General features: G+C 62.4%; 52 protein-coding genes, 1 tRNA gene and 1 pseudogene (1 of these 54 cut by a window edge). 34 read left to right on the top strand and 20 right to left on the bottom strand.

What is annotated here, in order from left to right; genetic code table 11:
* On the bottom strand, window positions 1-1,353 hold the 5' portion of the coding sequence (locus NTA49_RS11685) for an ASKHA domain-containing protein (protein WP_258294964.1). It extends 702 nt beyond the left edge of the window; 1,353 of the gene's 2,055 nt are visible here — the first part of the coding sequence; its start codon is at window positions 1,351-1,353; the stop codon falls past the left edge of the window.
* A gap of 134 nt (window positions 1,354-1,487) precedes the next feature.
* On the bottom strand, window positions 1,488-2,444 hold the full coding sequence (speB, locus tag NTA49_RS11680) for an agmatinase (RefSeq protein ID WP_258294963.1): 957 nt from the start codon (window positions 2,442-2,444) through the stop codon (window positions 1,488-1,490).
* Between the two features lie 139 nt (window positions 2,445-2,583).
* On the opposite strand from speB, the gene guaB reads away from it, so the two are divergent.
* The 3 genes from guaB (at window position 2,584) to NTA49_RS11665 (ending at window position 7,743) form a co-directional block, all read left to right on the top strand.
* Window positions 2,584-4,032 (top strand): IMP dehydrogenase, encoded by a 1,449-nt coding sequence (gene guaB, locus NTA49_RS11675; RefSeq protein WP_258294962.1) that lies wholly within the window; start codon window positions 2,584-2,586, stop codon window positions 4,030-4,032.
* Between the two features lie 105 nt (window positions 4,033-4,137).
* Window positions 4,138-5,295, top strand: a complete 1,158-nt coding sequence (locus tag NTA49_RS11670; protein ID WP_258294961.1) for an RsmB/NOP family class I SAM-dependent RNA methyltransferase — start codon at window positions 4,138-4,140, stop codon at window positions 5,293-5,295.
* A gap of 237 nt (window positions 5,296-5,532) precedes the next feature.
* Window positions 5,533-7,743 (top strand): ATP-binding protein, encoded by a 2,211-nt coding sequence (locus NTA49_RS11665; protein ID WP_261368286.1) that lies wholly within the window; start codon window positions 5,533-5,535, stop codon window positions 7,741-7,743.
* Between the two features lie 21 nt (window positions 7,744-7,764).
* Here the strand turns inward: NTA49_RS11665 and NTA49_RS11660 are convergent, their stop codons facing one another.
* Window positions 7,765-8,358: a gamma-glutamyl kinase gene (locus NTA49_RS11660; RefSeq protein WP_261368279.1), complete on the bottom strand. Its 594-nt coding sequence runs from the start codon at window positions 8,356-8,358 to the stop codon at window positions 7,765-7,767.
* A gap of 200 nt (window positions 8,359-8,558) precedes the next feature.
* Here NTA49_RS11660 and recA point away from each other — a divergent pair, with 200 nt between their 5' ends.
* From recA to NTA49_RS11645, 3 genes are all read left to right on the top strand, one after another.
* The gene (gene recA, locus NTA49_RS11655) at window positions 8,559-9,632 is read left to right on the top strand and encodes a recombinase RecA (RefSeq protein WP_261368278.1); all 1,074 of its coding nucleotides are present in this window, start codon (window positions 8,559-8,561) and stop codon (window positions 9,630-9,632) included.
* 146 nt (window positions 9,633-9,778) lie between these two features.
* Window positions 9,779-12,433 (top strand): alanine--tRNA ligase, encoded by a 2,655-nt coding sequence (alaS, locus tag NTA49_RS11650; protein ID WP_258294958.1) that lies wholly within the window; start codon window positions 9,779-9,781, stop codon window positions 12,431-12,433.
* 1 nt (window position 12,434) lies between these two features.
* Complete coding sequence (locus NTA49_RS11645; protein WP_258294957.1) at window positions 12,435-12,722, top strand: DUF1330 domain-containing protein; 288 nt, start codon at window positions 12,435-12,437, stop codon at window positions 12,720-12,722.
* A gap of 140 nt (window positions 12,723-12,862) precedes the next feature.
* Here the strand turns inward: NTA49_RS11645 and typA are convergent, their stop codons facing one another.
* The 3 genes from typA to NTA49_RS11630 form a co-directional block, all read right to left on the bottom strand.
* Window positions 12,863-14,680: a translational GTPase TypA gene (gene typA, locus NTA49_RS11640; protein WP_258294956.1), complete on the bottom strand. Its 1,818-nt coding sequence runs from the start codon at window positions 14,678-14,680 to the stop codon at window positions 12,863-12,865.
* Window positions 14,681-14,797: 117 nt separating this feature from the next.
* The gene (locus NTA49_RS11635) at window positions 14,798-15,118 is read right to left on the bottom strand and encodes a DMT family transporter (RefSeq protein WP_408637145.1); all 321 of its coding nucleotides are present in this window, start codon (window positions 15,116-15,118) and stop codon (window positions 14,798-14,800) included.
* Window positions 15,119-15,157: 39 nt separating this feature from the next.
* Window positions 15,158-15,616, bottom strand: a complete 459-nt coding sequence (locus NTA49_RS11630; protein ID WP_258294953.1) for an Lrp/AsnC family transcriptional regulator — start codon at window positions 15,614-15,616, stop codon at window positions 15,158-15,160.
* A 115-nt stretch (window positions 15,617-15,731) separates the two neighbouring features.
* Here NTA49_RS11630 and NTA49_RS11625 point away from each other — a divergent pair, with 115 nt between their 5' ends.
* Complete coding sequence (locus NTA49_RS11625; protein WP_258294952.1) at window positions 15,732-15,938, top strand: DUF6356 family protein; 207 nt, start codon at window positions 15,732-15,734, stop codon at window positions 15,936-15,938.
* A gap of 3 nt (window positions 15,939-15,941) precedes the next feature.
* On the top strand, window positions 15,942-16,733 hold the full coding sequence (locus NTA49_RS11620) for a class II glutamine amidotransferase (RefSeq protein ID WP_258294951.1): 792 nt from the start codon (window positions 15,942-15,944) through the stop codon (window positions 16,731-16,733).
* Window positions 16,734-16,781: 48 nt separating this feature from the next.
* Here NTA49_RS11620 and NTA49_RS11615 read toward each other — a convergent pair whose 3' ends face one another.
* The 5 genes from NTA49_RS11615 to NTA49_RS11595 form a co-directional block, all read right to left on the bottom strand.
* The gene (locus NTA49_RS11615) at window positions 16,782-17,996 is read right to left on the bottom strand and encodes an NADP-dependent isocitrate dehydrogenase (RefSeq protein ID WP_258294950.1); all 1,215 of its coding nucleotides are present in this window, start codon (window positions 17,994-17,996) and stop codon (window positions 16,782-16,784) included.
* A 203-nt stretch (window positions 17,997-18,199) separates the two neighbouring features.
* Window positions 18,200-18,619, bottom strand: a complete 420-nt coding sequence (locus tag NTA49_RS11610) for a DUF7282 domain-containing protein (protein WP_261368277.1) — start codon at window positions 18,617-18,619, stop codon at window positions 18,200-18,202.
* A gap of 100 nt (window positions 18,620-18,719) precedes the next feature.
* Complete coding sequence (locus tag NTA49_RS11605; protein WP_258294947.1) at window positions 18,720-19,337, bottom strand: HD domain-containing protein; 618 nt, start codon at window positions 19,335-19,337, stop codon at window positions 18,720-18,722.
* An 8-nt stretch (window positions 19,338-19,345) separates the two neighbouring features.
* The gene (locus NTA49_RS11600; RefSeq protein ID WP_258294945.1) at window positions 19,346-19,582 is read right to left on the bottom strand and encodes a hypothetical protein; all 237 of its coding nucleotides are present in this window, start codon (window positions 19,580-19,582) and stop codon (window positions 19,346-19,348) included.
* Window positions 19,582-20,235, bottom strand: coding sequence for an alpha/beta hydrolase (locus tag NTA49_RS11595; RefSeq protein ID WP_258294943.1), 654 nt, complete (start codon window positions 20,233-20,235; stop codon window positions 19,582-19,584). Before NTA49_RS11595 ends, NTA49_RS11600 begins: the two co-directional genes overlap by 1 nt.
* Window positions 20,236-20,418: 183 nt before the next feature.
* Here NTA49_RS11595 and iscR point away from each other — a divergent pair, with 183 nt between their 5' ends.
* The 10 genes from iscR to NTA49_RS11545 all read left to right on the top strand — a co-directional run bounded on the left by iscR (window position 20,419) and on the right by NTA49_RS11545 (window position 28,884).
* Window positions 20,419-20,880 (top strand): Fe-S cluster assembly transcriptional regulator IscR, encoded by a 462-nt coding sequence (gene iscR / locus NTA49_RS11590; protein WP_258294942.1) that lies wholly within the window; start codon window positions 20,419-20,421, stop codon window positions 20,878-20,880.
* 44 nt (window positions 20,881-20,924) lie between these two features.
* Entirely contained in the window at window positions 20,925-21,992 is a 1,068-nt protein-coding gene (locus NTA49_RS11585) for a cysteine desulfurase family protein (protein WP_258294941.1), read from the top strand.
* 31 nt (window positions 21,993-22,023) lie between these two features.
* On the top strand, window positions 22,024-23,550 hold the full coding sequence (sufB, locus tag NTA49_RS11580) for a Fe-S cluster assembly protein SufB (protein ID WP_258294940.1): 1,527 nt from the start codon (window positions 22,024-22,026) through the stop codon (window positions 23,548-23,550).
* 3 nt (window positions 23,551-23,553) lie between these two features.
* Window positions 23,554-24,354, top strand: a complete 801-nt coding sequence (locus tag NTA49_RS11575) for a polysaccharide pyruvyl transferase family protein (protein WP_258294939.1) — start codon at window positions 23,554-23,556, stop codon at window positions 24,352-24,354.
* Between the two features lie 28 nt (window positions 24,355-24,382).
* On the top strand, window positions 24,383-25,138 hold the full coding sequence (sufC, locus tag NTA49_RS11570; protein WP_258294938.1) for a Fe-S cluster assembly ATPase SufC: 756 nt from the start codon (window positions 24,383-24,385) through the stop codon (window positions 25,136-25,138).
* The gene (sufD, locus tag NTA49_RS11565; protein ID WP_258294937.1) at window positions 25,138-26,421 is read left to right on the top strand and encodes a Fe-S cluster assembly protein SufD; all 1,284 of its coding nucleotides are present in this window, start codon (window positions 25,138-25,140) and stop codon (window positions 26,419-26,421) included. The genes sufC and sufD overlap by 1 nt, the downstream gene beginning before the upstream one ends.
* Window positions 26,421-26,906 carry a hypothetical protein gene (locus tag NTA49_RS11560; protein ID WP_258294936.1) on the top strand — a complete coding sequence of 162 codons (486 nt, stop codon included), beginning with the start codon at window positions 26,421-26,423 and terminating at the stop codon, window positions 26,904-26,906. Before sufD ends, NTA49_RS11560 begins: the two co-directional genes overlap by 1 nt.
* Window positions 26,903-27,484 carry a YIP1 family protein gene (locus NTA49_RS11555; protein ID WP_258294935.1) on the top strand — a complete coding sequence of 194 codons (582 nt, stop codon included), beginning with the start codon at window positions 26,903-26,905 and terminating at the stop codon, window positions 27,482-27,484. Before NTA49_RS11560 ends, NTA49_RS11555 begins: the two co-directional genes overlap by 4 nt.
* A gap of 5 nt (window positions 27,485-27,489) precedes the next feature.
* Window positions 27,490-28,710: a cysteine desulfurase gene (locus NTA49_RS11550; RefSeq protein ID WP_258294934.1), complete on the top strand. Its 1,221-nt coding sequence runs from the start codon at window positions 27,490-27,492 to the stop codon at window positions 28,708-28,710.
* Between the two features lie 97 nt (window positions 28,711-28,807).
* Window positions 28,808-28,884, top strand: a tRNA-Arg gene (locus tag NTA49_RS11545).
* Window positions 28,885-29,121: 237 nt separating this feature from the next.
* Here the strand turns inward: NTA49_RS11545 and NTA49_RS11540 are convergent.
* Window positions 29,122-29,667, bottom strand: a complete 546-nt coding sequence (locus NTA49_RS11540; protein ID WP_258294933.1) for a YcbK family protein — start codon at window positions 29,665-29,667, stop codon at window positions 29,122-29,124.
* A gap of 341 nt (window positions 29,668-30,008) precedes the next feature.
* On the opposite strand from NTA49_RS11540, the gene NTA49_RS11535 reads away from it, so the two are divergent.
* From NTA49_RS11535 to NTA49_RS11520, 4 genes are read left to right on the top strand one after another with little or no spacing between them, the layout of a single operon-like run.
* Window positions 30,009-31,610, top strand: coding sequence for a L,D-transpeptidase family protein (locus tag NTA49_RS11535; RefSeq protein ID WP_258294932.1), 1,602 nt, complete (start codon window positions 30,009-30,011; stop codon window positions 31,608-31,610).
* Between the two features lie 25 nt (window positions 31,611-31,635).
* Window positions 31,636-32,727: a UDP-3-O-(3-hydroxymyristoyl)glucosamine N-acyltransferase gene (lpxD, locus tag NTA49_RS11530; protein WP_258294929.1), complete on the top strand. Its 1,092-nt coding sequence runs from the start codon at window positions 31,636-31,638 to the stop codon at window positions 32,725-32,727.
* Between the two features lie 38 nt (window positions 32,728-32,765).
* Complete coding sequence (locus NTA49_RS11525) at window positions 32,766-33,032, top strand: acyl carrier protein (protein WP_258294926.1); 267 nt, start codon at window positions 32,766-32,768, stop codon at window positions 33,030-33,032.
* Window positions 33,029-34,240: a beta-ketoacyl-[acyl-carrier-protein] synthase family protein gene (locus NTA49_RS11520; protein WP_258294925.1), complete on the top strand. Its 1,212-nt coding sequence runs from the start codon at window positions 33,029-33,031 to the stop codon at window positions 34,238-34,240. Before NTA49_RS11525 ends, NTA49_RS11520 begins: the two co-directional genes overlap by 4 nt.
* 82 nt (window positions 34,241-34,322) lie before the next feature.
* Here the strand turns inward: NTA49_RS11520 and NTA49_RS11515 are convergent, their stop codons facing one another.
* Window positions 34,323-34,976 carry an invasion associated locus B family protein gene (locus tag NTA49_RS11515; protein ID WP_258294924.1) on the bottom strand — a complete coding sequence of 218 codons (654 nt, stop codon included), beginning with the start codon at window positions 34,974-34,976 and terminating at the stop codon, window positions 34,323-34,325.
* A gap of 515 nt (window positions 34,977-35,491) precedes the next feature.
* Here NTA49_RS11515 and NTA49_RS11510 point away from each other — a divergent pair.
* Window positions 35,492-37,036 carry a DUF853 domain-containing protein gene (locus tag NTA49_RS11510; RefSeq protein WP_258294922.1) on the top strand — a complete coding sequence of 515 codons (1,545 nt, stop codon included), beginning with the start codon at window positions 35,492-35,494 and terminating at the stop codon, window positions 37,034-37,036.
* A gap of 76 nt (window positions 37,037-37,112) precedes the next feature.
* Here NTA49_RS11510 and NTA49_RS11505 read toward each other — a convergent pair whose 3' ends face one another.
* The 5 genes from NTA49_RS11505 to NTA49_RS11485 all read right to left on the bottom strand — a co-directional run bounded on the left by NTA49_RS11505 (window position 37,113) and on the right by NTA49_RS11485 (window position 42,427).
* Window positions 37,113-38,438 (bottom strand): branched-chain amino acid ABC transporter permease, encoded by a 1,326-nt coding sequence (locus NTA49_RS11505; protein ID WP_258294920.1) that lies wholly within the window; start codon window positions 38,436-38,438, stop codon window positions 37,113-37,115.
* Window positions 38,435-39,445, bottom strand: a complete 1,011-nt coding sequence (locus NTA49_RS11500; RefSeq protein WP_258294917.1) for a branched-chain amino acid ABC transporter permease — start codon at window positions 39,443-39,445, stop codon at window positions 38,435-38,437. Before NTA49_RS11500 ends, NTA49_RS11505 begins: the two co-directional genes overlap by 4 nt.
* Before the next feature lie 74 nt (window positions 39,446-39,519).
* Window positions 39,520-40,344, bottom strand: coding sequence for an ABC transporter ATP-binding protein (locus NTA49_RS11495; RefSeq protein ID WP_258294916.1), 825 nt, complete (start codon window positions 40,342-40,344; stop codon window positions 39,520-39,522).
* Window positions 40,341-41,123: an ABC transporter ATP-binding protein gene (locus NTA49_RS11490; RefSeq protein WP_258294915.1), complete on the bottom strand. Its 783-nt coding sequence runs from the start codon at window positions 41,121-41,123 to the stop codon at window positions 40,341-40,343. The genes NTA49_RS11495 and NTA49_RS11490 overlap by 4 nt, the downstream gene beginning before the upstream one ends.
* Window positions 41,124-41,230: 107 nt before the next feature.
* Window positions 41,231-42,427: an ABC transporter substrate-binding protein gene (locus NTA49_RS11485; RefSeq protein WP_258294913.1), complete on the bottom strand. Its 1,197-nt coding sequence runs from the start codon at window positions 42,425-42,427 to the stop codon at window positions 41,231-41,233.
* Window positions 42,428-42,601: 174 nt separating this feature from the next.
* Between NTA49_RS11485 and NTA49_RS11480 the strand changes: the two genes are divergently transcribed.
* Window positions 42,602-43,714 (top strand): PQQ-dependent sugar dehydrogenase, encoded by a 1,113-nt coding sequence (locus NTA49_RS11480; RefSeq protein ID WP_258294912.1) that lies wholly within the window; start codon window positions 42,602-42,604, stop codon window positions 43,712-43,714.
* On the opposite strand, the gene NTA49_RS11475 is transcribed toward NTA49_RS11480, so the two are convergent.
* On the bottom strand, window positions 43,715-44,719 hold the full coding sequence (locus NTA49_RS11475) for a GlxA family transcriptional regulator (RefSeq protein WP_258294911.1): 1,005 nt from the start codon (window positions 44,717-44,719) through the stop codon (window positions 43,715-43,717).
* A gap of 214 nt (window positions 44,720-44,933) precedes the next feature.
* Between NTA49_RS11475 and NTA49_RS11470 the strand changes: the two genes are divergently transcribed.
* Window positions 44,934-46,310, top strand: a complete 1,377-nt coding sequence (locus NTA49_RS11470; protein WP_258294910.1) for a class II 3-deoxy-7-phosphoheptulonate synthase — start codon at window positions 44,934-44,936, stop codon at window positions 46,308-46,310.
* 69 nt (window positions 46,311-46,379) lie between these two features.
* On the opposite strand, the gene NTA49_RS11465 is transcribed toward NTA49_RS11470, so the two are convergent.
* Window positions 46,380-47,078, bottom strand: a complete 699-nt coding sequence (locus NTA49_RS11465) for a PAS domain-containing protein (protein WP_258294909.1) — start codon at window positions 47,076-47,078, stop codon at window positions 46,380-46,382.
* 208 nt (window positions 47,079-47,286) lie between these two features.
* On the opposite strand from NTA49_RS11465, the gene NTA49_RS11460 reads away from it, so the two are divergent.
* From NTA49_RS11460 to phoB, 9 genes and pseudogenes are all read left to right on the top strand, one after another.
* On the top strand, window positions 47,287-48,201 hold the full coding sequence (locus tag NTA49_RS11460; RefSeq protein WP_258294908.1) for a YicC/YloC family endoribonuclease: 915 nt from the start codon (window positions 47,287-47,289) through the stop codon (window positions 48,199-48,201).
* A gap of 6 nt (window positions 48,202-48,207) precedes the next feature.
* Complete coding sequence (gene gmk, locus NTA49_RS11455) at window positions 48,208-48,867, top strand: guanylate kinase (RefSeq protein ID WP_258294907.1); 660 nt, start codon at window positions 48,208-48,210, stop codon at window positions 48,865-48,867.
* Window positions 48,864-49,388, top strand: a complete 525-nt coding sequence (locus NTA49_RS11450; protein ID WP_258294906.1) for a gamma carbonic anhydrase family protein — start codon at window positions 48,864-48,866, stop codon at window positions 49,386-49,388. Before gmk ends, NTA49_RS11450 begins: the two co-directional genes overlap by 4 nt.
* 1 nt (window position 49,389) lies before the next feature.
* Window positions 49,390-50,577, top strand: a complete 1,188-nt coding sequence (locus NTA49_RS11445) for a trans-sulfuration enzyme family protein (RefSeq protein WP_258294905.1) — start codon at window positions 49,390-49,392, stop codon at window positions 50,575-50,577.
* Window positions 50,578-50,609: 32 nt separating this feature from the next.
* Window positions 50,610-51,641 carry a sensor histidine kinase gene (locus tag NTA49_RS11440; RefSeq protein WP_258294903.1) on the top strand — a complete coding sequence of 344 codons (1,032 nt, stop codon included), beginning with the start codon at window positions 50,610-50,612 and terminating at the stop codon, window positions 51,639-51,641.
* A 152-nt stretch (window positions 51,642-51,793) separates the two neighbouring features.
* On the top strand, window positions 51,794-54,916 hold the full coding sequence (locus NTA49_RS17250; protein WP_284700561.1) for a Hint domain-containing protein: 3,123 nt from the start codon (window positions 51,794-51,796) through the stop codon (window positions 54,914-54,916).
* A gap of 80 nt (window positions 54,917-54,996) precedes the next feature.
* Window positions 54,997-55,251, top strand: a pseudogene (locus NTA49_RS11420) (phosphate ABC transporter ATP-binding protein); the annotation flags it as partial.
* A gap of 12 nt (window positions 55,252-55,263) precedes the next feature.
* Window positions 55,264-55,971 (top strand): phosphate signaling complex protein PhoU, encoded by a 708-nt coding sequence (phoU, locus tag NTA49_RS11415; RefSeq protein WP_258294901.1) that lies wholly within the window; start codon window positions 55,264-55,266, stop codon window positions 55,969-55,971.
* A gap of 12 nt (window positions 55,972-55,983) precedes the next feature.
* Entirely contained in the window at window positions 55,984-56,673 is a 690-nt protein-coding gene (phoB, locus tag NTA49_RS11410; RefSeq protein WP_258294900.1) for a phosphate regulon transcriptional regulator PhoB, read from the top strand.
* Window positions 56,674-56,893 lie beyond the last annotated feature (220 nt).

Below are 56,893 nucleotides of genomic sequence, written 5' to 3'. Positions count from 1 at the left end.
CTCGCAGCCGATGACGCGAAAGCGTGGCTCCTTGGTGACGGGGTCGATCTCGACCCGCTCGATGGCACCGGGGGCGGCGCGCTGGCCGCTGCTGATCTGAGCGCCCTCGAAGGCGGGGCCGGTGGGCGATGAACAGGCGAGAACCTTGTCGCGGTTGCCCAGCAAAATCTCGGCGTTGGTGCCCACGTCGACCACCAGAACCAGATCCTCGGACTTGTCCGGAGCCTCGGACAGGGCCACGGCAGCGGCATCCGCGCCCACATGGCCCGCGATGCAGGGCAGCAGATAGATCCGTGCGGAGGGGTGGATGTTCAGATGCAGATCGTCCGCGCGCAGACGCAGGCTGTTCGATGTGGCCAGCGCAAAGGGGGCCTGGCCCAGCTCGAACGGGTCGATGCCCAGAAACAGGTGGTGCATGACCGGATTGCAGACAAAGACGGCGTCGACGATCAGCGCCTTGTCGATGTTCGCCTCGATGCTGATCTGGGTGAAGAGCGCATTCATCCCCTCGCGCACGGCATTGGTCATCTCCTGCGCGCCCTTGGGGTTCATCATCGAATAGCTGACGCGGCTCATCAGGTCCTCGCCAAAGCGGATCTGCGGGTTCATGATGCCCGAGGAGGCGACCACAACGCCCGAATGCAGATCGCACAGGTGCGCGGCGATGGTGGTCGAGCCGAGATCGACGGCAAGGCCGTAAACCGACCCTTCGTAATAGCCGGGCCAGATGTGCATGATCCGCGGGGCATTCTCGCGGTCGCCCAGGTGGACGGCGACGGTGACCTTCCAGTCGCCCTTGCGCAGGATCGGCTGCATGGATTGCAGAATGTGCAGATCGGCGTGGACGTTTTCCAGCTGCCACTGGTCGCGCAGCGCGTCGCGCAGCCGTTCCAGATCGCCCGAGGGGATGTGCATGTCGGGCTGCTGCACCTCGATGTAATAGAGCTTGGTCGAGGGGTTCATGACGATGTCGCGCGCCTCGGCGCGTTTGCGGACGACCTGCTTGTGGACCTGGCTTTCGGGCGGCACGTCGATCACCACGTCGCCCTGTACCATCGCCTGACAGCCCAGACGGCGGCCGTCGATCATGCCGCGCTTGGATTTATAGCGTTCCTCGACGCTGTTCCAGTCGCTCAGCGCGTTCTCGTGGACGGTGACGCCGTGTTTGGAGAACTGGCCGTAGCCGGGGCTGATCTGGCATTTGCTGCAGATGCCGCGTCCGCCGCAGACACTGTCCAGATCGACGCCCAGCTGGCGCGCGGCGGTCAGGATCGGGGTGCCTTTGGCAAAGCGCCCGCGCTTGCCCGAGGGGGTGAAGACGACGAGTGGATCTTGGGAGGTATCGGTGCTCATGAACGTGCCTTGGCTGAGTGTTGTCGCGAACATAGGCCAGTTGCGTCAAAGCGAAAGGCAGAGAGCGGCAATTATGGTGCTGTTGGCGTCATTTAGCGGCAGGGGTGCGCAGGGCAGGGGCGGTGCGATGCTGCCTACACCGCGCCGCGCGCATGAAAGACGAAGCCCAGCAGGTTCAGCAGGACCTGTGCGGCCAGCACCGAGGTTGATCCCGTGGGGTCGTAATCCGGTGCCACCTCGACCAGATCGACGCCCACCACATCGTGCCCCTGCGCCACGCCCTGCAGCAGCTCAAGCACCTCGTAATACAGGAAACCGCCGTGGCTGGGCGTGCCGGTGCCGGGCGCGATCGACGGGCAAAAGGCGTCGATGTCCAGCGTGATATAGACCCGTGCGCCCGCCGGTATCCGCGCCAGCAGGGCCTGCGTGCCCATCTTGCGCGCCTGCCGGACCGAGACGATGTCGGACCCCATCCTGCGCGCGTCTGCATAGCCTTCGCGCGCGGTGGATGACACGTTGCGGATGCCCACCTGCGTCAGCCCGGTGACATAAGGCTGCTCGGCGGCGCGGCGCATCGGGTTGCCGTGGCCATGGCGCACGCCGTGACGTTCATCGACGAAATCCAGATGCGCGTCGATTTGCAGGATGTGAATGTCGCCCTGATCGTCAAAGGCGCGGATGCAGGGAATGTTGACCGAATGATCGCCCCCGATCACCACCGGCAGGGCACCTGCCTTGAGGGCGGCCCTGACACCTGCCTCGATATTGGCGTGGCTGCTTTCGGTGTCGGTGTGGATGATGTCGGCGTCGCCCATGTCCACGATCCGCACCGAGGCGGGCAGGTAGGTCGCGTCGTCCTCGTGGTCATAGGCACCTGCGTGGCCGAAGCTGAACAGCGTCGAGGCCTCGCGCACGCCGCGTGGGCCGAACCGCGCCCCGGCGCGCCACTGGGTGCCCGCGTCGAAGGGCGCGCCCAGGATGGCCACATCGGCTTCCAGCGCGCCCCAGTCCGGCTGATAGGGACGCTTGCCGAAGGTCGAGATGCCGACAAAGGGAAGGTCCAGCCGTCCGCTGTCATATGAGTTGGCCATGAGGATGCTCCTGTTTTTCGGATGTCGCGTGCAGGGTTACGCAGGCATGGCTGCCATGCAATCGGCCATTTGCCCTTTTCATCCCGACCATCCCGTGAAATAGGAACTTGCCAACCGTAACTCCGATGCGAGGTGTGACATGGAGATTCGCGAGGCCCTTACCTTTGATGATGTTTTGCTGGTTCCGGCTGCGTCCAGCGTGCTGCCCAGCACTGCCGATACGCGCACCTGGGTGACCCGCTCGATCGCCATGAACATACCGCTGCTCAGCTCGGCGATGGACACGGTGACCGAAAGCCGCATGGCGATTGCCATGGCGCAGGCCGGCGGGATCGGCGTGGTGCACCGCAATCTGGACATCGACGCGCAATCGAAAGAAGTGCGACGGGTGAAACGCTTTGAAAGCGGCATCGTCTACAATCCGATCACCCTGCGCGCCGACCAGACGCTGGCCGACGCCAAGGAGTTGCAGGAACGCTACCGCGTGTCGGGATTTCCGGTGGTGGACGAAAGCGGCCGTGTCGTCGGGATCGTCACCAACCGCGACATGCGCTTTGCCAGCGACGACAAGACGCCGGTGCGGGTGATGATGACATCGGACAATCTGGCGATCCTGCAGGAACCTGCCGACCGCGACGAGGCGATCAGCCTGATGAAGGCGCGGCGCATCGAAAAACTGCTGGTGACGGACAGCAAGGGCAAATTGACCGGTCTGTTGACGCTGAAAGACACCGAACAGGCCGTGCTGAACCCGACCGCCTGCAAGGACGAGCTGGGCCGCCTGCGGGTGGCTGCGGCCACGACCGTGGGCGATGCAGGGTTCGAGCGCACGCAGGCGCTGGTCGATGCCGGGGCGGACATGATCGTGATCGACACCGCCCATGGCCATTCCGAAGGCGTGGCCGAGGCCGTGCGCCGCGCCAAGACGCTGTCGGGCGATTTTCAGGTGGTCGCGGGCAACGTGGCCACGGGTGCTGCCGTGCGTGCGCTGATCGATGCGGGCGCGGACGCGGTCAAGGTGGGCATCGGCCCCGGTTCTATCTGCACCACGCGCATGGTCGCAGGAGTCGGCGTGCCGCAACTGACCGCCATCATGGACTGTGCGGCGGCTGCGGGCGACGTGCCGATCATTGCCGATGGCGGCATCAAGTTCTCGGGCGATTTCGCCAAGGCGATTGCGGCGGGTGCGTCCTGCGCGATGGTCGGCAGCATGGTCGCGGGCACCGACGAATCCCCCGGCGAGGTGATCCTGTACCAGGGCCGCACCTTCAAAGGCTATCGCGGCATGGGGTCTCTTGGCGCAATGGCGCGCGGTTCTGCCGACCGCTATTTCCAGAAGGACGCGGCCAGCGACAAGCTGGTGCCCGAAGGGATCGAAGGTCAGGTGCCTTACAAGGGAAGTGCCAATGCGGTGATCCACCAACTGGTGGGCGGCCTGCGCGCGGCGATGGGTTATACCGGCTGCGCGACCGTGGCCGAGATGCGCAAGAACTGCACCTTCGTCAAGATCACCAACGCGGGGCTCTCCGAGAGCCACGTGCACGACGTGCAGATCACCCGCGAAAGCCCGAACTACCGCATCGGATAACCCTTGGCGCACCTGTCCGGGCAATCGGGCCGGTGCGCCGCCACTCTACCAATTGGATATGTATTTCATGACTTTGACCGACGTTCTTCATTCGCGGTGCCACCAATGACCCCCGGAGCACGGGTCGCCGCGTCGATCGAGATCATTGACGATATCCTGGCCGGTCAGGCCGCCGAACAGGCGCTGACCCGCTGGGCGCGCAACAGCCGTTTTGCAGGCTCCAAGGACCGTGCCGCCATCCGCGATCTGGTCTTTGCCGCCCTGCGCACATGGCGCAGCGATGCGGTGCTGGGCGGCGGCGAAGATGGCCGCGCGCGCATGATCGGACGGCTGCGGGCCGACGACGCGGACATCGACGCGCTGTTCGATGATGCGGGCCACGCCCCCGCACCGTTGACCGACGAGGAACGTCAGGCGGGCGCGACACCGACCGAGATCGGCGACCGCTGGAACCTGCCCGAGTGGCTGCTGCCGCAATGGCAGGCTGCCTTGGGCGATGATGCCGAAGCGATTGCCCTGATCGCCCAGGACCGTGCGCCGATCACGCTGCGCGTCAACACGCGCGTGTGTTCGGTAGCCGACGTGCAATCTGCGCTGGAATCCGAGCAGGTCCTGACCGAAGCCAACAGTCTCAGCCCCACCGCGCTGACCGTGCTGTCGAACCCGCGCCGCGTGCGCCAGTCGCAGGCCTATATCGACGGCTGGATCGAAATGCAGGACGCCGCGAGCCAGGCTGTGGTGGATGCGATCCCCGACGGCACGCGCGCGCTGGATTATTGCGCGGGCGGCGGCGGCAAGGCGTTGGCCCTGGCCGCGCGCGGCTTTACCGTCTGGGCGCATGACATCGCGCCGGGTCGCATGGCCGATATCCCTGATCGCGCCGAACGTGCGGGCGTGCAGATCCGCGTGGTGGCCCCCGATCAGCTGCCCGCCAAGGAAAAGTTCGATGTGGTGCTCTGCGATGCGCCCTGTTCCGGCAGCGGTGCCTGGCGGCGCAGTCCCGAAGGCAAATGGGCCTTGACCCAGCAGCGTCTGGACGAGTTGAACGGCATCCAGGACGAAATTCTGGACACCGCGATGGGCCATGTGACGCCCGAGGGCACGCTGGTCTACGTCACCTGTTCGGTGCTGACCTGCGAGAATGAGGACCGGATCGACGCGTTTCTGGCGCGTCATGCGGGCTGGACGTGCAGCTTTCGCAAGCGCTGGACCATCAGCGCCGAGGGCGACGGTTTTTTCACCGCACACTTGACGCGGGGCTGATCGCGCTTCTACTGTTTTTTCACGGAAGACAGGCGGACGGGCGCCTTAAATGCCCACCTACCCGACGCAGTTAATCTGCGATTAATCGTTTTCGCGCGACAAGTGACGCAACGATTCGAGCAAAAGGGTAGCGTTTTGCAAAACAACGCACTGACCACGGGACCTTTGGGACCATTTCCCGATTTCAGCGCCGCGCGCCTGCGCAGTCTGGTGATCGCGGCTGCGGTGCTGGGGGTGATGGGTGCACTTTCACCCGCAGGCGTGGTTCAACTGGCCACCTCAGCCGCCGCGATGACGATTTTCGCGTTTTTCGTGCTGCTGGTCGCGATCACCCGTCGCCGCAAGGCACGGCGCGCGATGGCCTTTTCGGTGATGTCGTCGTTTACGGAAAAAGATGCCTCGCCCAGTCTGGTAACCGATGGCGATGGCGGGGTCACATCCATGAACGCCGCGGCGCGCGCACGTTTCGACAGCCAGGCGGGCCTGAGCCTTGCCGGACTTTTGCGCGATACATTCGCCAATCCGGGCGGTATCACCTATCGGCTGAAACTGACCGCCGACGCCGAAGGGTCCGCGCGCGAGGATATCGTGACGCGCAAGGGCCAGATCCGTCTGGCGGTGCACGTGATGGGCCCCGACGCCTATCTGTGGCGGATCGAAGCCATACCGGATGAGGCGACCTCGAAGGGGCACGAGGAACCGGGACTGGCGATGCTTATGGTCGGACGCACCGGCGCGATCCTGTTCATGAACGACGGCGCGCGTGCCCTGATCGGTCACCGGGCCAAGACGCTGGACCGTGTGTTTCCCGCAGGCCTGCCCGCGCCGGGCGACGTGGCCTTGCTGTCGACCCAGACCGGAACGCTGCGCTGTGCGGTGTCTGACATCGACGGCGGCGCGGGGCGGCGTGCGCTGTACCTGCTGCCCGTGGAGCAGCCCGAGCCGCCCGACGCCCCGGTCGACACCTGGGCTGCCTTCGAAAGACTGCCGGTGCCGCTGGTTCTGGTCACGCCCGAGGGGATGGTGCAGGGGTGCAACAGATCCGCGACCGCGCTTGTGGGGGAGAGCATGGCCAAGGGCGCGCATCTGTCGTCGTTCATGGAAGGGCTGGGGCGACCCATTGCCGACTGGCTGGCCGAAACGATCGCTGGCCGCGCAGTGCAGCATTCGGAATTCCTGCGGCTGAAGCGCGCGGACAAGGAGATGTTCGTTCAGGTCACCCTGAACCGCGTCACCGAGAATGGCGTCGCAAGCGTGATTGCGGTGCTGACCGACGCCACCGAGTTGAAAACGCTTGAGGCGCAATTCGTGCAAAGCCAGAAGATGCAGGCTATCGGCCAGTTGGCAGGCGGAATTGCGCATGATTTCAATAACCTGCTGACTGCAATCTCGGGCCATTGCGATCTGCTTTTGCTGCGTCACGACCACGGCGATGCCGACTATGGCGACCTCGTGCAGATCAACCAGAACGCCAACCGCGCCGCGGCGCTGGTGGGGCAACTGCTGGCCTTTTCACGCAAACAGACCCTGCGCCCCGAAATGCTGGACATGCGCGACACGCTGTCCGACCTTACGCATCTTCTCAACCGTCTTGTGGGCGAAAAGGTGACGTTGACGCTTAGCCACGATCCGATGTTGCAAGCCATCCGCGCCGACAAACGCCAGCTTGAACAGGTACTGATGAACCTGGTGGTCAACGCCCGTGACGCGATGCCCGATGGCGGGGAGATCCGCATCGAGACGGAATGCGTCACCCTGAACGAACCGATGACGCGCGACCGCGTCACGGTGCCGGGAGGGCAATATGTGGCGGTGCGCGTGGTGGACCGGGGCATCGGCATCGCACCCGACAAGCTGCAAAAGGTGTTCGAGCCGTTCTTTACCACCAAAAGCACGGGCGAGGGGACGGGCCTGGGCCTGTCGACGGCCTACGGTATCGTCAAGCAGACGGGTGGTTTCATCTTCGTCGACAGCACCGAAGGCGAGGGGACCTGTTTCACGCTTCTGTTCCCGGTGCTCGAAGGCGCACCATTGCCCGTCGAGAGGGCGGTGGCACTGGCCGCACCCGCCAGCCCGAGCCACGGGGACGGCGTGATTCTGCTGGTCGAGGACGAGGCCCCGGTGCGCGCCTTTGCAAGCCGCGCCTTGCGGCTGCGCGGCTATACGGTTCTGGAGGCGGACTGCGCTGAATCTGCATTGAAGACACTGGAAGACGCCGACCTGAACGTCGATCTGTTCGTCACGGACGTGGTGATGCCCGGCAAGGATGGCCCAAGCTGGGTGCGCGAGGCTTTGAAATCACGCCCCGAAGTGCGCGTGGTCTTCGTATCCGGCTATGCCGAAGACCGTTTGAACAACGATCAGGCGTCGATCCCGAATTCCGTTTTTCTGCCCAAACCGTTTTCTCTCGATCAGTTGACCGAGACGGTTCACAAGCAGTTGCACTAGCCACCTCCACGAGGCCGAAAATCAGCCGATGCTGTCGTAAAGATCGAACTCATCAGAAAACTTCCGCCGGAAACGCTCTGACACGTCCGCCGACAACGCGAGCGGCATCTCGGGCGAGACATTCTCGCGGCTGAGGTTCAGCGTCACATCCAGACGCTCTGACAGGAATGACTGCAAGCGCGGCTGGTCTTCGTAGCGAAACAGATGGGTGACCCCAACGCCGTTGGGTTGGGCTTCGAGAAATTTGAACTGACTGCCGACATCGGCAAATCCCGGTTTCTTCCCCTTCATGTAGGCCTGGACGAAGTCGTCAAAACTGATGCCATGGGTCGCATTGGGCTTGCCCGCCATGAACGGCCGCTGGCGATACCGCCACCAAGAGCCAAGCCAGCTGATCGGCTCGCGCATCACCGCCATCACCTCAAGCTCCGCATCGCAGACTTTCAGAAACATCGGCCGCACGAAGCGATTGTAGCGATAGACCGGCGCGTGTTTCAGCATCGGCGGCTCAGAGATCACCATATCCGCGCGTGGACGCAACGCAGTTTCGTAAGCCGTGGTGCCGGTCTTGGGCACAGACAAAAACGCAAGACGTTCTTTAAAGAAAACAAGCATTTACCGCAATAACCCCAAAGCCGCCGACCAAATTTCAAACCGTTCACCACTCTTTAACAACTATTGCCCCAAAGTAGGACAAGAAAAATTAGATTGTAATGTTCTCATTTTGTCCTCATATAGAACGTAATAAGAACATCGACGCAGCACAGGCAGCGATTGCCGCCCCCTTCGGGGTATGACACTAAGGGACGATATCAATGGCAACGGCAGATCTTTTGACAATGGACAGCAAGAAGAACGCGGACAAGCAAAAGGCGCTGGACAGTGCCCTGGCGCAGATCGAACGGCAATTCGGCAAGGGCTCGATCATGAAGCTGGGCGCGGAAGGCGCAGTCCAGGACATCACCGCCAGCTCGACCGGTTCGCTTGGTCTGGACATCGCGCTGGGGATCGGCGGCCTGCCGATGGGGCGTATCATCGAGATCTATGGTCCTGAATCCTCGGGCAAAACGACGCTGACCCTGCATTGCATCGCCGAGCAGCAAAAGGCGGGCGGCGTCTGTGCCTTTGTCGACGCAGAACACGCGCTTGATCCGCAATATGCCCGCAAGCTTGGCGTGGATATTGACGAGTTGCTGATTTCGCAGCCCGACACCGGCGAACAGGCGCTGGAGATCACCGACACCCTCGTGCGTTCGGGCGCGGTCAACATGGTCGTGGTCGATTCGGTCGCGGCCCTGACGCCAAAATCCGAGCTTGAGGGCGACATGGGCGACAGCAGCGTCGGCGTTCAGGCCCGTCTGATGAGTCAGGCCATGCGCAAACTGACCGGCTCTATCAGCCGCAGCAACTGCATGGTCATCTTCATCAACCAGATCCGGATGAAAATCGGCGTCATGTTCGGCTCACCGGAAACCACGACCGGCGGCAACGCGCTGAAATTCTACTCGTCCGTGCGTCTGGACATCCGCCGCATCGGCGCGCTGAAGGATCGTGACGAAGTGGTTGGCAACGCCACCCGCGTCAAGGTCGTGAAGAACAAGGTCGCCTCGCCGTTCAAACAGGTGGAATTCGACATCATGTATGGCGAAGGCATCTCGAAAATGGGCGAACTGCTGGACCTGGGTGTCAAGGCCGGTGTCGTCGAGAAATCAGGTGCCTGGTTCAGCTATGGCGACGAACGCATGGGGCAGGGCCGTGAGAACTCCAAGCAGTTCCTCAAGGACAACCCGTCGATTGCCTACGACATCGAGGACAAGATCCGTGCTGCACACGGGCTGGATTTCGGAGTGCGTCCCATCGGGGGTGATGACGATCTGGTCGAAGGTTAACCGCCCCAGAACCACCTGATTTTTGACAAGGCGCGCCCTCCGGTGCGCCTTGTACGTTTTGGCCGCTCTTTGCATGGTGGACAGCGGCAGAATGGGCGGGTATCCCATCGCAAAGCCACATTCCGCGCCAAAAAGGCCCAGTCCATATGCCCACGTTGAACGACATCCGATCCACCTTTCTGAACTTTTTCGAAAAGCAGGGGCATCAGATCGTGCCCTCCAGCCCGCTTGTCCCGCGCAACGATCCGACGCTGATGTTCGTGAACTCGGGCATGGTCCAGTTCAAGAACCTGTTCACCGGCGTCGAGACCCGCGATTACAACCGTGCGACCAGCGCGCAGAAATGTGTGCGCGCGGGCGGCAAGCACAATGACCTGGACAATGTCGGTTATACGGCGCGGCACCACACGTTCTTTGAAATGATGGGCAATTTCAGCTTCGGCGACTATTTCAAGGAACAGGCGATCACCTATGCCTGGGAGTTGCTGACCAAGGGGTTCGGCATTCCGGCGGAACGTCTGCTGGTGACAGTCTTTCACACCGATGATGAGGCTGCGAACATCTGGAAAAAGGTTGCGGGCCTGACCGATGACCGGATCATCCGCATTCCGACGTCGGATAACTTCTGGCAGATGGGCCCGACCGGCCCCTGCGGCCCTTGTTCCGAGATTTTCTACGATCACGGCGACCACATCTGGGGGGGCCCTCCGGGCTCGCCCGAAGAGGACGGCGACCGCTTCATCGAGATCTGGAACATCGTTTTCATGCAGAACGAGCAGTTCGAGGACGGCTCCATGACGCCGCTGGACATGCAGTCGATCGACACCGGCATGGGGCTGGAGCGGATCGGCGCGCTGCTTCAAGGCAAACACGACAACTATGACACCGATCTGATGCGCAATCTGATCGAGGCCAGCGCTGATGCGTCCAGCAGCGATCCCGATGGACCCGGCAAGACGCACCACCGCGTGATTGCCGACCACCTGCGCTCGACCTCGTTCCTGATCGCCGATGGCGTGATGCCGTCGAATGACGGGCGCGGCTATGTGCTGCGGCGGATCATGCGGCGCGCGATGCGCCATGCGCATTTGCTGGGCGCGAAGGATCCGATGATGCACCGGCTGGTGCCGGCATTGGTGCGCCAGATGGGTGCCGCCTATCCCGAACTCGGGCGGGCGCAGGCGCTGATCACCGAAACGCTCGAACTTGAAGAGACGCGGTTCAAACAAACGCTGGAACGCGGGTTGAAGCTGCTGGACGATGAGCTGACCGGGCTGCCGGAAGGCGCCGCATTGTCCGGCGCTGCGGCGTTCAAACTCTACGATACCTTCGGCTTTCCGCTCGATCTGACGCAGGACGCCCTTCGTGAAAAAGGCCGCAGCGTCGACACCGAAGGCTTCGACAGCGCGATGGCAGAGCAAAAGGCCAAGGCGCGCGCGGCCTGGTCCGGCTCTGGCGAAGCGGTGGACGCGACCGTGTGGTTCGACGTGGCAGACACGGCGGGCACCACCGATTTCCTCGGTTACGACACCGAAACGGCCGAGGGTCAGATCGTGGCGCTGGTGCAGGATGGCGCGCGCGTCGACGATGCGGGCGAAGGGCAGACCGTGCAGATCGCCCTGAACCAGACGCCGTTCTATGCAGAAAGCGGCGGGCAAGTGGGCGACACGGGCGTGATCCGAACCGACACGGGCATCGCGCGCGTGACCGACACGCGCAAGACTGCGGGCGTTTTCACGCATGTTGCGACTGTCGAAAAAGGCAGCATTGCCAAGGGGCAATCGGCCATTCTTGAAGTGGACAATGCTCGCCGCACGTCGATCCGTGCCAACCACTCGGCAACGCACCTGCTGCACGAGGCGCTGCGCAATGCGCTTGGCGAACATGTGGCGCAGCGCGGCTCGTTGAATGCGTCTGACCGGCTGCGGTTCGATTTCAGCCACGCGAAGGCTCTGAGCGCCGAGGAACTGGCGCAGGTCGAGACCGAGATCAACACCTACATCCGCCAGAACGCGACGGTCGAGACGCGGATCATGACACCCGACGATGCCCGCGCGATCGGAGCGCAGGCGCTTTTCGGCGAGAAATATGGCGATGAGGTGCGCGTCGTCTCGATGGGCCGCTCCGACACCGGCAAGGGTGGCGACGGGCAGACCTATTCGATCGAGCTTTGCGGTGGCACTCATGTGCGCCAGACCGGCGATATCGGCGCCTGCGTCATCCTGGGTGACAGCGCCAGCAGTGCCGGTGTGCGCCGGATCGAGGCGCTGACCGGGGCCGAGGCGCTGGCCTATCTGCGCAGCCAGGACACACGTCTGGTCGCCGTGGCGGACATGCTGAAAGCGCCTGCGACCGAAGTGCCGGACCGTGTGCGCGCGTTGATGGACGAACGCAAGGCGCTGACCAACGAGGTGGCGCAGCTGCGCCGCGAACTGGCGATGTCGGGCGGTGGCAAGGCCGAGGCGCAGGCCGAAGATGTGAACGGGACGGCTTTCATTGCGCAGGTGCTGAACGGTGTCACGGGCAAGGATCTTCCGGCCCTGATCGACGCCCACAAGGATCGCATCGGCTCTGGCGCGGTTCTGCTGATCGCCGACGATGGCGGCAAGGTCGCCGTGGCCGCCGGCGTGACCAAGGACAAGGTCGACACCATCAGCGCGGTCGATCTGGTCAAGGCCGCCGTGGCGGAGCTGGGCGGCAAGGGCGGCGGTGGCCGGGCCGACATGGCGCAGGGCGGCGCCAAGGATGCGGGCAACGCAGATGCAGCAATCAACGCGGCAAAAGCCGTCATCGGAGGATAACATGCCCGCACTTTGGATCGCACATGTCACAGTGACAGACGAAGAAGCCTATGCGAAATACGCCAAGCTCGCTGGCCCGGCCATCGCGGCCCACGGCGGCAGTTTCATCGCGCGCGGTGGCCGTTTTGTTCAACTCGAAGGCAAGGAGCGCCCCCGCAACGTAGTCGCGCGCTTTCCCGACGTTGAGACTGCCGAGAAATGCTATCACTCCGATGCCTACCAAGAGGCACTGTCCCACGCCCGCGGCGCGTCAGAGCGGGAATTGCTGATCGTCGAAACCTCGGACTGACCGCCAGCTTCTTTTGGCCAGAAATATCCCGGGGGAATTGGCCTGCAAGGCCAAGGGGGCAGCGCCCCGACGAACCCCGGCAGAGATAAAAAAAGGCGCCTCGTTACAGGGCGCCTTTTTCTTGTTCTATCTTGCAGAAATTAAGCCGATTTCGCCATTCGCTTGCGCTCGTGCGGGTCCAGATAACGCTTGCGCAGACGGATCGCGTTTGGCGTCACTTCGACCAGCTCGTCGTCGTCGATGTAGGCAATCGCCTCTTCCAGCGAAAGCGTGACGGGCGTGGTAAGGCGCACGGCCTCATCCGTGCCGGAGGCGCGCACGTTGGTCAGCTGCTTGCCTTTCAGCGGGTTCACTTCCAGATCGTTCTCGCGCGTGTGCTCGCCGATGATCATGCCGGTATAGACGGCTTCCTGCGCGCCGATGAAGAACTTGCCGCGGTCTTCCAGTTTCCACAGCGCATAGGACACCGAGGTGCCGTTTTCCATCGAGATCAGAACACCTGCGCGACGGCCCGGAATGACGCCCTTGTGCGGGGCCCAGCTGTGGAACACGCGGTTCAGAACGCCGGTGCCGCGTGTGTCGGTCAGGAATTCGCCGTGATAGCCGATCAGACCGCGCGAAGGCACATGGGCCACGATGCGGGTCTTGCCGGCGCCTGCGGGTTTCATTTCGACCAGTTCGCCCTTGCGTGCGCCGGTCATCTTTTCGATGACCGCACCCGAATATTCGTCATCCACGTCGATGGTGGCTTCTTCGATGGGCTCGTGACGTACGCCGTCGATGTCCCGAAACAGAACCTGCGGACGCGATATCGACAGCTCGAAGCCTTCGCGGCGCATGTTCTCGATCAGAACGCCCATCTGCAATTCGCCACGGCCCGCAACCTCGAAGGCCTCGCCGCCGGGAGTGTCGCTGATCTTGATGGCGACGTTGCTTTCGGCTTCCTTGTGCAGGCGGTCGCGGATGACGCGGCTTTGCACTTTCTTGCCGTCACGGCCTGCCAGCGGGCTGTCGTTGATGCCGAATGTAACGGTGATGGTGGGCGGGTCGATCGGCTGGGCCGGGATCGCCTCGGTCACGGAGGCATCCGCCAGCGTGTCGGCCACGGTCGCCTTGGTCATGCCTGCGATCGACACGATGTCACCGGCTTCGGCGACGTCGATGGCGGTCTGGTCCAGCCCGCGAAACGCCAGGATCTTGGTGCAGCGGAAGCTTTCGATCAGCTTGCCGTCACGCGACATCGCCTTGATCGTCTGGCCCGCCTTGACGGTGCCGGATTCGACACGGCCGGTCAGCAGGCGACCCAGGAACGGATCGCCGCCCAATGTGGTGGCCAGCATGCTGAACGCCTGATCGGTATTGGCGACCTGCTTTGGGGCTGGCACGTGGCTCAGGATCAGGTCGAAGAGCGCGTCCAGACCCTTGCGTGGGCCGTCCAGTTCCATATCGGCCCAGCCGTTGCGGCCCGAGGCGTACATGGTCGGGAAATCCAGCTGCTCGTCGGTCGCGTCCAGGTTGGCGAACAGATCAAAGCATTCGTCCAGCGCGCGGTCGGGCTCGCCGTCGGCCTTGTCGACCTTGTTGACCACGACGATGGGGCGCAGGCCCAGTTTCAACGCCTTCGAGGTCACGAATTTGGTTTGCGGCATCGGGCCTTCGGCGGCGTCGACCAGAAGCACCACACCATCGACCATCGACAGGATGCGTTCGACTTCACCGCCAAAGTCGGCGTGGCCGGGCGTGTCGACGATGTTGATCCGCGTGCCTTTCCATTCCACCGAGGTGGGTTTGGCAAAGATCGTGATGCCGCGTTCGCGTTCCAGATCGTTGCTGTCCATCGCGCGTTCGGTTGTCGCCTGATTTTCGCGATAGGTGCCCGATTGTTTCAGCAATTCGTCGACCAGTGTTGTTTTTCCGTGGTCAACGTGGGCGATGATTGCGATGTTGCGCAGTTCCATTGGGTCAGCCTTTAAGGGTAAGTTGCCGCGCGCATACCGTGCGGGTGCAGCAAAGGCCAGTGAAAAAGGGGTATGCGGCGCTTTGTCGGCGACAGTTGCCGCAAAAAGACCGTCAGATCAGTGCGGCGTGCTGTTTGAAAACAGGTGAATCACCAGAATGCCCGCGATGATCATGCCCAGACCTGCGAGCGCCGGAAGGTCCAGCCGCTGATTGAACAGCACGAACCCGATGCCCGCGATCATCACGATGCCGAGACCCGACCAGATCGCATAGACGATCCCGACGGGCATCACCTTGAGCACCAGCGACATGAAATAAAAGGACGCCGCATAGCACAGGATCACCGCCACGGACGGCCAGAGCCGCGAGAACTGCTGCGATGCCTGCAAAGCCGTGGTGCCGAGGGTTTCGGCGGCGACTGCGATGAACAGCCAGATATAGTGGGGAGGCAAGGGGTGATCTTCCTTTTGCGGGGCTCAGAGCGGCAGGGCCGTGCTGTCCTTGATGTCTTCCATGACGAAGCTGGCCGAAATATCCGCCACGGGCAAGCGCGCGATCAGCTGTTGGTAGAGCCGGTCATAGCCTGCCATGTCGGCCACGCGGGCGCGCACCAGATAATCCAGATCACCGGTCATGCGGTAAACGCTGAGGATGCCGGGAATGGCGTTCACCGCTGCAGAGAACCTGGCCTGCCAGTCGGGATCGTGGCTGCCCGTGCGGATCTGCATGAAGACCATCAGCGGCAGGCCGATCTTGGCGGGGTCCACCAGCGTCACGCGGCCGGTGATGATCCCTGCGTCTTCCATCAGACGGATGCGGCGCCAGCAGGCGTTGCGCGACAGTCCCACCACATCGCTGAGCGTGTCCAGCGACTGGCTGGCATCGCGTTGCAGTTCACACAGCAGGCGGGTATCTATGTCGTCCAAATTCAACATAAAGCCCACATACTGTGGATTTCCTCCCAGCACAACAGCCGATCTCGATTAATTTTGGGACCTATTCCAGCCCTGGCTGGGGCATATTGGCCGCACCGAAAACAGGAGCAGACCCATGATCGCACGTATTTTCCTCAGCCATCCCCGCGCCGTCGACGAAAGCTATTTCGAACATCTGCTGTTCGCGGGACGCTTTGCGGTGCGCTTGTTCGCGGCAGGCGGTGCGGCGCTGGTTCATGCGGTTATTCCCTGTCTGTTCGAAAAGACCGCCAGCCGGATGATTGCCCAAATGTATGCGCAGACCCACAACCGGGGTCAATGACGCATGTGTCGCTGGGCGGCTTATATTGGTGCGCCGATCTTCATGGACGGGCTGGTCACCAGCCCCGGTCATTCACTGGTGCACCAGTCGCGTGCGGCTAGTGAATGCAAGACGGCCCTTAACGGTGACGGTGTCGGCGTCGCCTGGTACGGCGAGCGGGCCGAGCCGGGGCTGTACCGCGACGTCTATCCCGCGTGGTCCGATCCCAACCTCAAGGCGCTGTGCACGACGGTGAAAAGCCACGCGTTCATGGCACATGTCCGCGCGTCGACCGGATCGGCCACCAGCCGCAACAACTGCCATCCCTTCGCCTGCAGGCGCTGGAGCTTCATGCACAACGGGCAGGTGGGCGGGTTCGACCGGTTCCGCAGACTGGCGGATATGGGCGTTTCGGATGCTCTGTATCCTCATCGGCGTGGGGCGACGGACAGTGAATTGCTGTTTCTCTATGCAATCGAGGAAGGGCTGGAGCGCGCGCCCGAGCTGGCGATGATCGCGGCACATGCGCGGCTGGAGGCGATGTCGCGGGCCAATGGCACCACGCCGCATCTGCGGTCGTCGGCGGCGTGGATGGACGGAGAGCGGCTGTTCGTGCTGCGTTATTCCACCGATCACATCGCGCCCACGGTCTATTACCGGCGTGGTCCCGACGATCTGGGTTGGTTCGTGGTGTCCGAGCCGCCGGAACTGGGGCAGGCGGGCTGGACCGAACTGCCAGCGGGGCATCTGGCGGCATTTTCGAACGCGGGTGTCGTCCTCACGCCCATGTCGGAGACTGTCGCGACCGCTGCCTGATAGGAGACGAAAAAGGCCGCCTTTGAAGGGCGGCCTTTGCGTCAGAGATCAGCCATTCAGCGCTGCGTTCAGGTTCTCGTCGACTTTCTCAAGGAACCCCATCGTGGTCAGCCAGCCCTGATCGGGGCCGACCAGCAGCGCCAGATCCTTGGTCATGAAGCCGCTTTCGACCGTGTCCACGACGACCTTTTCCAGCGTGTTGGCAAATTCGGTCAGGGCCGCATTGTCGTCCAGCTTGCCGCGATGTTTCAGCCCACCGGTCCACGCATAGATCGACGCGATCGAGTTGGTCGAGGTCTGCTCGCCCTTCTGGTGCTGACGATAGTGGCGGGTGACGGTGCCGTGGGCAGCCTCCGCCTCGACGATCTTGCCGTCGGGGGTCATCAGCAGCGAGGTCATCAACCCGAGCGAGCCAAAGCCCTGCGCCACGGTGTCGGATTGCACGTCGCCGTCGTAGTTCTTGCAGGCCCAGACATAGCCGCCCGACCACTTCATCGCCGAGGCGACCATATCGTCGATCAGGCGGTGTTCGTACCAGATGTTCGCCGCCTTGAACTTGTCTGCGAATTCGGCGTCATAGACCTCCTGGAAGATGTCCTTGAAGCGCCCGTCATAGGCTTTGAGGATGGTGTTCTTGGTCGACAGATACACCGGATAGCCGCGGATCAGCCCGTAGTTGAGCGAGGCGCGGGCAAAGTCGTAGATCGAGGCGTCGAGGTTGTACATGCCCATTGCCACACCGGCGGCGGGGGCGTCGAAGACCTCGCGTTCGATGGTTTCGCCGTCTTCGCCCACGAATGTCATCGTCAGCTTGCCCGGTCCGGGAAAGCGGAAGTCGGTGGCGCGGTACTGGTCGCCGTAAGCGTGACGGCCCACGACGATCGGTTGGGTCCAGCCCGGCACCAGACGCGGCACGTTCCTGCAGATGATCGGCTCGCGGAAGATCACGCCGCCCAGGATGTTGCGGATGGTGCCATTGGGCGAGCGGTACATGCGTTTGAGGCCAAATTCCTCGACCCGCGCCTCGTCGGGCGTGATCGTCGCACATTTGACGGCGACGCCCACCTCCTTGGTCTTTTCGGCGGCATCGACGGTGATCTGGTCGTCGGTCGCATCGCGGCTTTCGATGCCCAGATCGTAATAGAGCAGGTCGATGTCGAGATAGGGCAGGATCAGTTTCTTCTTGATGAACTCCCAGATGATGCGGGTCATCTCGTCACCGTCCATCTCGACGATGGGGTTCTCTACCTTGATCTTGCTCATGGTCGTTTCCTTTTCCACGGGGACGTTTGCAGTTGCGCCCGATGTAGCGCAGAAACATCCCATCGAAAAGGGTGTATACAATAGTATACCGTTTGATCTGGCTGAAAATCGTCCAGTTACCAGAACGCCGCCGTCATGGGGGGACGACGGCGCTCGGTCTGCCTCTTGCGGCGCGATTGGGCACGCCTCTGCTCGGCAGGTCTTTACTTGGCGGTGATGACCGTCATGACCAGCTTGTCGTCGATCCTGATCGGCCCGTCTTCCTTGGCGCCAAGCGTGTATTCAAAGACGCCGGTTTTCATGCCGCCGGCTTCGCTGTGCACCATCAGCATCAGCATGTCGCCCGATGCCACGTCTTCCTGAAGGATGGCGGCCACGTCCATGTTTTCGCCCTTGCGCAGCGGCGCATAGCCGACGACGGGGCCGGGTGCCATCTCGGCATCGGTGCGGTGCACGACCAGCCAGCCGTTTTCGCCTGCGGTGATCTTGTCAGCCGACACGACGCCGTTCTCGACGCTTTGATCGGCTGCCTCGACGGACGGTGCCATCGCGTGTGCTGCGGCGAACACGCCTGTGGCGGTGACGGAAAGGGCGAGTGCGATAAGTGTGGTTTTCATCTTCATGATCCTCCTTGGTCTGTCATATGCCGGCCAGAGTGCATCTGACCCGGTCAAACACAGTCACGCAAAGAACGCGCGGAAGTTTCAGAGGTTGTAAAAAAATTCAGCGGTTCGCGAAAAAGCTGACCAGCAGGGGGCGCAGCCAGGCCCAGATCACCGGTGCACCGCGCTGGATCGGCACGCCGACGCGGGTGTCCATCTGGTCCATGGTGACATCGTATTCGGTCCATGTGCCGCCGCCGCTGTGCAGGTTGCCCACGGGCGTCTGCGTGCGGTCGATGGCCTTGGCGAATTGTGCGTCGGGGGTCTGGGCCGCCTCGAATTCATCCCAGAGCGCGCGAAAATCGCGGGCCTGATCGTCGGGCAGCAGGTTGAACAGGCGGTCGGCGGCGGCGGCTTCCTTCAGCGCCATCGCGGCGTGGTCCACATGCCCGTGGATCGGGGCGTCGCCTGCGTCTATCTCGACGATGTCGTGGATCAGCAGCATCTGCATCACGCGGGTGGCATCGACGCCGTCGCCCGCGTGTTCCGCCAGCACGCAGGCATAAAGCATGATGTGCCAGGAATGTTCGGCCGAATTTTCATGCCGCGAATTGTCCAGCAGCCTTGAGGCGCGCAGGATGCCCTTCAGCTTGTCCGCCTCGCGCAGGAATGCCATCTGGCGGTTGAGGCGGTCGTGCTGGTCTGCGGTCAGATCGGGCAAGGGAGCGGATTGCGTCATCGCTGGTGCTATCCGTCCGACTGGGCCTGAAACTCCTTGAGTTTCTTGACCAGAAACGCGCGGCCCTGCTGTTCGGCCATCCGGGTGCGGATCGCCGTCAGAAACGCCTCTTCCAGCGTTTGCGACGATGCGCCCAGAACTTCGCCCAGCTTCATGAACAGCCGGTCATCGCCGATCTTGCGTTGAACGGCGATGCATTCCTCGGCCAGCTTGTTGGCCATGTCGAGAACGGACTGGTCGGTCATCAGCGGCTGTTTTCGGTCAGACGTCGTTTCACATAGTCGGTGGTGGTGTCGATCAGCGTATCCAGATGCGGCTCTTCAAAGAAGTGACCGGCGCCTTCGACTTCGGTGTGGGTGATGGTGATGCCCTTTTGCTCGTGCAGCTTGTTGACCAGCGACGTCGTATCGGCGGGCGGTGCCACGCGGTCGGCGCTGCCGTTGATCACCAGACCCGAAGCGGGGCAGGGCGCCAGGAACGAAAAGTCGTACATGTTGGCAGGTGGCGACACCGAAATGAACCCGGTGATCTCGGGGCGGCGCATCAGCAACTGCATTCCGATCCACGCGCCGAAGGAAAAGCCCGCGACCCAGCAATGTTTCGAGTTGTTGTTCATCGACTGCAGGTAATCCAGCGCCGATGCCGCGTCTGACAGCTCGCCGATGCCCTGATCGTATTCGCCCTGGCTTCGGCCGACGCCGCGGAAATTGAACCGCAGGACGGTGAATCCCATGTTGTAGAAGGCATAATGCATCCGGTGAACCACCTTGTGATTCATCGTGCCGCCGAACTGGGGGTGGGGATGCAGAACGATCGCAATCGGTGCGTCACGTTCTTTTTGCGGGTGATAACGGCCTTCGAGACGGCCTTCGGGTCCGGGAAAAATGACCTCGGGCATGGGCATCCTGTGATTTGGCGTTTCAAGGACCGGATTTCTTGACGAAATCACTCGGCTACCTTAGAACGGTTCTAATTGGAGCGACGGGCGCTTGCGACCAACGCGGTTCAAAGGGATGTAGGCCCTTGGCGCGCAGAGGTCAATCTGTCACTGCGTCGGGCGGTATCTTGTGGAGTGGACGATATGAAGCTGTCAACGAAGGGGCGTTACGCGATGGTCGCATTGTCTGACATCGCCTTGCAGCCCGCGGGGTCCTTGGTGAACCTCGGCGATATCGCGACCCGCCAGTCGGTGTCGCTGCCCTATCTGGAACAGCTTTTCGTCAAGTTGCGGCGCGCCAATCTGGTGGCGTCGGTGCGCGGACCGGGCGGCGGTTACAGGCTGGCGCGGCCAGCGTCCGACATCCGCGTGGTCGACGTGCTGAGCGCGGTCGACGAAAAGGTGGACGCGATGCACAAGGGGGCAGGTGCCTCGGGCGGGACCTCGGGCAGCCGCGCGCAATCGCTGAACAACCGGTTGTGGGAGGGGTTGAGCGCGCATGTCTACGTGTTCCTGCATCAGACCCGGCTGTCAGATGTGATCGACAACGAACTGGCACCCTGTCCGGCGGTGCCGAACCTGTTTGCGGTGGTCGACGAGCTGTAATCGTGGGCGATGTCCGAAACCGAATTGAAACCTGAGAAGTGAACATGCGGATCTATCTGGATCACAATGCAACCAGCCCTTTGCGGGCCGAGGCGCGCAGCGCGATGATCGCGGCGATGGACCTGGTGGGCAATCCGTCCAGCGTTCATGCCGAGGGGCGCGCGGCCAAGTCGCTGATGGAGCGGGCGCGTGCGGACGTGGCCGAGGCACTGGGGGCAGAGGACGCGGATATCGTGTTCACGTCCGGTGCGACCGAAGCGGCTGCGCTGGCCTGTGCCGGGCGCGATCTGGCGGGCGCTGCGGTGGAACATGACGCGGTTGGTGCCTGGGTGCGCGATGCGCTGGCGGTGGATGCGCAAGGTGCGGTGACGGTGGACGATCCGGGCACATCGGTCCTGCAACTGGCGAACTCGGAAACCGGGGTGCTGCAACAGGTGCCCGCAGGCATCGCCGTCTGCGACATGACGCAGGTGTTCGGCAAGCTGCCGCTGGATTTCATGGCGACGGGCGCGCGCATGGCGCTGGTGTCGGCGCACAAGCTGGGCGGGCCCAAGGGCATCGGCGCGCTGGTGCTGCGGCGCGGGCAGGAGGTGCCTGCGCAGATCAAGGGGGGCGGGCAGGAAATGGGCCGCCGGTCGGGCACCGAGAACATCATCGGCATGGTCGGTTTTGCCGCCGCCGCGAAGGCCGCGATGCGCGATGTGAACGACGGGCACTGGGACCGGGTTGCGCAACTTAGAAATATTCTAGAAAACGGGCTTGAGGCTGCGTCAAGGAAGACTATTTTTGTCGGGAAAGATGCGAACGATTTGGAATCGCCAAAAGCGGTCGCGCGTCTGCCCAACACCAGCTGTTTCGTGACCCCCGGATGGAAGGGCGAAACGCAAGTGATGCAGATGGACCTGGCCGGATTTGCCGTATCGGCAGGATCGGCCTGTTCCAGCGGCAAGGTGCGCGCCAGCCGTGTGCTGACCGCGATGGGCTTTTCGCCCGCCGATGCCGCCAGTGCGGTGCGCGTGTCGCTGGGGCTGGAGACGACAGAGAATGATGTGCTGCGGTTCATAGAGGCATGGACCGACAAGCTGAGCAAACACGAGGCGCGCGCCGCTTGACGCGCGGCGCCTTAATGGAAGGAAGTCTGGTTTGGACAAAGTATTGGAAAACGACGGCGTCAAAGAAGGCGTCGATCAGGAGACCGTAGATGCCGTTCGCGAGGTTGGCGGCGCCTATAAGCACGGTTGGAACACCGATATCGAGATGGAATATGCCCCCAAGGGGCTGACCACGGACATCGTCAAGCTGATCTCCGAGAAGAACGAAGAACCGGCCTGGATGCTGGAATGGCGGCTGGAGGCCTACGCGCGCTGGCTGACCAAGGAAGAGCCCGATTGGGCGATGGTCGACTATCCCGAAATCGACTTTCAGGACCAGTATTACTATGCGCGTCCCAAAAGCATGGAGGTCAAGCCGAAGTCGCTGGACGAGGTTGATCCCAAGCTGTTGGAAACCTACGCCAAGCTGGGCATTCCGCTGAAGGAACAGATGATCCTGGCCGGTGTCGAGGGTGCCGAAAATGCCCCTGCCGAAGGCCGCAAGGTCGCCGTGGACGCGGTGTTCGATTCCGTATCCGTCGGCACCACCTTTCAGGCCGAGTTGAAGAAGGCGGGTGTGATCTTCTGCTCGATCTCCGAGGCGATCCGCGAATACCCCGACCTGGTCAAGAAATACCTGGGCTCGGTCGTGCCGGTCAGCGACAACTTCTATGCGACGCTGAACTCGGCCGTGTTTTCGGACGGCTCGTTCGTCTACGTGCCGCCGGGTGTGCGCTGTCCGATGGAGCTATCGACGTATTTCCGCATCAACGCGGAAAACACCGGACAGTTCGAACGCACGCTGATTATCGCGGACAAGGGCAGCTATGTGTCCTATCTGGAAGGGTGCACGGCGCCCGCGCGCGACATCGCGCAGCTGCACGCCGCCGTGGTCGAAATCATCATCGAAGAAGACGCCGAAGTGAAATATTCGACCGTTCAGAACTGGTATCCCGGTGACGAGAACGGCAAGGGCGGCATCTATAACTTCGTGACCAAACGCGCCGATTGCCGGGGCGACCGGGCCAAGGTGATGTGGACACAGGTGGAAACCGGGTCGGCCGTGACGTGGAAATACCCATCGTGCATCCTGCGCGGCGACGACAGCCAGGGTGAATTCTATTCGATCGCCATCGCCAACAACATGCAGCAGGCCGACACCGGCACCAAGATGGTGCACCTGGGCAAGCGGACCAAATCGCGCATCGTCTCCAAGGGCATCAGCGCGGGCCGCGCGCAGAACACCTATCGCGGTCTTGTGTCGATGCACCCCAAGGCCAAGGAATCGCGCAACTATACCCAGTGCGACAGCTTGCTGATCGGCGACAAATGCGGGGCGCACACGGTGCCCTATATCGAGGTCAAGAACAACTCGAGCCGGGTCGAGCACGAGGCGACCACGTCCAAGGTGGACGACGACCAGCTGTTCTATTGCCGCTCGCGCGGGATGGACGAGGAAGAGGCCGTCGCATTGGTCGTCAACGGGTTCTGCAAGGACGTGTTGCAGGCGCTGCCGATGGAATTTGCGATGGAAGCCCAGGCACTTGTCGCGATTTCGCTGGAAGGGTCGGTGGGCTGATCCATGACTGCGGGCGCGCCCATAGCTCTGCATTGGTGGAAGGCGGTGCCGAATTTCGGCGACGCGATTTCCGCCATGGTGGTGGCCCATGTGTCGGGCCGCCCCGTGACCCATGCGGGCGCGGGCGCTGCGGATCTGTTCGCCATCGGCTCGATCATCCAGGTGGCGCGCCGGGCGCATCAGGACGCCCGCGCCGACGGGGTGAAACCGTGGATCTGGGGCAGCGGCATGCTGGCGCCGGTGAACCGCGATTTCCTGCCCAATGTGCAGATCGCGGCGGTGCGCGGGCCGGTGACGGCAGCGCTGTTGCAGATCGAGACCGACAGGTTTGGCGACCCCGGTCTGCTGATCTCGGACGTGATTGCAGATGTGCCCAAGCGCACCGACCGGATCGGCATCGTGCCGCATCACACGCTGGTGGACGAGACGGCGGCAGTTGTGACCGATCCGCGCTATTTGCTGATCGACCCACGTGGCGACGCCACAGAGGTTTGCCGCCAGATTGCATCCTGCGCCCATGTCTTCGCCTCGTCATTGCACGGGCTGATCGTGGCCGATGCTTTCGGTGTGCCGAACACATGGGTGGCCCCGAGCGGTCAGGGCCACCTGAAATTTCATGACTACGCGGCGGGCGTGGGGCGCAGTCTGATTGCACCCATCGCATTGGGTGATATTGCAGGCTTCGACATGGCCTCTGCCCAGCCACCGCAGGCCTATGCGCAGGGCATCGACCGCGCCCGCGCCGCGCTGAAGACCACATTCCCGGCACCTTTGCGTGCCGCACCGCACATGGCGTCAGCCTGACGCCCCGAGATGAAGAAAGAGAAAAGATATGTTGAAGATCAATAACCTGCACGTGCAACTTGAAGAAGAAGACAAGCAAATCCTGAAGGGTGTGAACCTTGAGGTCGAGCCGGGCAAGGTGCATGCGATCATGGGCCCCAACGGCTCGGGCAAATCGACGCTTTCCTATGTTCTGGCGGGCCGTCCCGGTTACCAGGTGACCGAAGGCACCGCACATCTGGGCGACGTCGATCTGCTGGACATCGAACCCGAAGAGCGCGCCGCCGCCGGTCTGTTCCTTGCGTTTCAGTATCCCGTAGAGATCCCCGGCGTGGGCAACATGACCTTTTTGCGCACCGCCGTGAACGCGCAGCGCAAGGCGCGCGGGGAAGAGGAAATGAGCGCGGCAGATTTCCTCAAGGTGATCCGCGCCAAGGCGAAGGATCTGAAGATCGACGCCGACATGCTGAAACGCCCCGTCAACGTCGGCTTTTCCGGCGGCGAGAAAAAGCGCAACGAAATCCTGCAGATGGCGATGCTTGAGCCGAAAATGTGCATCCTCGACGAGACGGATTCAGGACTGGACGTCGATGCGATGAAACTGGTCTCCGAAGGCGTGAATGCCCTGCGCGATGAAGGTCGCGGGTTTCTGGTGATCACCCACTATCAACGTCTGCTGGATCACATCAAACCCGATGTGGTGCACATCATGGCGGACGGTCGTATCATCAAAACCGGCGGTCCCGAGCTGGCGCTGGAAGTCGAGAACAACGGCTACACCGATATCCTGTCCGAGGTGGCGTAATGGCAGCCCCCAAACAGATCAACACCACCGAGACCGAGGCGCGCATCGACACGCTGACCCTGCCGCAGGACGGATGGTCGGCTGCGTCGCGTGCCGATGCGCAGAGCCGTCTGCGCGCGATGGGCCTGCCGGGTCGTCGTGACGAGTACTGGAAATTCACCCGTCCCGACGCGCTGGTGCAGGCAGATGTGCCCGCAGCCGAGGTGTTCCAAAGCGACGAAGCGCCGCTGATGGACGGCCAGCCCTGCCTGCGCGTGGTCTTTGTCGATGGCGTGTTTGACGCCGATGCCTCGGACGATCTGGCGCTGGAGGGTATCGAGATCAGCCGCCTGGCCGATACCTCTGCCGATATCCACTGGGCGCAGTCGCTGCATGGCACGCTGGAAACCGCAGGGCAAAGCCCGGTGGCGCGTCCGCTGGCCACGCTGGCGACCGCCTATGCCACCGACGGTCTGCTGATCCGGGTGACCGGCCAGCCCGACAAGCCGGTGAACGTGATCTACAACCGTTCGGGCGACAGTGCCGACGTGATGCTGCACCATGTGGTCAAGCTGGAGCAGGGCACCAAGCTGACGCTGTTGGAAAGCGGCCCTGCGGCTGCGCGCCTGAATACGGTGATGGAGGTCGATGTGGCCGACACCGCCGCATTCCACCATGTGCGCACGCAAGGACGCGACCACCAACGGCTGGCCGCGACCCATGTGTTTGCGCGTCTTGGCACGGAAAGCATCTTCAAGTCATTCACCATGACCGCGAATGGCAAGATGACCCGCAACGAATGCGTGCTTGAGCTGACCGGTGACGATGCCGTGGCCCACGTGGCGGGTGCCTGCGTCGGCGACGGCGATTTTCACCACGACGATACGGTTTTCATCACCCATGACGCGGTGAACTGCGAAAGCCGCCAGGTGTTCAAGAAGGTGCTGCGCAACGGTGCCACCGGTGTGTTTCAGGGCAAGATCCTGGTCAAGGCCGGTGCCCAGAAGACCGACGGCTATCAGATCAGCCAGTCGTTGCTGCTGGACGGCGATAGCCAGTTTCTGGCCAAGCCCGAGCTTGAGATCTATGCCGATGATGTGGCCTGTTCGCACGGTTCGACCTCCGGTGCGATCGACGAAGAGGCGCTGTTCTACCTGCGGTCGCGCGGTGTGCCCGAGGATCAGGCGACGAACCTGCTGACGCTGGCGTTCCTGGCCGAAGCGGTTCAGGAAATCGAGGACGAGGACCTGCGCGCCGACATCGAAACCCGCATGTCGGGTTGGCTTGAGCGTCACCGGACCTGATGGCTGTCACGACCGACATCGTGGCCACCTACCGGGGGCCGGCTGCGGTGATCCGCAAACTGCTGGGGCAGGGCACGCGTGAAGACCGTGCCCTGATCTATGTCATGGCCGGGTGCCTGATCGTCTTCGTGGCGCAATTGCCGCGCCTGTCACGGGTGGCGCATCTGACCGGGCAGGATTTCCAGATGCTGATGGGGGGCACGCTGCTGGCGTGGGTCTTCATCATGCCGCTGGTTCTGTATATTCTTGCGTTCCTCGCCCGGATGGTCGGCAGGCTGCTTGGCGGGCAGGGCACCGGCTATGGCGCGCGTCTGGCGCTGTTCTGGGCGGTGCTGGCCTCCAGCCCGCTGATATTGCTGCACGGTCTGGTCGCGGGCTTCATCGGCACGGGGCCTGCGTTGACCTCGGTCGGCGTGATCTGGCTCTGTGCATTTGGATGGTTCTGGATCGGCGGATCATTGGCTCAGGAAAGGGCAGCGGCATGAGCATGCGTGATTTCAATTGGGGCGGGCTGATCGCGATGTCCCTGCGCGCGCCGCGCATGGCGGCGGCGACGTTGATCAATCTGAACCTGCCAAGTGGTGTGATCTGGACCGCGCTGGCGCTGGTCAGTTGCGGCAACGCCATTCTGGCGGGCATATCCGAGCTGATCTTTCCGTCGCCGATGGAAATACCCGCTGTTCTGGCCAATCCGCTGATGTTGTTCGTGCTTTTGGCCGGGGGCGTGGTGATCTCGTCCTATGCGCTGGTCTGGGGCGGATCGAAATTTGGCGGAGACGGTCGTCTGGAAGACGTCGCCATCGTGCTGACCTGGCTGCAGGCCCTGCGTGCGCTGGCGCAGGCCGTGGTCGTGGTGCTGGCGATCCTGTCGCCGGGGCTTGCGGGGCTGTTCGCGATGGTGGTGATGTTCGCGGGTCTGTGGATCATGGCGAATTTCGTGGCACAGGCGTTGAATTTTGCCTCGGCCTGGAAGGCGTTCGGCCTGATGCTGGGCCTGATGGTAGGGTTTGTTTTTGTCATCGTCCTGTTGCTGATGCTGACAGGGTTCGGAATGGGTGGGTGATGCCGATGTATGATGTTGCAAAGATACGGGCCGATTTTCCGATCCTCGCGCGCGAAGTGAACGGCAAGCCCTTGGTTTACCTCGACAATGGTGCTTCGGCGCAAAAGCCGCAGGTGGTGATCGACGCGATCACCCAAGGCTATGCCCATGAATATGCCAACGTGCACCGCGGCCTGCATTACCTGTCGAACCTGGCCACTGATAAATATGAGGCCGTGCGCGGCACCGTCGCGCGTTTTCTCAATGCCGCGTCCGAGGATCACATCATCTTCAATTCAGGCACCACCGAGGGCATCAATATGGTCGCCTACGGCTGGGCCATGCCACGGCTGCAGGCAGGGGACGAGATCGTGCTGAGCGTGATGGAACACCACGCCAACATCGTGCCCTGGCATTTCCTGCGCGAACGTCAGGGTGTCGTGATCAAATGGGTCGATGTGGACAGCACCGGCGCGCTGGACCCGCAGGCGGTGATCGACGCCATCGGCCCCAGGACCCGGCTGGTCGCCGTCACGCATATGTCCAACATGCTGGGCACGAAGGTCGACATCAAGACGATCTGCGCCGGGGCCCATGCCAAGGGCGTGCCGGTTTTGGTCGACGGCAGCCAGGCTGCCGTGCATATGCCCGTGGATGTGCAGGATCTGGACGCGGATTTCTACGCGATCACCGGGCACAAGCTTTACGGCCCGTCGAGTTCCGGCGCGATCTATGTGCACCCCGACCGGATGGCCGAGATGCGCCCGTTCATGGGCGGCGGCGACATGATCCGCGAAGTGACCAAGGACGCGGTGATCTACAACGATCCGCCGATGCGCTTCGAGGCCGGAACCCCCGGCATCGTCTCGATGATCGGTCTGGGCGTGGCGCTCGAATACATGATGGGCCATGGCATGCAGGCGATTGCCGATCACGAGGCAGGATTGCGCGACTATGCCGTGCAGCGTCTGGGCGGTCTCAACTGGTTGCAATTGCAGGGCACCACCGCCGACAAGGGCGCGATCTTCAGCTTTACGCTTGAGGGTGCGGCGCACGCGCATGACGTCTCGACGATCCTCGACAAGAAGGGCGTCGCGGTGCGCGCGGGCCAGCATTGCGTCGGCCCGTTGATGGAGCACATGGGCCTGACCGCAACCTGCCGCGCGTCCTTTGGCATGTACAACACGACGGCTGAGGTCGATGCCCTGGTTGACGCGCTTGAGTTGGCGCACGACCTCTTTGGCTGAGGTTGGCGATTTCTCTCTGCGCGCGGGGCACCATCTGCCGCAGCGGGGCATTTAACAATTGCAGGTGCTGCGCCCCAAAGCTATACCGCCTCCAAGTGGACCATTAGCTCAGCTGGATAGAGCGCTGCCCTCCGAAGGCAGAGGCCAGAGGTTCGAATCCTCTATGGTCCGCCATTTCACTTCGAACTTAGCGATAAGATGCGCAGGCTTTCGGCCGTGACGCTGAGCGTTTTCGCTATATCACGCAAAAGAGATGCCGCCGTGGGAACCATTTCCGCAGAAGGGTGTTACCCATGTACCTGCGCGGCACTGCTTCTCATCCCCCGAGCTTCAATGCAGTCCTGTCGCCGCGCAGCAAAAAGGGCGCCGATCCGGGCGCCCTTTTTCGCAAGTTCGATCCAAGGTGGCTGCTTAGCCGCCCCAGTTGCGCACGGCACCGCAGTCCATGTGGACAAAGTTCGAGCCGGAATAGCGCCCGACGCCGCCGCCATGGCAGGCAGATGCGGCCTGTGCGATCTGGTTGACCGACCGTGAGGACAGCCGCAGATCAGCTGCCTGGCCCTTCATGTGAAGCGAATTTTTCGCAACACCGCCACTGCGCGAGCGCAGCATCGCGTTCGTCTTGGGCGAACGGTAGCCCGACAACAGCATGTAGGGTTCGTTGACATCCATCAGATTGTGCGCGGCGGCCATGATATCAACGGTGCGCAGGTCCATCCTGACCACATCGTCGGTGCGCCAATCACGCATGAACTGATTGATTTCATTGACGGCGTCACCGATATAGTCGCCCTCGATCCAATAGATCATATCCAGCCGTTCACCGGTGCGGCCCGAATACATGCGGATGCGCCGGATGTCGCCGGCGCCGCGCAAAAAGCCGGCTGCGTTGGAAAGTGTTGGTGCTGCGGCCACTGTCGTTGCAGCGAATGCGCCCAAGAGTGCGCGGCGGGTCATCCCCGTAGTGCATTTTTCAGTCATGATTCTGCGCCGTCCCGTAAGTCTGCCTGGCCGTGATGTTACACGGGCAATTTCATCTCATCCCCAGATGTGGGAACTGTATTACATAGCGAGAATCGTTAACCAAGTGTTGAATCCCGAGGGTTCCGACTATCAAGAGTTTTAGGCGAATTTTTGCGCACAATCGGGAGCATGTGCTTTTCCTGCCCTTGGGCGATGCAAGCCCGCCTCAGAGGACACACTTATCTAAAATCCCGCGTAAAAGTGAGTGGACAGCAGTGCACTCGCCGTAGGACAAGCGTCTCAAACACTTTGCGACCATCTGGATTGGGATTATCATGACGCTTTCAGGCAACAGAATTTGGACGGTCTTGGCCGCGCTGGCAACGATCCTCGCTCTCTGGAGCGTGCCGGCCTCTGCGCAGGTCACCGCGTTCAAACAGGCCGTCGCCGAGGCCGCGTCGAGCGACAAGGATATCGCCGCGTTCTATCAATCCAATGGCTACGACAGCATCTGGACAGGCGGCACCAGCCGCGACCGCGACCGCCGCGCGGCGCTGATCAGGGCGCTGGAAACTGCCGACGATCACGGTCTGCCGGTGTCTCGATATGACCCTCAGGCGTTGATTGCAAAGATGAAATCGGCCCGCACCCCGCGCGACATGGGGCTGGTCGAGGTCGAGATCAGCCGCGTGTTCCTGCAATATGCGCGCGACGTGCAGACCGGCCTGCTGGTGCCTTCGCGTGTCGACAGCCGCATCGTGCGGCAGGTGCCTTACCGGGACCGCACGTCCTATCTGGTGAATTTCACCAAATCCTCGCCCACGGGTTTCTTCAAGGCGCTGCCGCCCAGAACCCACGAATACACCGCGCTGATGAAGCAAAAGCTGCGGATGGAGCGTTTGATGGCCGAAGGTGGCTGGGGCCAGACGGTGCCTGCAGGCAAGCTTGAGCCCGGACAATCCGGCAATGCCGTGGTGATCATGCGCAACCGCCTGATGGCGATGGGTTTTCTTGATCGCACCGCCTCGCAATCCTACGACGCCAAGATGACGGCGGCAGTGCAGCAGTTTCAGTTGGCACATGGGCTGGCTGTCGACGGCGTGGCCGGTCAGACAACCCTGGTCGAGATGAACCGCTCGGTCGAGGAGCGTCTGCAGTCGATCATCGTCGCGATGGAGCGCGAACGCTGGATGAACAAGGAACGCGGCAGCCGCCATATCCTTGTGAACATTCCCGATTTCACCGCCAAGGTGATCGACAACGGCAAGCTTACCTTCGAGACACGCTCGGTTGTCGGTGCCACCAACTCCGACCGTCCGACGCCTGAATTTTCCGACGTGATGGAGTTCATGGTCATCAACCCCAGTTGGTATGTCCCGCGATCCATTGTGACCTCGGAATATCTGCCCGCGCTGAAGCGGAACCCCAACGCGGTCAGCCACATCGAGATCACCGACAGCAAGGGCCGCCGGATCAACCGCGGCGCGGTGAACTTCAACCAGTACACCGAGCGCACGTTCCCGTTCTCGATGCGCCAGCCGCCCAGCAAGGGCAACGCGCTGGGTCTGGTGAAGTTCATGTTCCCGAACCGTCACAACATCTACTTGCACGATACCCCCTCCAAAAGCCTGTTTGACCGCGAATCCCGCGCGTTCAGCCACGGCTGCGTGCGTCTGGCCGATCCGTTCGATTTTGCATATACGCTGCTGGCCAAGCAGACGAGCGACCCCAAGGGGCTGTTCCAGGGCAAGCTGGCAAGCGGCAACGAGCAGACCGTGATGCTGGAGCAGCCGGTGCCGGTGCACATCATCTACCGCACCGCCTTTACCACGCCGAAGGGCGACACCCAGTACCGCCGCGACATCTATGGCCGCGACGCGAGGATCTGGGATGCTCTGTCTCAGGCAGGGGTGGCCTTGCGCGCGGTTCAGGGTTAATTCGGTCCCCAAAAGGGGAAATGCGATGCATTATTCGGTAAAAGAGATTGCAGCGGCGCTTGGGGCGGAAGCCTTTGGCGCCGTTGACCTTTTGATCACCGGCGTGAATGAGCCGGCGCTTGCCTCGGCGGATCAGCTGGCGATGGCCACCTCTGCCAAATATGCCGAAAGCCTGTCGATGGGGTCTGCGCGCGCCGCCGTCCTGTGGCAGGGCGCGGATTGGCAGGCGCTGGGGCTTGAGGCCGCAATCGTGCCCGCGCGACCCCGTTTCGCGATGGCGGGGCTGACCCGGATGATGGACCGGGGGCAGGGATATGGCACGGGTATCCATCCCAGTGCGGTAATCGACCCCACCGCCAAAATCGCGAGTGACGTCAGCATCGGCCCGCTTTGTGTGGTCATGGCCGGGGCCGAGATCGGCGCGGGGTCGGTGATCGGCCCGCAGTGTTTTATCGGCACCGAAGCATCCATTGGCCCCGACGCCTATCTGCGCGAGCAGGTCTCTGTCGGGGCCTATTGCCGGATCGGTGCGCGGTTCATTGCACAACCCGGCGGGCGCGTTGGCCCCGACGGCTTTTCCTTTGTCACCCCCGAGGTGTCGGGGGCCGAGCAGGCGCGCGCCTCGCTGGGGGCGGACAACACCGCCAAGCCGCAAGCCTATGCGCGCATCCACTCGCTTGGCGCCGTCATCATCGGGGATGATGTGGAACTGGGTGCAAATTCGACCATCGACAGCGGCACCATCCGCGCCACACGCATCGGCAACGGCACCAAAATCGACAACCAGGTGCAGCTGGGCCACAACTGTGTCATCGGCAACGACACGCTGCTGTGCGCTGGCGTTGGTGTCGCCGGGTCGACGGTGGTGGGCAACAACGTGGTACTGGGCGGGCAGACCGGGGTTGGCGACAATCTGACCATCGGCGACCGGGTCATCTGCGGCGGCGGCACCAAGGTGCTGTCCTCGGTGCCTGCGGGCCGTGTGATGCTGGGCTATCCTGCGACCAAGATGGAAAGCCAGCTTGAGACCTACAAGGCGTTGCGCCGTCTGCCACGGCTCTTTCGCGATGTGGCGGCCTTGCAGAAATCGGTTTTCAAGTCCGGCAACAGTGACTAAGTCTTGCGCGAACCGAGGGCCAATGGGGGGACGACCAGATGAGCGTCAAGGACAAGGTTATCGCAATTATCGCTGAACAGGCCGTGCTGGAGCCGTCCGATGTGACGCTGGACAGCACGCTGGAAAGCCTGGGCATCGACAGTCTGGGACTGGTCGAGAGCATATTTGCCATCGAGGAAGAGTTCGACATTTCCGTGCCCTTCAACGCGAACGACCCCAGCGAAAGCGATTTCGACATCTCTACCGTGGCGTCGATCGTCAGCGGCATCGAAAAGCTGATGGTGGAGCAAAAGGGGTCGGTATGAAACGCGTCGTCATAACCGGCGCGGGAACGATCAATGCGCTGGGGCACAGCGTCGCCGACACGATGGAGGCGATGCGCGAGGGCCGCTGCGGCATCGGACCGCTGGAGTTTCAGGACGTCGACCGGCTGGCGATCCGTATCGGAGGCCAGGTGCGGGGTTTCGAGGCGGAGGGGCGCTATAATCGTCAGCAAATGAGCCTTTATGACCGGTTTACCCAATTCACGCTGGCCGCCGCCAAGGAGGCGATCACGCAATCTGGCCTGACCTTCAGCGGTGAACTTTCGGCCAAGTCCGGCGTCGTGCTGGGCACCGCCGGGGGCGGCGTCAGCACTTGGGATGCAAACTATCGCAGCGTCTACGAGGAGGGCAAGAACCGCGTACATCCCTTCGTGGTGCCGAAACTGATGAACAACGCCGCCGCCAGCCATGTCAGCATGGAATACAACCTAAAGGGGCCCTCGTTCACCGTCTCGACAGCCTGTGCATCGTCCAATCACGCGATGGCGCAGGCGTTCCAGATGGTGCGCACAGGGATGGCGCCCGCGATGGTCACCGGCGGTTCTGAATCCATGCTGTGCTTTGGCGGGGTCAAGGCCTGGGAGGGGCTGCGCGTGATGTCGCGCGATGCCTGCCGTCCGTTTTCGGCCAACCGCAACGGCATGGTGCAGGGCGAGGGGGCGGGCATCTTTGTCTTTGAGGAAATGGAACACGCCCGCAGGCGTGGTGCGGACATTCTGTGCGAGGTAGCAGGTTTTGCCATGTCATCGGACGCCAGCGACATCGTGATGCCATCCAAGAACGGTGCTGCGCGCGCGATGATCGGGGCGCTGGCCGACGCCAGGGTAAACCGCGACGAAGTGGGGTATATCAACGCTCACGGCACCGGCACCACCGCCAATGACAAGACCGAGTGTGCCGCCGTGGCCGATGTGTTCGGGCCCCATGCCGACAAGCTGATGATCTCGTCGACCAAGTCGATGCACGGCCATCTGATCGGCGGCACCGGTGCGGTCGAACTTTTGGCCTGCATCATGGCGCTGCGCGACGGGGTGATCGCGCCCACCATCGGCTATGAAGAGCCCGACCCCGAATGCGCGCTGGACGTGGTGCCCAACGAGGCGCGCGAAGTGTCGGTCGACGTGGTGCTGTCGAATGCCTTTGCCTTTGGCGGCATGAACGCGGTGCTGGCCCTGCGCAAGGTCGCCTGAGCGGCCACAGCGCGCGCACCCCATGAAAAAGGCCGCGCCCCGATTGGGAACGCGGCCTTGTCTCAACCGGAAACCGGCGGGCTTATTGTTCGATCACCGAGGCCTTGGCGAAGCTGTCGGTGAACCCGTTCAGCGACAATGTCAGCTCGACCGTCTGGTCGGGCGCCAGTGCGGGCACGATGGTGATGGTTGCGTTCGCACCGCGACGGAACGCGGCGACGTCCTGTTCGACCAGACCGATGCGCGCATAGCAACCAACCTGGTTGCAGAACGCATAGGGATAGGCGCGCGCACTGCCGCCATCTACCGCGATCTTCAACTGCGCGGGCAGCGAGGTTTCCAGCGGCACGACGATGGTGGCCCCGGCCACGGCCTTGCCACCTTCGGGCAGGCGGAACAGTGAGAATTCGGCGACCGGAATGCCTTCGCCATCATCCATCAGCTGATACATCTGGCAGGGGTCGGTTTCTTCCTCGGTCTTGATGCAGCGCATTTCCCAGGCGCCGATCGTCTCGGCGGTATAGGGCCTGCCCAGTTCGGGGTCGGCATCTGCATCGGCGCCCAGGGACAGCTGCGATTCAATTTCGCTTGCGGTGCCCGATTGCGTTTCGACGGGTGCGGCTTCGCTCTCGGGTGTCGTTTCCTGCTCGGGTGTCGTGTCCTGCGCCCAAAGGGCCGCCGGAACGCTCAGAGCCACAACGGCTGTCAGCACCAGGGTTTTGATCGAATATGACATCTTAACTTCCAGACTTGGTTGCTTTGATATTCAGTTAACACGCACGTGCGGCACTGTCAGGGGCCGCAGCCGCGAAAAACCATGCATACAGGCAGTTTTCTGCCGTCTAAACAGTACACTGTCACAGATAGAAAAAAGAGCAACCGGGACAAACAGAAAAGAGGACCCGCAAGGACCCTCTTTTCAAGTGATATCTCCCCGTCGGACTGGCCGACTTATTTTGACCAGAGCGTATGCAATGGCACAGAAGCGGTCAACCGGAAATCTGCACCTTTCGCATGTTTGTAGACGGGACAACCAAGTTGGCCGGGTATTTGCCACCGAACCGCCTGTTTTTATGGCAAAAAAGGCCGCACCCGAAGGCGCGGCCAGTCTGACAGGGAGGAAGTTATCCCGCACCCGAAAGGACAAGTAGGTGCGGAATGAAAATCACTATGGTCCTAATAGGTTAAGTTAGTATGGTCATCCAAACAGGTTTTGCCGGACGCAAAGCTGGCAAGGAACGGGAACGACAGATGGAAGACGCAGTATTCTTGGGCGGTGGCGGGCCGGATTATGGCACCAAACAGGGGCTGAGCCTGAAGTATGCAAACCGTCACGGTCTGATCGCGGGGGCGACGGGTACGGGCAAGACCGTGACGCTGCAAATCCTGGCCGAGGGGTTTTCTGCGGCGGGCGTGCCGGTGTTCATGTCCGACATCAAAGGGGACCTGTCGGGGCTGGCCAGAGCAGGCAGCGAGACGCACAAGCTGCACGCGCCCTTTACCGAACGCGCGGCGACCATCGGCTTTGCCGACTACACCTATGCCGCTTTTCCCGTCACTTTCTGGGATCTCTTCGGCGAACAGGGGCATCCCGTGCGCACCACGGTGTCGGAAATGGGCCCGCTGTTGCTGAGCCAGTTGCTTGACCTCAGCGAACCGCAAGAGGGCATTCTGAACATCGCCTTTCGTCTGGCGGACGAGGAGGGCTTGCCGCTGCTCGACCTGAAAGACCTGCAGGCGCTGCTGATCTGGATCGGCGAGAACGCCAGCGCGCTTTCGCTGCGCTATGGCAATGTCGCATCGTCGTCCATCGGCGCGATCCAGCGGCGGTTGCTGGTGTTGGAGAACCAGGGCGGCACGAACCTGTTCGGGGAACCTGCGCTGGCGCTGTCTGACCTGATGCGCTGCGATGCGGATGGGCGGGGGATGGTGAACATCCTGGCCTCGGACAAGCTGATGGGCGCGCCCAAGCTTTATGCGACATTCCTGTTGTGGCTGCTCAGCGAGCTGTTCGAGGAATTGCCCGAGGTGGGCGATCCTGACAAACCCAAACTGGTGTTTTTCTTCGACGAGGCGCATCTGCTGTTCGACGATGCCCCGAAGGCGCTGGTGGACAAGGTGGAACAGGTGGCGCGGCTGATCCGGTCCAAGGGGGTTGGTGTCTATTTCGTCACCCAGAACCCGGCGGATGTGCCTGACGACATCCTTGGGCAGTTGGGCAACCGGGTTCAGCACGCCCTGCGCGCATTCACTGCCAAGGACCGTAAGGAATTGCGCATGGCCGCACAGACCTACCGCGAGAACACCGCCTTTGACACCGAGGCGGCGATCCGCGAGGTGGGCGTGGGCGAGGCCGTGACTTCCATGCTGCAAAAGAAGGGCGTGCCGGGGATTGTCGAGCGCACGCTGATCCGGCCGCCGTCGTCGCAACTGGGACCGATCACGCCAGAGGAACGCGCCGAGGTCATGGCGTCATCCGACATGGCAGGCAAATACGATCAGCCGCTCGACCGCACGTCCGCTTTTGAAATCCTGCGTGATCGTGCCGCCAAGGCTGCGGCAGAGGCGGCACGTGCCGAGGAACAGGCGGAAGAGGCCGAGACCCCCGCCGCGCGCGATTTCAATGCGGGGCGGCGGTATTCCGGCACGCGGGTCACACGGTCCACGTCGCGCGCGACGCGCAGCTCGACCAGTTTTGGCGATCAGATGACCAAGATGGTGGTCAAGGAACTGACCGGCACCACGGGTCGCCGCATTGTGCGTGGTATCCTGGGCGGGCTGTTCAAGGGGCGGTAGAGCGAACCTCGACCGCCAATGAGAAAAGGCCCGGACGCGATGTCCGGGCCTTTTGTGATTTCAGACCACAGGGCCTTTACCGCTCGGGGATCAACCCGCGCGGGCTGAACCGCAGGACCAGCAGCAACACCAGACCCATCGTCAGCAGACGCATGTGCGCGGCGCTTTCGATCAGGTGGGTTTTCAACGGTGCGCCGTCGGCCATGCCCGAGGTGATCAGTTGCATGACGAAGAGGCCCATCGGTTCGACCTGAACCCACAGGAACCAGATCAGGAACCCGCCCAGCACGGCGCCCAGGTTGTTGCCCGATCCGCCGACGATCACCATCACCCAGATCAGGAAGGTAAAGCGCAGCGGCTGGTAGGTGCCCGGCGTCAACTGCCCGTCCAGCGTGGTCATCATGGCACCCGCGATGCCGCAGATCGCACTGCCCAGGATGAACACCTGCAAATGCCGTGCGGTGACGTCCTTGCCCATCGCTTCGGAGGCGTTTTCATTGTCGCGGATCGCGCGCATCATCCGGCCCCAGGGGCTGTGCAGTGCGCGCTGCGCCAGTACGAACAGGATCACCAGAACGACGGTGAAGAGGCCCGCATAGACCAATTTGACCCAGATCGTCGATGCGGTGACCGGGTCCATGCCCAGACTTGCCGCGCGGTCGAGGAAGGCAGGGTCAGCCTGCAACTCGACCTCGTAGGGCGCAGGGCGGGGCAGGCCGATGACGTTCTTGACGCCCCGGCTCAGCCAGTCCTCGTTCTTCAGCACGGCGATGATGATTTCGGCGATGCCAAGGGTCGCGATGGCCAGATAGTCACTGCGCAGACCCAGCGCCGTCTTGCCGATGATCCAGGCGACACCTGCCGCCAGAAGTCCGCCCACGGGCCAGGCCAGCAGCGTCATCCAGCCCCATGCGGCACCGCCGGGGTTGATCCCGCCAAGGTAGCCGGTCGAGGCCGGGTTGATCGCCTCGATCCGTGCGACGGAAGGGTCGAACAGGGCGCGGTAGATGAAGAAACCACCAATCAGCAGGACAAGTATCACCACCGTGCGCATCCAGCCTGCTGGCATCCGCTTGATCACCAGCGCGGTCACCACGATGGTCGCGGCCCCCATCAGCAAGGCCACGATGACGCCGACGCCACCTGCGGCCCAGGCTTCGGTGGTGGGGGGCATCGAGACCAGAACCGTCGCGAGACCGCCAAGTGCCACGAAGCCCATGATGCCGACGTTGAACAGCCCCGCAAAGCCCCATTGCAGGTTCACGCCCAAGGCCATGATCGCGCTGATCAGGCCAAAGTTCAGGATGAACAGCGCCGAGTTCCAGCTTTGCAGAAAGCCGGTGCCGATGATCAGCACGGCAACCAGCCCAAAGAGGGCGGTGTTTTTAAGCGTCTCGTTCATACCGATTTCCCCGCGAACAGTCCGGTGGGCCGGAACAACAGCACGATCAGCAGGATCACGAAGCTGACGGCGAATTTATAGTCGGTGCTCAAAAGCTGGGCCAAGCCATCTGGTGCCAGGCTTTCGGGCAGGGCGTAGCCAGCGACCTTTTTCCAGGCATAGGTTACCATGACCTCGGAAAAGGCGATGGTGAACCCGCCGGCGATGGCCCCCAGCGGACTGCCGAGGCCGCCCACGATGGCACTGGCAAAGATCGGCAGCAGCAGCTGGAAATAGGTGAAGGGTTTAAACGACTTGTCCAGCCCGTAAAGCACACCCGCGACCGTCGCCAGCGCTGCCACGATCAGCCAGGTGATCATCACCACGCGCTCGGGGTTGATGCCCGACAGCAGCGCCAGATCCTCGTTGTCGGAATAGGCGCGCATGGATTTGCCGGTGCGCGTGCGGTTCAGGAACCAGAACAGGGCCGCCACCACGATCACGGCAGTGATCACGGTGATGCCTTGGGTGGTCTTGATCGCCAGGCCCTCTTCCAGCCCGGTCATTTCGCGGAACGTGCGCACGGAAACGATGAACCGCTCGCCATCGGAGAACCGCTGGTCGTCGGGTCCGATGATGAAGCGCACCAGACCGTTCATGATGAACATCACGCCCAGCGATACGATCACGAGGATCACCGGCTTGGCCTTTTGTTCGCGGTAGAATTTATAGACCACGCGGTCGGTGAACAGCAGCAGCGCCATGCAGCCCAGAATGCCAAAGGGCAGGGCCAGAAGCGCGGTGGGCACCGGCCCCAGTGACAGACCCCAGCTTTGGAACAGCCAGGTGAACAGGATGGTCACCATCGTGCCGAAAGCCATCGTATCGCCGTGGGCAAAGTTGGAAAACCGCAGGATGCCGTAGATCAGCGTGACCCCCAGCGCCCCCAGCGCCAGCTGGCTGCCATAGGCGATCGCAGGGATCAGCACGAAGTTGGAAAGGGTCACAAAGGCGTTCAGAAGGTCCATGTGCAGGCTCCGGTCTTATGGGTGCCCGTGGGGCCGTATATGGTCGGGGGGGTGCTGGATGACATTTGCATGGCTCAGCCCCCCAGAAACGATTTGCGCACTTCGGGATCGGCCAGCAGTTCCTTGCCGGTGCCGGTAAACGCATTTGCGCCCTGCACCAGAACATAGCCTTTGTCGGCGATCTCAAGTGCTTGGCGGGCGTTCTGTTCCACCATCAGGATCGGGATTCCGGTGCGGGCGACCTCGATGATGCGGTCGAAAAGCTCGTCCATGACGATGGGGCTGACGCCCGCGGTGGGCTCGTCCAGCATCAGCACCTTGGGGCGCGTCATCAACGCGCGGCCCACGGCGACCTGCTGGCGCTGACCGCCCGACAACTCGCCCGCGGCCTGGCGGCGCTTTTCCTTGAGGATCGGGAACAGGTCATAGACCTGGGCCATCGTATCGCGGAAATCGTCGCGGCGGATGAAGGCGCCCATTTCGAGGTTTTCCTCGACGGTCATCGAGGTGAAGATGTTCGAGGTCTGCGGCACGAACCCCATGCCCTTGGCGACGCGGTCCTGCGGGCTGAGGTCGGTGATGTCTTCGCCGTCCAGCCGGACGGAGCCCTGACGCACGTTCAGCATGCCGAACACGGCCTTCATCGCGGTGGATTTGCCGGCGCCATTGGGGCCGACGATCACGGCAATCTCGCCTGCGTCCACGGCCACGGTGCAGTCATGCAGGATGTCGGGGCCATTGCCATAGCCGCCGGTCATGCTGTCGCCGATCAGGAACGCATTTTGCGTGTTCATCGCAGCACCCGTTCCGGGGTGGGCAGACAGGGTGCCTGTGCCCTTCGGGTTGGCGATCGACGCGTCCTTGTTGCCGCGTCCGTCCTTGTAGGGATTGTCGCTCATGCGCCCACCTGTTCCTTGTTCTTCAGGCCGGTGCCCAGATAGGCTTCGATCACCTGTTCGTTGGCCTTGATCTCGGCCAGCGTACCTTCGGCCAGAACCTTGCCCTCGGCCATGCAGATGACGGGGTCGCAAATCTTGCCGATGAAATCCATGTCGTGTTCGATCACCACAAAGGTGTAATTGCGTTCCTGGTTCAGGCGCAGGATCGCGTCGCCGATGGTGTTCAGCAGGGTGCGGTTGACGCCCGCGCCGACCTCGTCGAGGAAGACGATCTTTGCGTCGACCATCATGGTGCGGCCCAGCTCCAGCAGTTTTTTCTGACCGCCCGAGATCTGGCCCGCCTTGTGGTCCGCCAGGTGTTCGACGGTCAGGAATTCCAGCACCTCGTCGGCCTTCGCGCGCAGGGCGCGCTCCTCGTCGGCGATGCGCTTGCGGCCGAACCATGTGTTCCACAGCGTTTCGCCCGACTGGTTGCCCGGCACCATCATCAGGTTCTCGCGGCAGGTCATCGACGAAAATTCGTGTGCGATCTGGAACGTGCGCAACAGGCCCTTGTGGAAGAGCGTGTGCGGCGGCAGGCCGGTGATGTCCTCTCCGTTCATGGTGACACGGCCCGAGGTTGGTTTAAGAACCCCTGCGATCACGTTGAAAAGAGTGGTTTTCCCCGCGCCGTTCGGCCCGATCAGCCCGGTGATCGACCCCGGCTGGATCGACAGGCTGGCGCCGTCCACGGCGTGAAAACCGCCGAAATGTTTGTGAATGTCGTCGACGACGATCATTGGCGTTCCCATCCCTGGTGCGTGCGACCGTCTTTGATGCGGCCTGCTGGATATTTAAAAAACGGCCCGAAGTGTCCTTCGGGCCGTCCAGTGTCGTGGATCGCGGTTTAGCGGTACTTGATGGTCGAGTAAACGCCGTCTGCGAATTCGATTTCCTGATAGTTGCCAGCGGATTCGCCGGGTCCGATCAGTTCGACGGCGGATGCGCCTTCGTAATCGACTTCTTCACCGTTCTTGATCAGTTCCAGAGCCTTGGCCAGTTCGCCGGGATAGATTTTCTCGCCCGGTGCGTTGGCCACGTTCATCACGTGATCTTTATAGTCGGCCGAGTCCATCGAACCTGCCGCCTGCATCGCCAGCATGATCAGCGCTGCGGCGTCATAGCTTTCGGGTGCAAATGCGCCCGTGCCGTCAAAGCCGGCCCCTTTGGCCATTTCAACGAAGAGTGCAGCACCCTCGCTGTCGGTGCCGGGGTATGCGCCGAACGAGCCGTTCATTTCCGCGCCGAAGTTTTCGTTCAGCTTTTCGCCGACCATGCCGTCAGGCACGTAGAACGTGTCGAATGCGCCGGTGTCGAGCGCGGAGCGGATGATGCCCGAGCCACCCTGGTCGACATAGCCCGCAACAACCAGAACTTCGCCGCCGGCCGAGGCCAGAGCGCCGACTTCAGCCGAATAGTCGGCTTTGCCGTCTTCGTGCGATGTCGAGATGGTGACGGTGCCGCCCGCTTCTTCGAATGCGGCCTGGAATGCGTCGGCCAGACCTTTGCCGTAGTCGTTGTTGGTGTAGGTCAGAGCCACTTCGTTCACGCCGCGATCCTGCAGGATCTCGGTCATGATCACGCCCTGACGCGCATCCGACGGTGCGGTGCGGAAGAACAGGCCGTCATCTTCGGCGGTCGACAGGCCGGGCGATGTGGCCGATGGCGAAATCATCACGACGCCGTTGGGGCGTGCCGCGTTTTGCAGGATTGCACCGGTCACGCCCGAGCAGTCTGCGCCCATGATGGCGGAAACCTGGTCGGATGTGATCAGACGTTCGGCGGCGGACGTGGCCGCACCGGCGTCGATGCATGTGCTGTCGCCGCGGATCGAGGTGACCTTGGCACCGTCCAGCAGCGCGCCGCTTTCGGACACTTCGTTCATCGCCAGTTCAGCGCCGGCACCCATCGCGGGGGTGATCGATTCCAGCGGGCCCGTGAAGCCCAGGATCACGCCGATTTTCACTTCCTTGGCGTGTGCATCGGCAAAGGCCGCGCCCGACATCAGAGCGGTGGCCGCTGTGGCCATCAGAAACTTTTTCATATGGTAACTCCCTATTTGGAACTTTGCGTTCTCGACCAAAGCCTAAGCACCTCCATGAAAAAAGAAAAGGCATATAAGGCCGATTTGTCCCCCGGTAAGCCGTCTGGAAAGTCAGGATTTTCGATCTATCTGCCTTTTGTGAAAAAATAATTCTTACGTCAAAAGGGTGTTGCGATGCGCGTGGCTGTGATTCTGTCGATTGTGTGGACTTTGGGGGCCGGTCTGGGCGCGTCGCAGGCGCTGGCGCAGCAGACATCGGCGGGGCCCGTCGACGTGACCGCCGAGGTGGAAAACCTAGACACGCCCTGGGCGTTCGACTTTCTGCCGGACGGTGGCCTGTTGATCACCGAACGTGCGGGCACGCTTTTGCACGTGGCACCGGATGGCACCCGAACGTCGGTGTCCGGCGTGCCAGAGGTTGCGGCGCGCGGGCAGGGCGGTTTGCTGGACATCACCCTGGGACGTGATTTCGAGCAAAGCCGCAGGGTATTCATGACCTATGCCAAACCCCAGGGCGGTCGTGGCGCGGGTACGGCGCTGGCCTCGGCCACGCTGTCCGCCGATGCGCAAAGTTTAAGCAATTTGAAGCTGCTGTTCGAGATGAAGCCCGGCAACCGGGGCGGCGCGCATTTTGGCAGCCGCGTGGTCGAGGCCGAGGACGGCACGCTGTTCGTGACAGTGGGCGAGCGACAGCAGCCCGATCTGGCGCAGGATCTGAGCGAACACAACGGCACGGTCGTGCGTGTGACGCGCGATGGCAATGTGCCTGCCGACAATCCCTTTGTCGGGCAGCAGGGGGCCTTGCCGCACATCTGGTCCTACGGACATCGCAACCCGCAGGGGGCTGCATTGGACGCGCGGGGGCGTCTGTGGGTGAACGAGCATGGCGCACGGGGCGGCGACGAGGTCAACCTGATCGAGAAGGGCGCGAACTACGGCTGGCCCGTCATCAGCTATGGCCGTCAGTACAGTGGCGGCAAGATCGGCGTCGGCACCGAAAGGGAAGGCATGAAGCAGCCCGCGCATTATTGGGACCCGTCCATCGCGCCCTCGGGCATGATGTTCTATGAGGGCGATATGTTCCCCGACTGGCAGGGCGACATGTTCGTGGGTGCGCTGAAATTCGACTATATCAGCCGATTGGAGGTCGATGGCGACGACGCCACCGAGGTCGAGCAGATCAAGCTGCCCCAGACCGCCCGCGTGCGCGACATTCAGGTCGCACCCGATGGCAGTATCTGGTTTCTGGCGGTCGCGGACGGCACACTTTACCGGATGGCGCGCTGATCAGATACTCAGCCGGGCCGCGTGCGATCCGCGCTCGCGGTAGGGGGTGGTGTCGTAATGTGCGCGGTAGCATTTCGAGAAATGCGAGGGCGAGGCAAAACCGCAGGCAAGGGCCACGTTGATCACGCTCATATCGGTCTGCATCAACAGGTTGCGCGCCTTTTGCAGGCGCAGTTCCATATAGTAGCGCTTGGGCGACCGGCTGAGGTAACGGCGGAACAGACGCTCAAGCTGGCGGGTCGACATGCCCACGTCCTTGGCCAGCACCGACGGGCTTATCGGCTCTTCGATATGCGTTTCCATGATCTGGATGACCTGGCTCAGCTTGGGATGGCGCACGCCGATCCGTGTGGGCACCGACAGACGCTGGGTGTCCTGATCGGTGCGGATCGACGAATAGATCAGCTGGTCCGCGACTGCATTCGCCAGATCCTCGCCGTGATTGTCGGCGATCAGCTTCAGCATCAGGTCGATCGACGATGTGCCGCCCGCTGTGGTGATGCGCTGGCCGTCCACGACAAAGACCGATTTGGTCAGATTGACCTCTTCGAACTCCTCGGCAAAGCTGTCCTGGTTCTCCCAGTGGATTGTCGCCTTCTTGCCGTCCAGAAGCCCAGCGCGCGCCAGCGAATAGGCCGCAGTGCACAAACCGCCCATCCGCAACCCCTTGCGCGCTTCGCGGCGCAGCCAGTTCAGCAGGCGTTTGCTGGTCGCGTCCTGCACGTCGATGCCGCCGCACACCATCACGGTGTCCTCGCGGTTCAACTCTTCCAGATCGCCGTCCAGCTTGAATGCTGTTCCGGCGGAACATACCGCCGTCTCTCCGCCTTCTCCGACGATCTTCCATTCGTACAGGTCCCGCCCCGCCATGCGGTTGGCAATGCGCAGGCTTTCGACCGCCGCTGAAAAGCAAAGCAAGGTGAAGTTGTTCAAAAGAACAAAGATATAGCGTTGCGGTTTGTCTGCGGCGTCAAGCCGACTGGCAGCGGGTCGTGTTTGGGACATCGCGGCGTCCTTCTGCTAGGGTTTCGACGAAGACCCGACACCTGCGCGCAGGCACCTTTTTCACCGGGCCTTTTTGCGGCCATGCTGGAAACCCTGCCCATGCATGGGACGCGACGTCAAGAGGTCGTATTTGATGTATGGCCACTCATAGCACGCTTTTGTATAAGGCCCTGCATACTGTGGCTGTACCTCAGCCCGAAAACGGAGAGACATTATGAGCGAATGGTCGAAATCGGATTGGCGCAACAAGCCCCGCATCCAGATGCCTGACTATACGGATGCGGCAGCCTTGGACGCGGTCACCGCGCAACTGTCGAAATATCCGCCGCTGGTCTTTGCGGGCGAGGCACGGAAACTCAAGGCGCACCTTGGGGCGGCCAGCCGGGGCGAAGCGTTCCTGTTGCAGGGCGGCGATTGCGCCGAGGCTTTCGACCAGTTCAGCGCCGATGCGATCCGCGACACGTTCAAGGTGATGTTGCAGATGGCGATGGTGCTGACCTTCGGTGCGAAGGTGCCGGTGGTCAAGGTGGGCCGCATGGCGGGCCAGTTCGCCAAGCCGCGCAGCGCGCCGACCGAGGTGATCGACGGCGTCGAGTTGCCGAGCTACCGCGGCGACATCATCAACGGTCTGGAGTTCACGCCCGAGGCGCGCATCCCCGATCCGGCGAAGATGTTGCAGGCCTATACGCAGGCGGCGGGCACGCTGAACCTGCTGCGCGCCTTCTCGACCGGTGGTTTTGCCGACATGCACCGGGTGCACGCGTGGACCCTGGGCTTTACCGACAGTGACGACGCCGCGAAATACGCCGAGATCGCCAACCGCATTCAGGACACCATCGACTTCATGGGGGCTGCGGGCATCAACTCGAAGACCACGCATGAGTTTTCGACGGTCGAGTTCTACACCAGCCACGAAAGCCTGCTGCTGGAATATGAAGAGGCGCTGACGCGGCTCGATTCCACCTCGGGCAAGTGGCTGGCGGGTTCGGGTCACATGATCTGGATCGGCGACCGCACCCGTCAGCCGGATGGCGCGCATGTGGAATACGCTCGCGGCGTGCAGAACCCCATCGGTCTGAAATGCGGGCCGACCACCACCGCCGAAGACCTCAAGGTGCTGATGGCCAAGCTGAACCCCCAGAACGAGGCGGGCCGTCTGACCCTGATCGCGCGCTTTGGCGCGGGCAGCGTCGGGGACCATCTGCCGCGTCTGATCAAGGCGGTCGAGGAAGAGGGCGCAAACGTGCTTTGGACCTGTGACGCGATGCATGGCAACACGATCAAGTCATCGACGGGCTACAAGACCCGGCCCTTCGAGAGCGTGCTGCGCGAGGTGCGCGAATTCTTTGCCGTGCATCAGGCCGAGGGCACGATCCCCGGCGGCGTGCATTTCGAGATGACGGGGCAGGACGTGACCGAATGCACCGGCGGCATGCGTGCCGTCAGCGACGAGGATCTGTCGGATCGCTATCACACCGCCTGCGATCCGCGCCTGAACGCCAGCCAATCGCTGGAACTTGCGTTCCTGGTGGCCGAAGAGCTGACCGCGCGCCGCAACACGCGCAACGGCCAGCAACAGGCGATCATCTGACCAAGCCAGAGACCGCAAGGGTATCCGGGTGGTATCCTTGCGGTGCGTTGTGGCTGGCAAGAAAAGATATCACTCGGTCTTTGTGGTGGTCTTGATCAGCCGCAGATAGGGCACATCGCCGGTCCTGCGCCCCTTGAAGGGTTTTGATGCTTCGGCCATGCCGGACTTGGGCCGTGCAACGTCCGGTGGCAGCGCATCCAGCGGCATCGGCGCGGTCGTCGGCGCGACGATGGCCCGCGACTGCGTCTTCAGGATATCGAAGCGGCGCGGCTTGCGCCCAATGGTGCCGCGCGCGACAAAGCAGCCCAGCGCCCGGCTGACATCGCCCAGATCGCTTTTCAACGGCAGCAGGATCATCCGCGCCTCCAGCGCGGGTTTGTCAAAGCCCACAGCCGAACTCAGGTGCAGTTCACAGACCGATGGCCGTTGAAACACATCCTCCAGCGCGTCGTTCAACTGGCGGCGGCCATCGGGCGAGATCATCGAGGTCAGCGGCATGCCGCGCACCTCCATGCCCATCAAGTCGCCGAGGTGGCTGCCCGCGATGCGCAGACGGGCCATGCCGGGGGCGATGCGTTCCAGAATAAAGGTATATTCCAGCGCGGTTTCGATCCCGCGCGGATCAATCTCGGAGCGTTTGGGGATCAGGCGGCTGCCGCGCAGCGCGTCCCAATATCCCTCAACCTGGGAGAGAGCTGAGAAGCCGGTGTCTGCCTGAAAATCTGTCATATCCACCACGTTTCGCGTATACTGATCGAAAAAGTCCATTGTGCGCACCTCAGCGTTTTTCTGCAGCCCGGTCTGCTGCAGTTATTACCAAAGTCTTAATACCCGAACTCATCCCTTCATCGGACTGAAATCTTAAGAGTTGGTTAACATCGACACCGCGCGCGCGGGCTTGTGCAATTCTGTGCTTACGCGGCGCACCCGCCACTTTGGGTTGCCCAACGCACCCCAATCACCGTATTGCTCGCCCATGAGCAAAACAGCCGCACACCCCGCCCTTCATTCGATGACCGCCTTTGCCGCTTCGGGCGGGGAAAGCGGCGTTTACCGCTGGAACAGCGAGTTGCGCAGCGTCAACGGCAAGGGGCTGGATATACGCGTGCGCGCGCCCGACTGGATCGACGGGCTTGAGGTCGCGCTGCGCACGCAGGTGGCCGCAGCGGTCGCGCGCGGCAACGTCACGCTGAACATCCGCGTCACCCGCGAGGATGCGGCGGGCGCCGTTCAGGTCAACGCAGGACAGCTTGCCGCCGTGCTGGCCGCCCTGACCGAGATCGAGGCACAGGCGATGGACCTGGGCCTGTCGCTGGCCCCGTCGAAAGCCACGGATATCGCGGTGATGCGCGGTGTGCTGGAACAATCCAGCGGTGATCAGGACGTTGCACCGCTGAAATCCGCGCTGGAGGCGGATGTGGCGGCTTTGTTGAAAGATTTCGTGCAGATGCGCGCGGGCGAGGGGGCCGCCCTGGCCAGGGTGCTGAATGCGCAGCTGGATCAGGTTGCAGAGCTTACAGCGCAAACCGCCCGCATCGCCGAAAGCCGCAGGGACGAGGTGGCCGCAAATCTGCGCCGCAATATGGCGCGCGTCGTGGAAAATGCCGATGGGGTGGACAAGGACCGCATCGCGCAGGAACTGGCGTTGCTGGCGGTCAAATCCGACATCACCGAGGAAATCGACCGGCTGGGTGCCCATGTCAGCGCCGCGCGCGACCTGATCGCCGAAGGTGGGCCGGTGGGCCGCAAGCTGGACTTCCTGAGCCAGGAGTTCAACCGCGAGGTCAACACCCTGTGCTCGAAGGCGCAGAATACCGAATTGACGCGGGTGGGACTGGCGCTGAAGGCGCTGATCGACCAGATGCGTGAACAAGTACAGAATGTGGAGTAACCGCCGATGAAATCCGAACGCCGCAAGTATGACCGCCGGGGCCTACTGATGATCCTGTCGTCGCCGTCGGGCGCGGGGAAGAGCACGCTGGCCAAACGTCTGCGGGCCTGGGACACCACGATCAGCTTTTCGGTCTCGGCGACGACCCGCCCGCCGCGCGTCGGCGAGGTGGACAAGTTCGACTATCATTTTGTGTCCGAGGACGACTTCAAGAAGATGGTGAACAACGAAGAGATGCTGGAACATGCCCATGTCTTTGGCAACTTCTATGGCTCGCCCACGGGGCCTGTGCGCGATGCGATCGAACAGGGCAACGACGTGCTCTTTGACATCGACTGGCAGGGCGCGCAGCAGATCCGCAACTCGGCGCTGGGAATGCACACGCTGTCGGTGTTCCTGCTGCCCCCCAGCATCACCGAACTGCGCCGCCGTCTGGAAGCGCGCGGACAGGACAGCAAGGAGGTCATCGACCAGCGCATGAAGAAATGCTGGGACGAGATCAGCCATTGGGACGGCTATGACTACGTCCTGATCAACGATGATCTGGACGAGACCGAGGACAAGCTTAAAAAGATCATCAGCGCCGCGCGGATGCGGCGCAGCCAGCAGCCGAACCTGATCGAACACGTGCGGCAGCTTCAATCCGAGTTTCAGGAGCAATTATGACCATTTTCGCCCTGGGCGCAGATCGCCCCGACATTCATCCCGACACCTGGGTCGCCCATGACGCCAACCTGATCGGCAAGGTCATCATGGAAGAGGGGTCGAGCGTCTGGTTCGGCTGCACCATAAGGGCCGACCACGAGAATATCATCATCGGGCGCGGCAGCAATGTGCAGGAAAACTGCGTGATGCACATCGACGCCGGTTTTCCGCTGACCATCGGCGAAAACTGCACCATCGGCCACAAGGTCATGCTGCACGGCTGCACCATCGGCAACAACAGCCTGATCGGCATGGGGGCAACCGTGCTGAACGGTGCCAGGATCGGCAACAACTGCCTGATCGGGGCAGGGGCGCTGATCACGGAAAACAAGGTGATCCCCGACGGATCGCTGGTGATGGGCGCACCCGGCAAGGTGGTGCGCGAACTGGACGCCGCAGCGATCAAGGGCCTTGAGGCCAGCGCGCTGCATTACCAAGACAACATGCGCCGTTTTCGCGACGGCATGACCAAGGTCGGTTAATATGCGCAACGAAAAGGGGTCGCTGATCCGGCCCGTCCCTCTGCCCGGCAGCGCCTCGCGTCCGGTGGTCACACCTCTGTCGCCTTCGGTGGTCTATGCCAGCGACACGCCCGACATGCTGGACAGCCAGTACGAGGGCAAGCTGCACGGCTATACCTACAGCCGCGAGGGGCACCCCAACGCCGATGTGGTCGGTGGCCTGCTGGACCGGATGGAAAACGCGCCGCACCCCGGCGTGGTGACGTCCAGCGGCATGGCTGCGGTGTCAGCCGTGTTGCTGGGCCTGCTCAAGGCCGGAGACCATGTGATCGGTGGCAACCAGCTTTATGGGCGGTCGCTGCGGATGATGTCCGAAGATCTGCCGCGCCTGGGCATCGAGACCACGCTTGCCGATCCCGGCGATGTCGATGCCGTGCGCGCCGCCCTGCGCCCCGAGACGCGGATCATTCTGGTCGAGGTGGTGTCGAACCCGACGTTGCGCGTGGCCGACATGGTCGGTCTGGCCAAGCTGGCCAAGGAGACCGGCGTGCTGCTGGTCGTCGACAACACGTTTACCACGCCGCGCGCCTATCAGCCGTTCGAACATGGCGCCGACATCGTGATCCATTCGGTGACCAAGCTGCTGGCAGGCCATTCCGACGTGATGCTGGGCTATGTCGCGGCGCGCGATGCGGCGATCAACACGCGGCTTCGGGTCTTTACCGTCACCGCGGGCATGACGCCCAGCCCCTTCGATTGCTGGCTGGCCGAGCGCGGGATGCTGAGCTTTGAGTTGCGGTTCGAGCGGTGTCAGCAGACTGCGGAAAAACTGGCGGATGCCCTTGGCGGGCTGAAAGGCGTCAAGCGCGTGATCTATCCGGCGCGCAGCGACCATCCCGATCACGCACGTGCCGCCGATCTGCTGCAAGGGCGTTGGTGCAATATGGTCAGTTTCGAGCTGGATGGGGGCCGTGCGGCCGCCAATGCGTTCACCACCGCCGCCGAGGGTCTGAGCTTTGCGCCGACCCTGGGCGACGTGGGCACGACCCTGTCGCATCCGGCCTCGTCCTCTCACCGTGCGCTGACTGGGGAACGCCGCGCGGCACTTGGCATGTCCGAAGGGTTCTTTCGCGTGTCCGTCGGCCTCGAAGACCCCGACGCGCTGCTGGCGGTGTTCGAGCGTGCGGTCGCCGCCGCCATGGACGCCTGAGCCGGGTGGCGCAGGTCGGGGTCATCCGCGCCATGCTTGAGGCATTGCCGATGCCGGGGGTGGTCATCGACCAGTCCGAGGTCATCATCGGTGCCAACACGGCGGCGCGCAACCTGCTGGGGCAGCGCATCGAGGGGCGGTCCTATGTCACGATGCTGCGCCAGCCCTCGCTGCTGGATGCGATCGAGGCGTGCCTGCAATACGGCAAGCCCCGCTCTGCGCCGTACCTGTCCAACGACGGGGCGCAACACGCGACGTTTTCGGTGCATGTGGCGCAGGTGCCCGCCGATGATCAAGCCTCGATGGTGCTGCTGACCTTCGAGGACGTCACGCAGGTGCAGCAGGCGGGCCAGATGCGCCGCGACTTTGTCGCCAACGTCAGCCACGAATTGCGCACGCCGCTGACCGCGCTGATGGGCTTTATCGAGACCCTGCGCGGCCCTGCGCGCAACGATCCCGCCGCACAGGCGCGGTTCCTGGGCATCATGCAGGACCAGGCCGAGCGGATGAACCGGCTGGTCGGTGACCTTCTGTCGCTCAGCCGGGTCGAGGGCGACGAGCGGGTGCGGCCCACGGCACAGGTGAACCTGCGCGAATGTCTGGCCTCGGTCGTGACGATGATGATGCCGCTGGCCGACGAGGGCAATGTGACGCTGGTGGCCGAACTGGGCGAAGACCCGGTGACCGTCGCCGCTGACCGCGATCAGCTGGTGCAGGTGGTCTGCAACCTGCTGGAAAACGCGATCAAATACGGAAGCACCGGGGGCACCGTCACATTGCAGCTGAGCGTGGACGACTATCTGCGCCCCCTGCGTGGTCCCGGCGCCACGATCAAGGTGACGGATCAGGGCCCCGGCATCGACCCCATCCACCTGCCGCGCCTGACCGAGCGGTTTTACCGCGCCGACAACCACCGCAGCCGCGAACTGGGCGGCACCGGTTTGGGGCTGGCCATCGTCAAGCACATCGTCAGCCGTCACCGGGGGCGTCTGCGCATCGACAGCGTTCTGGGGCAGGGCACCACCGTGCAGGTCGTGTTGCCGTGGACCCCACCCGAGGGCTGACCCCGGCACGCGTCACCACCCCGCGACAGAGGTTCCTGCGCAGTTTCAGCAAGCGGTAACTCTTTTGCGATACCACGGGCCCCGAATGTGCGGGCCTGTCTTCATGTCCGTTCGTTCCACAGCTTTTCCGCAGGCTTATCGAGGGACGCGACATGGCAACCAGTTACGAAGTCATCTATCTGGGCACGCTTCCGTTGATCGACGGCAGCCAGGACAACGAGGTCGCCGAGAATGCCGTCGAGATTCTGGGTGGTTACGGGTCCGCCGGCGATCCGCTCAGCGCCCATGTCCAGACCCTCAGCGCGGAGCGTCTGGACGAGGACGATCCCAGTGCCTATGACACCAACAACGGCACAAGCTATGACGCCTTTCGCATCAATGGCGGCACGCCGCAGAACTTTGATGCGGTCGCCACCTACAACGCCACCATCACCTATGCCGATGGCACCACCGCCGATATCACGGCGGTCATCTTTCAGGATGTGAACGGCAATACCTATCTGGCGCCCCAGGCCACCGACAATGCCGACCAGGCGGCTCTGACCGCCAAGCCGATCATGGCGATGAGCCTGAACAGTGTCGCCGACGACACCGGCGATATGGAGGCCGAACGTGTTGACGGCGATTTCAAGTCATCGGTCGACGGCACCAGCGGCGGCGATGTGATCGGACTGGGCTATACCGATGCGCAGGGCGATCAGGTGACCACGGGCGCCGATTACATCAACGGCGGAGACGGAAACGACACGATCTACGGCGACGTGGGCCGCGACACCATTTATGGCGGTGACGGCGACGATTACATCCACGGCGGGAACGACGACGATCTGATCTATGCCGGGGCCGGTGACGACACGGTCAACATCACCGACCGGGGGGATACGGTCCATGGCGGCGACGGCTCTGATTTCATCATCACCCAAGGATCGGGCTATGACAAGCTGGTCTTCGGCGGCGAGGGTGGCACGGATGACGACACGCTCAGCTGGGCCACCGAAGCGGACGCGGCTGATGCGGTCAATGTCACCTTCACCTCGGACGAGGCAGGGACCGCCGCGATCCGTGGCCGGACGGTCACCTTCTCCGAGATCGAGAACATCGAGGGCACGCAGGTGGGCGACACCATCGACGCGGGCGCATCCTCGGCGGATCTGGGCCTCTTTGGCGAGGGCGGCGACGACATCATCACCGGGGGTGCGGGTGACGATACGCTATCGGGCGGTACGGGCGCCGATACGATCCATGGCGGTGGCGGCGACGATGTGATCGACGGCGGGGCAGGTGCGGACAGCCTGGATGGCGGCGACGGATCGGACATCTTTATCGTGCGCGACGGGTTCGGCAACGACACCATCGTCGGCGGCGAGGGCGGTACCGACTACGACATCATTGATTTTTCCCAATTGACGCAAAGCGTGACGGTCACCTTCACCGGGGACGGGCAGGGCACGTTCACCAATGGCACCGATACCGTCACCTTTTCCCAGATCGAGGCCTTTGCCCTGCCCAACGGAGAGACCGTTGCCGCCGGTCTTGCCGGTGACATTCTTTATGTGGGTGACGGCGGTGCGAATGGCACAGGGGGCGGCGCGGGAGACGACACCCTTTCGGGCGGCGCGGGCGATGACAGCATCGGCGGCGGCGACGGCGGCGATCTGATCTATGGCGATGGCGGCAATGACAATATCGGTGGCAATGCCGGAAACGATACGATCCATGGCGGTGAAGGGGCAGACGCAATTGGCGGCGGCAACGACGATGATCTGATCTATGGCGACGCGGGCAATGACAGTATTGGCGGCAATGCCGGAAACGATACCATCCATGGCGGCGCGGGCGACGACATCATCGGGGGAAATGAGGGCGACGATCTTGTTTATGGCGGCGACGGGAATGACAGCCTCAGCGGAAATGCGGGCAACGATACGGTCGATGGCGGCGCGGGCAATGATACGCTGCACGGCTCTTCCGGCAACGACAGCGTCTCGGGCGGGGACGATGCGGACCTGTTCCAGGTGTTCGACGGGTTCGGCAACGACACCCTGATCGGCGGCGAGGGCGGAACCGACAGCGACACCATCGACCTGTCGCAATTGTCTGGTCCGGTGACAGTAAACTATACCGGGGACGAGGCCGGGACGATCACCGACGGCACCGACACGATCACCTTTTCGGAGGTCGAGCGTCTGATACTGACCGAACATGACGATGTGCTGGCGGGCAACGATGACGGCGCGGGTGCCTACATTGATGGCGGGTCGGGCAATGACACGATCCACGCGGGTTCTGGCGACGATACAATCATCGGGGGCGCAGGGGATGATCAGCTGACCGGTGGTGACGGGGATGACGTTTTCGTCTTCACCGTGGGAGAGGGCGACGACACCATCACCGACTTCAATGCGGGCAACACCGGCGCGCTGCACGATGGCGACATCACCAACAATGATTACGTTGATCTGTCCGAATTCTACACCGACCTGGACGAGTTGCGCGACGATTTCGACGATGACGGCGTGCTGAACCAAAGCGTTGGAGATTACAGCGACAACACGTCGATGTCGGGCGGATCCCTGACGTTTTCCGGGGCAGACCGCGGCAGCTTTAGCGTCGACAACACAGGGGTCGCCTGCTTTGCGTCGGGCACCGCGATCCGCACGCCGCAGGGTGACGTCGCCATTGAAGATCTGCGTCCCGGAGACCTGTTGTGTCTCTGGGACGGCCCGCCAGAGGCTGTGATCTGGGCGGGGCACACCGATCTGACCCTGAAGGCCGGCACCACCGACGCAAGCCAGACGCCGGTGCGGATCAAGCCGCAAGCTGGCCAGGGCCAGCGCGCGCTGGTCGTATCCCCGCAGCATTGCATGCTGATGCGGCTGGCCGACGGAACCACAATGTTCGCACGCGCCCGGCATCTGGCCGAGGAAACGGCGCTGGCGTCCTATGCGCCGGGGCGCACGTCAATCACCTATCACCACCTCCTTCTTGCGCGTCATCGGGTACTGATCGCCGAAGGACGCCCAAGCGAAAGCTTTTACCCCGGACCTTACGCCTTGAAGCTGATGACGCCAGAGGCGCGCGCCCGCGTGCTTGCGGCGGCGTCGGGTCTTCGGATGGATGACCCCCGTGCGACCTATGGCCGACGTGCCGCTGTTGTTCTGGGGCGACGGAATGTGCGGAAACTGGCGGCGGCCGGACAGCTGTTCTTTCCCGATTTCCCCAGTGTCACGCGGCGCGAAGACTTCACGAGATTTTCGGTTGTCGCAGCCAGATAAGCGCAACGATCATTTCAACGCGCGCCTGCCCGCACCGGCGGGCCGCGCGGGATGTTACGGGAATGCAGCGCAATGCGTTCATGTTGCTGATGGATGAGCCCCGTTCGACGCTCGACCCGATTGCCACCGCCCAAGTCGATGAATTAATTGACGAATTGCGCCAGAACTATTTGGTCGCGGTCGTCACGCACGCGATGCATCAGGCGGCCCGCGTCAGCCAGAAAACCGCGTTTTTACACCTTGGCAATCTGGTCGAATATGGTGAGACTGGTACAGTCTTTGCCAACCCGACCGACCCGCGCACCGAAAGCTACATCACTGGCCGTATCGGCTGAGGAGCATAAATAATGTCGTCAAATCAACATATTGCATCCGTCTTTGACCGCGACCTGGAGACGATCCAGGCGCAGATCATGAAAATGGGCGGGCTGGTAGAAGAAGCGATCCTTGAGGCTGCCATCAGTCTTGAGACCCGTGACGAGGAACGCGCGGAAGCCGTGCGCAAGGCCGACAAGAAGATCGACGCGCTGGAAGAGACGATCAACGAGGAAGCCGCGCGCGTCATCGCATTGCGCGCCCCGATTGCGGTTGATCTGCGCCTGATCCTGAGCGTGATCAAGATCAGCGCCAACCTGGAACGTATTGGCGACTATGCAAAAAACATGGCCAAGCGCACCGGCGTTCTGGCGTCGCTTGCACCCGTCAGCGACAGCGGCGGCGCGCTGCGCCGCATGGCGCGCGAGGTCGAGCGGATGCTCAAGGATGCGCTGGACGCCTATGTGAACCGCGATGCGGAACTGGCGCAGGACGTAATCGACCGCGACATGGAAGTCGATCAGATGTACAATGCGCTGTTTCGCGAATTCCTGACCTTCATGATGGAAGATCCGCGCAACATTACGGCTTGTATGCACCTTCATTTCATTGCGAAAAACATCGAACGCATGGGTGATCACGTAACCTCGATCGCCGAGCAGACCGTCTATCTGGTCACTGGTGTTCATGCGGATGAAAATCGTTCCAAGGCCGACACGACGTCGGTCCAAGTGCTGTAAGGGGGCCGGATCATGTCAGCCGATCAACCGCGGGTTCTTGTGGTCGAGGATGAACCCGCACAACGCGAGGTACTGGTCTATAACCTATCCGCCGAAGGCTTTGACGTCGTGTCGGCGAGCAATGGCGAAGACGCGATGATGATGATCGATGAGGCAACGCCCGACATCATCGTGCTGGACTGGATGATGCCGCATCTCAGCGGGATCGAGATTTGCCGTCGGTTGAAGATCAAGCCGGAAACCCGTGATATTCCAGTGATAATGCTCTCTGCGCGGTCCGAGGAAGTGGACAAGGTGCGCGGGCTGGAAACCGGTGCCGACGACTATGTGGTGAAACCTTACTCGATGATCGAACTGATGGCGCGGGTGCGCAGCCAGTTGCGCCGCGTGCGGCCTGCGACGGTGGGCATGCAGTTGCATTACGAGGATATCGTTCTCGACGCCGAGCGGCACCGCGTCACGCGCGGCGCCACCGAGGTCAAGCTGGGACCGACCGAGTTTCGGCTGTTGAGCACCTTCATGGAGAAGCCGGGCCGTGTCTGGAGCCGCGAAAGCCTGCTGGACCGTGTTTGGGGCCGCGACATCTATGTCGATACCAGAACCGTGGATGTGCACATCGGACGTCTGCGCAAGGCGCTGACGCTGACAGGCGGCACAGATCCGGTCCGCACGGTGCGCGGCGCTGGCTATGCGTTGGGGTAGATCGGGGTGCGGTGATTTGCGTGAGCGTCGAGGCGTAAGTCGTTGATATTAGGTGAGCAATAATTACATAATATGGATTATGCGTGTTAGCTTTGTGCCCGCAAAGTTAGAATGTCCCACATCTGCAAAGTAGAAGTGTCACACTTCCCTGTTGATCAAGCAGGATTGGAGTGTGGCCGTGGGACTGGTGATCATGAGCGAACGCGAGCTGAACCGGATT

Origin of the sequence: Pseudosulfitobacter koreensis, from assembly GCF_024733015.1 — a bacterium.
Classification (GTDB): Bacteria; Pseudomonadota; Alphaproteobacteria; order Rhodobacterales; family Rhodobacteraceae; genus Pseudosulfitobacter; species Pseudosulfitobacter koreensis.
Note: the sequence above shows the minus strand (reverse complement) of the source record. Positions and strands in the feature narration are given on the sequence as shown.

Excerpts from the sequence above, each read along its gene's own strand:
- NTA49_RS11665 (WP_261368286.1), top strand. The coding sequence starts at position 5,533 with ATGGGTGCACTTTCACCCGCAGGCGTGGTTCAACTGGCCACCTCAGCC.
- NTA49_RS11450 (WP_258294906.1), top strand. The coding sequence starts at position 48,864 with ATGACCATTTTCGCCCTGGGCGCAGATCGCCCCGACATTCATCCCGAC.
- NTA49_RS11495 (WP_258294916.1), bottom strand. The coding sequence starts at position 40,344 with ATGAGCGACAATCCCTACAAGGACGGACGCGGCAACAAGGACGCGTCG.
- NTA49_RS11480 (WP_258294912.1), top strand. The coding sequence starts at position 42,602 with ATGCGCGTGGCTGTGATTCTGTCGATTGTGTGGACTTTGGGGGCCGGT.
- phoU (WP_258294901.1), top strand. The coding sequence starts at position 55,264 with ATGTCGTCAAATCAACATATTGCATCCGTCTTTGACCGCGACCTGGAG.
- NTA49_RS11555 (WP_258294935.1), top strand. The coding sequence starts at position 26,903 with ATGAGCATGCGTGATTTCAATTGGGGCGGGCTGATCGCGATGTCCCTG.
- NTA49_RS11460 (WP_258294908.1), top strand. The coding sequence starts at position 47,287 with ATGAGCAAAACAGCCGCACACCCCGCCCTTCATTCGATGACCGCCTTT.
- NTA49_RS11535 (WP_258294932.1), top strand. The coding sequence starts at position 30,009 with ATGACGCTTTCAGGCAACAGAATTTGGACGGTCTTGGCCGCGCTGGCA.
- lpxD (WP_258294929.1), top strand. The coding sequence starts at position 31,636 with ATGCATTATTCGGTAAAAGAGATTGCAGCGGCGCTTGGGGCGGAAGCC.
- NTA49_RS11610 (WP_261368277.1), bottom strand. The coding sequence starts at position 18,619 with ATGAAGATGAAAACCACACTTATCGCACTCGCCCTTTCCGTCACCGCC.
- speB (WP_258294963.1), bottom strand. The coding sequence starts at position 2,444 with ATGGCCAACTCATATGACAGCGGACGGCTGGACCTTCCCTTTGTCGGC.
- NTA49_RS11540 (WP_258294933.1), bottom strand. The coding sequence starts at position 29,667 with ATGACCCGCCGCGCACTCTTGGGCGCATTCGCTGCAACGACAGTGGCC.
- NTA49_RS11500 (WP_258294917.1), bottom strand. The coding sequence starts at position 39,445 with ATGGACCTTCTGAACGCCTTTGTGACCCTTTCCAACTTCGTGCTGATC.
- NTA49_RS11505 (WP_258294920.1), bottom strand. The coding sequence starts at position 38,438 with ATGAACGAGACGCTTAAAAACACCGCCCTCTTTGGGCTGGTTGCCGTG.
- NTA49_RS11470 (WP_258294910.1), top strand. The coding sequence starts at position 44,934 with ATGAGCGAATGGTCGAAATCGGATTGGCGCAACAAGCCCCGCATCCAG.
- NTA49_RS11465 (WP_258294909.1), bottom strand. The coding sequence starts at position 47,078 with ATGGACTTTTTCGATCAGTATACGCGAAACGTGGTGGATATGACAGAT.
- NTA49_RS11560 (WP_258294936.1), top strand. The coding sequence starts at position 26,421 with ATGGCTGTCACGACCGACATCGTGGCCACCTACCGGGGGCCGGCTGCG.
- NTA49_RS11625 (WP_258294952.1), top strand. The coding sequence starts at position 15,732 with ATGATCGCACGTATTTTCCTCAGCCATCCCCGCGCCGTCGACGAAAGC.
- NTA49_RS11630 (WP_258294953.1), bottom strand. The coding sequence starts at position 15,616 with ATGTTGAATTTGGACGACATAGATACCCGCCTGCTGTGTGAACTGCAA.
- phoB (WP_258294900.1), top strand. The coding sequence starts at position 55,984 with ATGTCAGCCGATCAACCGCGGGTTCTTGTGGTCGAGGATGAACCCGCA.
- gmk (WP_258294907.1), top strand. The coding sequence starts at position 48,208 with ATGAAATCCGAACGCCGCAAGTATGACCGCCGGGGCCTACTGATGATC.
- NTA49_RS11670 (WP_258294961.1), top strand. The coding sequence starts at position 4,138 with ATGACCCCCGGAGCACGGGTCGCCGCGTCGATCGAGATCATTGACGAT.
- NTA49_RS11615 (WP_258294950.1), bottom strand. The coding sequence starts at position 17,996 with ATGAGCAAGATCAAGGTAGAGAACCCCATCGTCGAGATGGACGGTGAC.
- typA (WP_258294956.1), bottom strand. The coding sequence starts at position 14,680 with ATGGAACTGCGCAACATCGCAATCATCGCCCACGTTGACCACGGAAAA.
- sufC (WP_258294938.1), top strand. The coding sequence starts at position 24,383 with ATGTTGAAGATCAATAACCTGCACGTGCAACTTGAAGAAGAAGACAAG.
- recA (WP_261368278.1), top strand. The coding sequence starts at position 8,559 with ATGGCAACGGCAGATCTTTTGACAATGGACAGCAAGAAGAACGCGGAC.
- NTA49_RS11645 (WP_258294957.1), top strand. The coding sequence starts at position 12,435 with ATGCCCGCACTTTGGATCGCACATGTCACAGTGACAGACGAAGAAGCC.
- NTA49_RS11585 (WP_258294941.1), top strand. The coding sequence starts at position 20,925 with ATGCGGATCTATCTGGATCACAATGCAACCAGCCCTTTGCGGGCCGAG.
- NTA49_RS11575 (WP_258294939.1), top strand. The coding sequence starts at position 23,554 with ATGACTGCGGGCGCGCCCATAGCTCTGCATTGGTGGAAGGCGGTGCCG.
- NTA49_RS11550 (WP_258294934.1), top strand. The coding sequence starts at position 27,490 with ATGTATGATGTTGCAAAGATACGGGCCGATTTTCCGATCCTCGCGCGC.
- NTA49_RS11510 (WP_258294922.1), top strand. The coding sequence starts at position 35,492 with ATGGAAGACGCAGTATTCTTGGGCGGTGGCGGGCCGGATTATGGCACC.
- NTA49_RS11440 (WP_258294903.1), top strand. The coding sequence starts at position 50,610 with ATGCTTGAGGCATTGCCGATGCCGGGGGTGGTCATCGACCAGTCCGAG.
- NTA49_RS11595 (WP_258294943.1), bottom strand. The coding sequence starts at position 20,235 with ATGCCCGAGGTCATTTTTCCCGGACCCGAAGGCCGTCTCGAAGGCCGT.
- NTA49_RS11520 (WP_258294925.1), top strand. The coding sequence starts at position 33,029 with ATGAAACGCGTCGTCATAACCGGCGCGGGAACGATCAATGCGCTGGGG.
- NTA49_RS17250 (WP_284700561.1), top strand. The coding sequence starts at position 51,794 with ATGGCAACCAGTTACGAAGTCATCTATCTGGGCACGCTTCCGTTGATC.
- NTA49_RS11475 (WP_258294911.1), bottom strand. The coding sequence starts at position 44,719 with ATGTCCCAAACACGACCCGCTGCCAGTCGGCTTGACGCCGCAGACAAA.
- NTA49_RS11600 (WP_258294945.1), bottom strand. The coding sequence starts at position 19,582 with ATGACCGACCAGTCCGTTCTCGACATGGCCAACAAGCTGGCCGAGGAA.
- NTA49_RS11525 (WP_258294926.1), top strand. The coding sequence starts at position 32,766 with ATGAGCGTCAAGGACAAGGTTATCGCAATTATCGCTGAACAGGCCGTG.
- iscR (WP_258294942.1), top strand. The coding sequence starts at position 20,419 with ATGAAGCTGTCAACGAAGGGGCGTTACGCGATGGTCGCATTGTCTGAC.
- NTA49_RS11485 (WP_258294913.1), bottom strand. The coding sequence starts at position 42,427 with ATGAAAAAGTTTCTGATGGCCACAGCGGCCACCGCTCTGATGTCGGGC.
- sufD (WP_258294937.1), top strand. The coding sequence starts at position 25,138 with ATGGCAGCCCCCAAACAGATCAACACCACCGAGACCGAGGCGCGCATC.
- NTA49_RS11445 (WP_258294905.1), top strand. The coding sequence starts at position 49,390 with ATGCGCAACGAAAAGGGGTCGCTGATCCGGCCCGTCCCTCTGCCCGGC.
- guaB (WP_258294962.1), top strand. The coding sequence starts at position 2,584 with ATGGAGATTCGCGAGGCCCTTACCTTTGATGATGTTTTGCTGGTTCCG.
- NTA49_RS11605 (WP_258294947.1), bottom strand. The coding sequence starts at position 19,337 with ATGACGCAATCCGCTCCCTTGCCCGATCTGACCGCAGACCAGCACGAC.
- NTA49_RS11490 (WP_258294915.1), bottom strand. The coding sequence starts at position 41,123 with ATGATCGTCGTCGACGACATTCACAAACATTTCGGCGGTTTTCACGCC.
- alaS (WP_258294958.1), top strand. The coding sequence starts at position 9,779 with ATGCCCACGTTGAACGACATCCGATCCACCTTTCTGAACTTTTTCGAA.
- NTA49_RS11515 (WP_258294924.1), bottom strand. The coding sequence starts at position 34,976 with ATGTCATATTCGATCAAAACCCTGGTGCTGACAGCCGTTGTGGCTCTG.
- NTA49_RS11620 (WP_258294951.1), top strand. The coding sequence starts at position 15,942 with ATGTGTCGCTGGGCGGCTTATATTGGTGCGCCGATCTTCATGGACGGG.
- NTA49_RS11660 (WP_261368279.1), bottom strand. The coding sequence starts at position 8,358 with ATGCTTGTTTTCTTTAAAGAACGTCTTGCGTTTTTGTCTGTGCCCAAG.